This is a genomic window from Streptomyces sp. NPDC028331, from assembly GCF_055565775.1.
Genome location: NZ_JBVHTR010000003.1, coordinates 223,543 through 280,299 on the forward strand (window position 1 = coordinate 223,543; position 56,757 = coordinate 280,299).

Sequence of the window (56,757 nt, forward strand, 5' to 3'; positions counted from 1 at the left end):
ACCGGCGAGGGCGTCCTGGGCGTGGTCCAGGGCGGCGGTCACGGCCGCCCTCCGGGTGGCGGCATCCGACGTGCCGGTGGCGAGGAGCAGGTCGGCCACGGCGTCGTACACCCCGGCGACGGCGTCGCGTTCACCGTCGAAGCGGTAGTCGCCGGTGGTCGCGCCGGGCGTGGGCAGCACGAGGCGCAGCGCGAGCAGCCAGGCGGCGCCCGCGAGGAAGGCGAGGGCCCGTTGCCAGCCGGTCTCGGGCAGGGGCATCCCGGCACCGACGGCCGCGCCGACGAGCAGCTGTGTACCGGCCCCGGAGGCGACGGGTCCGACGGCGCTGACTGCTCCGGCGACGAGTCCGAGGGCGGTGAGCACGAGAGTGAGGAGGACGGCTCCGGTGTGCTGCCCGGCGTACGTCCCGGCGAGCAGCCCGCCGGCCCCCGCGAGCGCGGGCACCCCGAGCCGCTGCACGGAGGCCCGCCGGCTGCCGGGCCGGTCGTTGATCCCGGCGAGCATGGCCCCGAGGGCGGCGAGCACACCGGCCGACGTACGCCCGGCCAGCAGCGCCGCGAACAGCACCGGTCCCGCGGCGAGCGCACCGCGGAGGACGGCGCTCCAGGGCACGGGGCCGCGCTGGGTGCGCAGGGCATGGGCGAGCCAGGGCGGCAGGGCGAGAGCGGGACGCGACACGGGGCTCCTGTCCGGACGAGGGCGGGGTGTGCCTTCGGGCGACGGTGGCCGGGCGGTGTGGGGTCCACGGTAGGGGTTGTTCTCGGAACGAAAGGGACGTGAACGTTTCGGCGGTGTGAAAGGGCGGGCGGGGGGCGTGTTTTCTATGAACGCAATTCCTCACGGCCCGGGCGGCGGGCCGTGATCCCGCGGGTTCGCGGCGGAACTGCTCCACTCGCTCGGCTCGCGGGCGCGCGGCTCATCTGCTTGAGCCGGGGCGAAGATCAGTGCCGTCCCGGCGGGACCGCGGCGCGGAGAAGAGTCTCCGTCCTCGTGACGGCCCGGGCCAGCGCGTCCGGTTGCGCTTCCAGGGACTCGATGACGCCGTCGATGCCGCGCAGCCCCGCACGTTCCAGCAGCCGCTTGTCGTTGGTCACCCATTCCCCTCGTGCGGCGAGCACGGCGTGCGCCGCTTGTGCGGAGGCCACCGCGATGGCGCCCGCGACCTCCGTGAGGCGTCCCTTCGGGGCGTGGTTGGCCTTCGCGTACGCGAGCGTGGCGCCGGCCGTGCCGTACCAGCGGTCGGCGGCGGAGGTCCGCAGCTTCTCGGGGTACGACCGCGGGCGCGGCATCGTTCCCCGCAGCACGCGGTTGACCGCCAGTTCCGCCACCACCAGGTAGCTGGGGATGCCGGCGAGGTGGAACAGCAGCGGCTCCACGTGGAAGCGGCCTTCCTCCGCCTTCGCCAGCTCTTGTTCGACGACGTCCAGATCGCGGTAGTGGACGTCGACGCGCCGGCCCGCGATCGTCAGCCAGGCGCCGCCGTTGAAGACTCCACCGCCCCAGCCGCTGATCTCGGAGACCTCTCCCTCCCAGCCCACGGCCCGGAGATCCGCCGGGTCGAACGGGCCCCGGTAGTAGACGGCCAGGTCCCAGTCGCTGTCCGGGCCGTCCGTGCCTTGGGCGCGCGAGCCGCCGAGGGCCACGGCGCGGACCGTGGGAAGGGCCGCCAGGCGGTCTGCCACGGCGTCGAGGAACGCCTTGTCGTCTCCGGTCACGTGATCCCATTCCTCGCGGGGAGACTCACGGTAGTGGGGCGTCGGCGCGGCGTCCGCCGAATTTCCGTGCGGGACGTGCGGTGCGGTGCTGTGGCGGCCGGGCCGGGGCGGGGGACGTCCGGAGGAGGCGTGGGAGCGGCTCATGGCAGAGCCGATCGACGGGTCGCCGTTCGGGCCGGCGCGCGGGGTGGCTCCGCCTCATCCCCGCCCCCATGACCTCCGCTTCGGCAGCGGCTTCGCCCAGCTCCCCGCTCGGCTCGTCGTCAGGCCGAGGGAGACCAGGGACTCCGCGAGCTTGACCGCCGCGGCCACCCCGTCGACCACCGGCAGGCCCAGTTTCTCCGCCACCGCACGCTGCAGCCCGGTCATCCCGGCGCAGCCCAGGACCAGGACCTCGGCGCCCGCCGCACGGGCCCGTTCGGCGGCGTCGACGAACGCCTCCTCGGTCCGGGCCGTGTCGCCGAGCTCCAGCACGCCGATGCCGGTGCCGACCACGGCGGCGCAGTTCTGCAGGACGCCCGCCGTGTACAGGCTGTCCTCGATCTGGCCGCGTGAGCGCTCCAGAGTGGTGACCACCCCGTACCGCCGCCCGAGCAGGCATGCCAGATGGGCCGCGGCTTCCGTGATGTCGACGACCGGCACGTCCAGCAACTCCCGCGCGCCCTCGCGGCCGTGCTCGCCGAAGCCGGCCATGACCACGGCGTCGCACGGGCCCTCGTAAGTGCGCAGTGCGTCGAGGACGGCTGCGGCCGAGAGGTAGCTGTCGAGCCAGCCCTCCGCGGACTCGGGCCCCCAGGCGGGGGTCAGTCCGGTCACGGTGGTGGGGGGGGGGGGGGGGGGGGGGGGGGGGGGGGGGGGAGCGTCCCCTCCCCCCCCCCCCCCCCCCCCCCCCCCTCCCCCCCCCCCCCCCCCCCCCCCCCCCCCCCCCCTCCCCCCCCCCCCCCCCCCCCCCCACCCCCCCCCCCCCCCCCCCCCCCCCCCCCCCACCCCCCCCCCCCACCCCCCCCCCCCCCCCCCCCCCCCCCCGCCCCCCCCGCCGTCGTATGTGCACGTTTCTCACGAGGACGGCCACCACGTCTTCACCATGACTCGTCCTGGCGCGCGCACCCGCTTCGGCGCGCTCGTCCGGGGCGTCGTCACCAAGGTGACGCCGATCGGCGTGTTCGTCCGCGTGGGGGGAGAACGCCGAGGGGCTGCTTCCGAGCGCCGAGTTGCAGCGTGCCTCACCGGTCGCCGGACCGGACGTCGGCGACGAGGTGGAGGTCCTGGTCGCGGGTATCGATCCGGACCAGCGGCAGGTGGCCCTCCGGCTGCCCTGACGCGGCGGCGGCCCCCGGCTGCCGTGACGTGGCGGCGGCCCCCGGCCGACGCCCCACGGGGCCCGGTTTGACCCCTCAAGCCGGGCCCCGTAACCTTGACCGTCGGCGTGTCCACTGATGCGCCACATCCCCGTAAACCTCTTCCTTCCGGACACGGGTCGTGACCGGGAGAGGTCGCTCGCGTGCGTCGCAGGGCGGCTGGCCTGCGGGGGTGCCGTTCCCGAGCGAAGAGAGTGAGATCCGCGTGTACGCCATCGTGCGCAGCGGTGGTCGCCAGCACAAGGTTGCTGTCGGCGACATCGTTGAGGTTGACAAGATTTCCACTGCCAAGGTTGGCGACACGGTCGAGCTCTCGACCCTGCTCGTGGTCGACGGCGACTCCGTGACCAGCGACCCGTGGGTGCTGGCCGGCATCAAGGTCCAGGCCGAGGTCGTGGACCACCACAAGGGCCAGAAGATCGACATTCTGCGCTACAAGAACAAGACCGGTTACCGCCGTCGCCAGGGCCACCGCCAGCAGTACACGGCGATCAAGGTCACCGAGATCCCCACGGCTGCGAAGTAAGGGACTGAGAACAGATGGCACACAAGAAGGGCGCATCGTCCACCCGGAACGGTCGCGACTCCAACGCCCAGCGGCTCGGCGTGAAGCGCTTCGGCGGTCAGGTCGTCAACGCGGGTGAGATCCTGGTCCGCCAGCGCGGCACCCACTTCCACCCGGGCGCCGGCGTCGGCCGTGGCGGCGACGACACGCTGTTCGCGCTGCAGGCCGGTGCGGTGCAGTTCGGCACCCAGCGTGGCCGCAAGGTCGTGAACATCGTTCCGGTCGCCTGAATCGCCTGATTCACGGCTCGACCGAACGTTTCGCGAGGCGGACCTCACTTCCCGGTCGGGAAGGCGGGTCCGCCTTTCGCATGTTGTACAGCACATCTCATCCGTCGTTTTCTGGAGGCACTGAACCATGACCACCTTCGTGGACCGCGTCGAACTCCACGTCGCCGCGGGTAACGGAGGCCACGGCTGTGCCTCCGTGCACCGGGAGAAGTTCAAGCCGCTCGGCGGCCCCGACGGCGGCAACGGCGGACGTGGCGGCGACGTCATCCTCACCGTGGACCAGTCGGTCACGACGCTGCTCGACTACCACCACTCCCCGCACCGCAAGGCCACCAACGGCAAGCCCGGCGAGGGCGGCTTCCGCTCCGGCAAGGACGGCCAGGACCTGGTCCTGCCGGTCCCGGACGGCACCGTCGTGCTCGACAGGGCGGGCAATGTGCTGGCCGACCTCGTCGGCCACGGCACGTCGTACATCGCCGCCCAGGGCGGCCGCGGCGGCCTCGGCAACGCGGCCCTGGCCTCCGCCCGCCGCAAGGCGCCCGGCTTCGCGCTGCTCGGCGAGCCAGGCGACCTGCGCGACATCGTGCTGGAGCTGAAGACCGTCGCGGACGTGGCCCTCGTCGGCTACCCCAGCGCCGGCAAGTCCTCGCTGATCTCCGTGCTGTCCGCCGCCAAACCGAAGATCGCCGACTACCCGTTCACCACCCTCGTCCCGAACCTGGGCGTGGTCACCGCGGGCTCGACCGTGTTCACCATCGCCGACGTTCCCGGACTCATCCCGGGCGCCAGCCAGGGCAAGGGGCTGGGCCTGGAGTTCCTGCGCCACGTCGAGCGGTGCAGCGTGCTCGTGCACGTGCTCGACACGGCGACGCTGGAGTCCGACCGCGACCCCGTCTCCGACCTCGACGTCATCGAGGAGGAGCTGAAGCAGTACGGCGGTCTCGACGACCGCCCGCGCATCGTCGTCCTCAACAAGATCGACGTCCCCGACGGCAAGGACCTCGCCGAGATGGTGCGGCCCGACCTCCAGGCCCGCGGCTACCGGGTCTTCGAGGTCTCCGCGGTGGCGCACACCGGCCTGAAGGAGCTGTCGTACGCCCTCGGCGACCTGGTCGCGAAGGCGCGCGCCGCCAAGCCGAAGGAGGAGGCGACCCGGATCGTCATCCGGCCGAAGGCCGTCGACGACGCGGGCTTCACCGTCACCCGCGAGGACGACGGACTGTTCCGCGTGCGCGGTGAGAAGCCGGAGCGCTGGGTGCGCCAGACCGACTTCAACAACGACGAGGCCGTCGGCTACCTCGCCGACCGGCTCAACCGCCTCGGCGTCGAGGAAGAGCTGATGAAGGCGGGCGCGAGGTCCGGGGACGGCGTCGCCATCGGGCCCGAGGACAACGCGGTCGTCTTCGACTGGGAGCCGTCGGTGATGGCCGGCGCCGAGATGCTCGGACGGCGTGGCGAGGACCACCGGTTCGAGGGCGTACGGCCCGCTGCCCAGCGGCGCAAGGAACGGCAGGCCGAGCGCGACGAGGCGCAGCAGGAGTTCGACGGCTTCGAGCCGTTCTGACAGCCGGGGCTCCGCCCCGGCGGCTTCTCCCGGTTGCCTCCCGGGTGTCGCCCCGGGGCCCCCACTGCCGCAACGGGTGGGGGGCCCGAGGTGCGGCGGCGGGCCCCGTCGGGGCGCTTCGGCCACCGTCCGCTTCCTGGACCGGTGCGCGGCACCCGTGCGTCTTCGCGTAGATTGCCGGGCGGGGGCGGGAACGACGCGCGAGGGGAAGAACAGCAGGTGGCAGGCGCAAGGCAGGCCGTGGAAGAGGCCCACAGGATCGTCGTCAAGGTGGGCTCCTCGTCGCTGACCACGGCCACGGGCGGGCTCGACGCCGACCGTGTCGACGCCCTCGTGGACGTGCTCGCCAAGCACCGAATGCAGGGTGCCCGAGGGGCCTCCGTTGAGCGCGGTGGTGGGGGACGGGCGGGCGGTGGCGAGAAAGAGGTCGTCCTCGTCTCCTCCGGTGCCATCGCCGCCGGTCTCGCGCCTCTCGGCCTGCGCCGCCGCCCCCGCGACCTGGCCCGTCAGCAGGCCGCCGCCAGCGTCGGCCAGGGCCTCCTGGTGGCCCGCTACACGGCCTCCTTCGCCCGCTACGGCATCCGCGTCGGCCAGATCCTGCTGACCGGCGACGACACCAGCCGCCGCGCCCACCACCGCAACGCCTCCCGCACCGTCGACAAGCTCCTCGCGATGGGCGCGCTGCCGATCGTCAACGAGAACGACACCGTCGCCACCGACGAGATCCGCTTCGGCGACAACGACCGCCTCGCCGCGCTCGTCGCCCACCTGGTCCGCGCCGACCTGCTGGTCCTGCTCTCGGACGTGGACGGCGTCTACGACGGCGACCCCAGCAGGCCCGGCACGTCGCGGATAGCCGAAGTACGGGGACCGTCCGATCTGGAGGGCGTCGAGATCGGCAGCGCGGGCAAGGCCGGCGTCGGCACCGGCGGCATGGTCACCAAGGTGGAGGCGGCCCGGATCGCGGCGGCGGCCGGCATCCCCGTGGTGCTCACCTCCGCCGTGCACGCCGCCGACGCCCTGGCGGGCCGTGACACCGGCACGTACTTCCACCCCACCGGCAAGCGCTCCGCCGACCGGCTGCTGTGGCTGCAGCACGCCTCCGCCCCGCGGGGTGCCCTCACCCTCGACGACGGGGCCGTGCGCGCGGTCGTCGAACGCCGCAAGTCGCTGCTGCCCGCCGGCATCGCCGCGGTCGAGGGCGACTTCAGCGCGGGCGACCCCGTCGAACTGCGCGACAGCGAGGGACGGGCGGTCGCACGCGGGCTCGTCAACTTCGACGCCAAGGAGATCCCCCGGCTGATCGGCCGCTCGACCAAGGAACTGGCGCGCGAACTGGGCCCCGCCTACGAACGTGAGGTCGTCCACCGGGACGACCTGGTCGTCCTGCATCCGTGAGCCCGTCATCCGGCCATCCGCGCATCCGCCAGAGGCCGAACTCGCCGCGTCGCGCACCCGTCCGGTGAGGGACGTTCCGCAAAACCGCCCCACGGGCCCGCCCGGCCTGCTGCACTGGGTCTCTGGACCCGGTCGACCGACCGCGTCCCAGGACCCGTTCCGCACGAGCAGCGCGTAAGGAGGCCGTCGTGAGACGAATGCGCCCGGGGGCCGCGCCCCGCGGTGGTGGCACCTCCGGTGCCTCCCGGGGCGGCGGGCCGCGCAGGGCCGACGAGCAGCGCGCGCTGACCAGCGTCCCGGCCGGGGAGGCGTATCAGGAGCCCGCCGACATGCCCCGGCTGTGGCACGTCACGCTCAGCGTCTCGGGCGAGCAGGCCCCGCTCCAGGAGGTGCGGCGCGCCCTCGAGCAGTTGGCCAACGACCACCCCTTCCTGCTGACCAGCCGCTACGCGCGCGACCACGCCGAGATCCGCTACTGGGAGGAGGCCCGCGACCTGCACGACGCCGCCGCGGTCGCGCTGCGCCTGTGGGGCGAGCACCGGCAGAGCGCGGGGCTGCCGCCCTGGGAGATCGTCGGGCTGGAGGTCGTCGACCGCGACACCTACCACCAGCGGGTCACCGAGGGATACGGGCCGCCACCGGCCACACCCGTCGGAGTTCACCCGTTTTGAGTGCGTCTCGATGTGTGGAACGAGCCAGGAACGGGGAGGCCCGGCGCACTACGCTTCCCTCATGACCACGCTCTCGCCGTACGACTCCATGTCACCGGTGGCCCAGGCCGCCTACCGTGCCCGGGCCGCCGCCGCCGACCTCGCGCCGCTGCCGCGGTCCGAGAAGGACGACGCGCTGCTCGCCATGGCGGACGCGCTGGAGGTCCGCACGAGCGAGATCGTCGAGGCCAACGCCAGGGACATCGCCAAGGCCCGCGAGGCCGGCACCAGCGAGGCGATCATCGACCGGCTCACGCTCACCCCCGAGCGGATCCGGGCCATCGCCTCCGACGTCCGGGACGTCGCCGCCCTGCCCGACCCGGTCGGCGAGGTCGTCCGCGGCTCCACCCTGCCCAACGGCATCGACCTGCGCCAGGTCCGCGTCCCGCTCGGCGTCGTGGGGATCATCTACGAGGCCCGGCCGAACGTGACCGTCGACGCCGCCGCCCTGTGCCTGAAGTCCGGCAACGCGGTCCTGCTGCGCGGCTCCTCCTCGGCCTACGAGTCGAACACCGCGCTCGTCCGGGTGCTGCGCGACGCCGTGGGCGGTTCCGGGCTGCCCGCCGACGCCGTCCAGCTCGTGCCCGGCGAGGGCCGTGAGTCGGTGCGCGAGCTGATGCGCGCCCGCGGCCTGGTCGACGTGCTCATCCCGCGCGGCGGCGCCTCCCTGATCCGTACGGTCGTCGAGGAGTCCACGGTCCCGGTGATCGAGACCGGTACCGGCAACTGTCACGTCTACGTCGACGCCCGGGCCGACATCGACATGGCGATCGACATCCTGATCAACTCCAAGGCGCAGCGGGTCAGCGTGTGCAACGCCGCGGAGACGCTGCTGGTCCACCAGGACATCGCCCCCGAGTTCCTGCCGCGCGCCCTGGACGCCCTCGCGGACGCCGGGGTCACCGTGCACGCCGACGAGCGCGTGATGGCGTACGCCAAGGACTCCCGGGCCACGGTGGTGGAGGCGACGGCCGACGACTGGGACACCGAGTACCTGTCGTACGACATCGCCGCCGCCGTCGTGGACTCCCTCGACAAGGCCGTGTCGCACATCCGGCTGTGGAGCTCCGGCCACACCGAGGCGATCGTCACCACCTCGCAGCAGGCCGCCCGCCGATTCACCCAATTGGTCGATTCGACGACGGTCGCAGTGAACGCCTCGACGCGCTTCACCGACGGAGGTCAGTTCGGCTTCGGCGCGGAGATCGGGATCTCCACCCAGAAGCTGCACGCCAGGGGCCCGATGGGGCTGCCGGAGCTGACCAGCACCAAGTACATCGTCACCGGCGACGGGCACGTACGGCGCTGAGCGAGCGCTCGCTCCGCCGGTCGGCGACGGTTCCCCGCACCCACCGGGGAACCGTCTCGCCAAGCGGATGAATTTCCATACCGTCTGCCCAAATTGACCCCCCAGGTCTACTCTGGATCCGTGCCGGAGGACGTGGGGGGCACGCCGTTCGCTGACGGCCCGGAGCCCGACGACGACCGCGACCGCGGAGCGATGGACGAAGAGTTCACCTCCGCGGTCTTCGACGAGGCCTGGATACGGGCCGCCGTGGTCCACGAGCCGACGGCCGTGGAGAGACTCCTCGCCGCCGCCCAGGCCCGCGCCGACGCCCAGGAGGCGGAGGCGCGCCGGGCGCGCGGCAGGGGCGCACGGGGCGACGACGAGCGCTATGACGAGGGATTCGGGCCCGACGACGGCTTCGGTCACGGCCTGGACCCCGACGACCTGGACGAGCTCGACGCCCTCGACGGCCGCTACGGTGCCACCGGCCCCTTCGGCAGGGCCTACGGCAAGGGCGCCCGCTGGCACCGCCCCGTCGCCTGGATGCTGGCCGTCGTGATGGGCGTCGGCATGGTCGCACTGGCCTTCACCGCGGTGTACCGGGGCGGGTCCTCCGGCCGCCAGGACCAGGTCCCCACGCAGGCACCGACCGGCCTGGAGCAGGGCCTGGAAGCCAGCGCGGGCACCGCCCCCTCGGCCTCCGCGGACTACTCGCCCCCGGCGTTCTCGGCGGTACCGAGGACTCCCTGAACCCCCGAACCGGGCGTTCCACAAGCTCACGGCCGATCCGTGGATCCGCCCCGCGCCGGGCGCCGTGCCGAGTGCCGAGCCGGGTTCGAAACCCGTTCGAAAACCTGGTGAGAACCTGTCAGAACTTGTCCTGTACCAGGGCGTTTACCCGGGCTCCGGGAGACCTACTCTGAAGATATGGGCGGGCCTGGAGACCCACCCGAGGGGCTGCCCGAGGGTGCTCCCGGTGGTGAGGACGAGTACCGATCCGTCGTGTTCGACGAGTCGTTCGTCCGGGCTGCCCGCCTCCAGGAGTTCTCCGCCGAGGAGCGGATGGCCGACCACGCCCCCGCCGTGCGCCGTCGCCCGCTGCTGCACCGCGGACTGCCCAGACAGGCGCTCATCCTCGTCCTGCTCATAGCCGTCGCCTTCGCCACCGCCGTCTACATGGGCGTGCGTCACCCGTATCAGGCGCCCAAAGCCCAGACCGTCGAGCCGCTGCGGATGACGGTCATACCCCTGGCCCCGCAGAGCGCCGTACCGGGCGCCACGGACGCCGAGGCGCTGTACGCGCACAGCCCCGCCGCGCAGTTCCGCGTCGGCGCCCAGGGCATCACCTTCCCCGCCGCCCGGCGTACCGCGCACTTCTCCGAGAGCCAGGTCTACGCCGCCCTGACGGATGCGAAGAACTACCTGGTCGCGTCCTCGCTGGACCCCGCCGTCCTCACCGGCGGCGCCGTACGCCAGGTGCGCCTGCTGCTCGACCCACAGCAGTTCGACCAGTTCGACCAGAGCTTCTACCACCCCGCCTCGGACGGGCGGCACGCGGCCACCGGCTGGCTGGTCCGCTTCGACCCCTCCCGCGCCCGGCTGGCCGACCAGAACATCCGCGTCCAGGGCACGCTCCAGGTCACGGAGATCAACTCCGACACGCTGGAGGTCAGCGCCGACCACACCGTGGTGTACGCGCTCAAGCCGGCCGGCTCCGACGCGAAGGCGAAGGCGTCGCTGTTCACCGTGCGCCGGGAGATGACCTTCCGCTTCGACCGTGACGACCTGCGCCTGAACCAGGTCGAGCTGGTCGCCTCCTACCTCCAGGCCGGCCCGCTCACCTGCGCCGAGGACACCGCGAGCCACCTGCGTCCGCTGCTCGCCGGCCAGACCGCCAAGGCGGGCGGACCGGCCGGCACCGACCCCTTCGCGACGGGCAGCGCCACGGCCCTGTGCGGCACGCTGTCGACGAGCGCGGAACCGCGGACGTAGGACCGCCTGCCGCGCCGACCGTCCGCAACCGCCGCGCCGCCCGGTGGTACCCGTCAGCCGTGGCCGTACGGGCTCTCGTCGTCCGGGCGGCCGTCGTCGGGGCGGCTGTCGTCCGGGCGGCCGTCGTCCGGCTCGCGCCGGGCGTCCTTGCCGGGGCCGCCCGCGAAGCCGGCGAAGCCGCGCCGCACCCGGTCGCCGAGGTCGCCGGCGCCGCCCGCGATGTCGTTGACCAGCTTCATCAGCGGGTCCTTGGACTGCCTGACCTCGTTCGCGTAGCTCGCCGCCGACTGCCGGAACGAGTCCGACACCGAGGTGTCCCCGTCCTCGCTGCGCCGCGTGTAGTGACCGTCCATGATCCGCTGGTGGTCGCGGGACGCGGCCCATTTCTTCAGCTCGGCCGCGCGGACCGTGGTGAAGGGATGCGTGCGCGGCAGCACGTTGAGGATCTTCAGCACGGAGTCCCGCAGATCGCCCCCGGCCTCGTACTCCTCGGCCTGCTCCAGGAACGCGTCCACGTTCATCTCGTGCAGATGGTTCCCGCCCGCCATCTTCATCAGCCCGCGCATCGAGGCCTGCAGATCCTGCCCGACCAGGAGACCGGCCCGGTCCGCGGACAGCTCCGACTTGCGGAACCACTCCCTCAGCGCGGTCACGATCGCCATGATCGCGAGGTTGCCCAACGGGATCCAGGCGACCCGGAGCGCCAGGTTGGTCAGAAACAGCAGGATGGTCCGGTAGACCGAGTGGCCCGAGAGCGCGTGCCCCACCTCGTGCCCGACGACCGCCCGCATCTCCTCCTCGTCCAGCAGCTCCACGAGCCCGGTCGTCAGGACGATGATCGGCTCGTCGAGGCCGATGCACATCGCGTTCGGCCGCGGGTCCTGGGTGACGTACATCGGCGGGACCTTCTCCAGGTCCAGGATGTAGCAGGCGTCCCGCAGCATCGCGTTCAGGTGGGGGAACTGCGCGTCCGAGACCCGCACCGAGTCGGAGAGGAACAGCAGCCGCAGGCTGCGCTCGGGCAGCAGACCGCTGAGGACCTTGAAGACCGTGTCGAAGCCGCTCAGCTTCCGCAGGGCCACCAGGGCCGAACGATCCGCCGGGTGTTCGTACGCGCGCGAGGAGATCCCCGGAAACCGCCTGCGCTGCCTGCTCGGCACGTGCTCGTGCCCGTCCTGCCCCTGACCGTCGTCGGACATCGTTCCCCCTGTGTCTGATGGATCACTGCGCGTGGCCCGTCCGATGTGCCCCCGAAGCGATGTCCAGCCTAGGCGGAGATACCGTGACAGGGCAGCAGACCGTAAGGAGCGATCTCATGGAGCACATCAGCGCCGCCTGGCTCACCGAGGCAGCGACGGCCGCCAGCCGACAGGGCCCGGGCAACCTGCTCCGAGTCGTCCTGGTCGTCATGGTTCTCGGGTGCGTCCTGACCGGCTGGTTCCTGCTGCGGGGCTACAAGCGCAAGGACTGACCCGGCCGTCGCGCCCGGCGCCCCGGCGCGCGGCGACCGCTGGTCCTGGCGGCCCGGCGCCCCGCGGTCCGCGTCCAACGGCGGAGTCGCCGTGATGCCCGGGAACGCGCCCGCATACGATGAGCGCCGACGTCTTTATCCCGCCCACACCGGATAGGTACTGCCGAAGATGAGCTTCCACAGCACCGCTGCCCAGTTGGCCACCCTCGCCGAGGGCGAAGGCGAGCGCCACGCGAGCCTCAGCCCCTTCGTGACGGGCGGCTCGGCCCTCTTCATCCTCCTCCTGCTGCTGTGGATCACCACCCGCTTCAACCGCGACCGCTGAGCTGGGACGAACGGTCCGTCCCGGCCGCCCGCGGGGGCCTGTCGGCCGGTGCCCGCCGGCCGGGCCGGTAGGGTCTGCACGCATGGGAGAGCAGCACACGCCCGCCGGTCCGGGGAACGGCACGGGACCCGGCCGCGGCAGCGGGCCGTCGAACCCGGGCAAGCGCCGCCTCGGCGTCATGGGCGGGACCTTCGATCCGATCCACCACGGCCACCTGGTCGCGGCCAGCGAGGTCGCCGCCCAGTTCCACCTCGACGAGGTGGTGTTCGTGCCCACCGGGCAGCCGTGGCAGAAGACCGACCGCAAGGTCAGCCCCGCGGAGGACCGCTATCTGATGACGGTCATCGCGACCGCCGAGAACCCCCAGTTCTCGGTCAGTCGCATCGACATCGACCGCGGCGGTCCCACCTACACCACGGACACCCTGCGTGATCTGAAGGCCCTCAACCCCGACACCGACCTCTTCTTCATCACCGGTGCCGACGCGCTCGGCCAGATCCTCACCTGGCGCTACACGGACGAGTTGTTCTCCCTGGCCCACTTCATCGGCGTCACCCGTCCCGGTCACACCCTGGCCGACCCGGGTCTGCCCGAGGGCGGCGTCTCGCTCGTCGAAGTCCCCGCGCTCGCCATCTCGTCCACAGACTGCCGTGCGAGAGTCGCCAAGGGCGAACCCGTCTGGTACCTGGTGCCGGACGGCGTGGTGCGCTACATCGACAAACGGCAGCTGTACCGCGGCGAGTGAGCCGGGAGGGGCACTGGTGAACGACCGATACGACGGATACACGGGCGGCGACCAGTACGAGCTCGTCGGCTACGACGAGTTCGGGCAGCCTGTGTACCGACAGGTGCCCGCACAACAGACCCAGCAGGGCTACGACCCCTACGGCACCCAGCCCGGCCGGCAACAGGGCTACGGCTACGACCCGTACGCGACCGGCCCCCAGCAGCCCGCCGCCCCCTACGACCCCTACACCCCGTACGGCACCACCACCGCCGACGGCTACGACCCCTACGGCCGGGCCGCGACCAGCGGTCAGCAGCCGCGCGTCGCCGAACAGACCGCCTACATCCCGCACCAGGCCGGCCCGGCCGACGGCGCCCCGGGGGACGCGCCCGGGACCGGTTACGCCGACGACGGCACGCCCGGAGGCGGCGAGACCTCCGAGAAGGAGCCGCACGGCGACCGCGACTACCGCACCGAGCAGTTCGCCTTCGTCGAGGAGCCCGACGGCGACTCCGAGGACGTCATCGACTGGCTCAAGTTCACCGAGAACCGCACCGAGCGCCGGGAGGAGGCCCGCCGCCGCGCCCGCAGCCGGATCATCGCCCTGGCCGTGGTCCTCGCCCTGGTCGCGCTCGGTGGCGTCGGCTACCTCTGGTACGCGGGCAAGCTGCCCGGCCTCTCCTCCGGCGGCAGGTCCGGCACCACGACGACGGCCGCGACCGCCCAGAACCGCGACGTGATCGTCGTCCACCTGCACAACACGAAGGGCGGCGGCACCTCCACCGCGCTGCTCGTCGACAACACCACCACCAAGCAGGGCGCCACCGTCCTGCTGCCCAACTCCCTCGCGTTGACCTCGGACGACGGCAACACGACCACCCTCGCCAAGTCGGTCGCCGACGACGGCTCCTCCGGCACCAGCGACGCCATCAACTCGGTCCTCGGCACCAGCATCGAGGGCACCTGGCGCCTCGACACCCCCTACCTGGAGAACCTCGTCGAACTCGTCGGCAACATCGAGGTCGACACCAACGCCGACGTCCCCGACCCCGACGCGAAGAAGAAGGGCGGCGCGCCGCTCGTGCACAAGGGGCAGGACCAGACCCTCAGCGGCAAGATGGCCGTCGCCTACGCCACCTACCGCGCCACCGGGGAGTCCCAGGACGCCCAGCTCGAGCGGTTCGGGCAGGTCCTGCAGGGCGTGCTGCGCAAGATGTCCTCCGACCCGCAGGCCGCGACGACCACCGTGCAGACACTCGCCCAGATCCTCGACCCGTCCCTGACCGACAAAGACCTCGGCACGTTCCTCGCCAAACTCGCCGACCACGCCAAGGACGACGACTACAAGACCGTCCTGCTGCCGGTCCAGTCCGACGGCACCGTCGGCCAGAACGCCACCGACGGCGTGGTCAAGACCCTGCTCGGCGGCACGGTGAAGAGCCCCCAGGCCGGTGACGCCGTCCGGGTCGGCATCAAGAACGCCACCGGTTCCAAGGCCGCAGCCGAGCAGGCCCGGGTCGTCCTCGTCAACGGCGGCTACACCTCGGTCGACGCCGGCACCGGGCCCGCCCGGGCAACGTCCCAGGTCACCTACGCCGACGACGGCGACAAGCAGAACGCCGTCGAGGTCGCCAAGACCCTCGGCCTGCCCACCACCGCCGTGAAGAAGGACACGAGCGCCTCGAACACGAACGTCTCGGTCGTGCTCGGCGAGGACTACAAGCCGTCCTCGTGACGTGGGCCACACCCTCGGCCGCCGAGGCGTGCTCCATTAATCACATGGGGTGCCCTCGGCGGTCCGTGAGACCCTTGAGGTATCACTGACCGCCGACGGAAAGCCTTGTAGTGACCGCCACGGACCGCTCTCTGGAACTCATCAACACCGCCGCTCAGGCGGCCGCCGACAAGCTCGCGCACGACATCATCGCCTACGACGTCAGCGACGTGCTGTCGATCACCGACGCCTTCCTGCTGGCCTCCGCCCCCAACGACCGCCAGGTCAAGGCGATCGTCGACGAGATCGAGGAGCGGCTGCTGAAGGAACTCGGCGCCAAGCCGGTACGCCGCGAGGGCGACCGCGAGGCTCGCTGGGTGCTCCTGGACTACGTCGACATCGTGGTGCACGTCCAGCACAGCGAGGAGCGCGTCTTCTACGCCCTGGAGCGGCTGTGGAAGGACTGCCCCGAGCTGGACCTGCCGCCCGACGCCAAGGCGACGCGCGGCAAGGCCGAGGAGCACGCGAGGCTGCAGGCCGCCCAGGACGCCGCCGAGCTGGACGCGGAGCTCGGCGGGGAGCTGCGGTGACGGCAGCGGGCACCGACACGGGGAAGAAGGGCCGGGGGCGCCGGATCATCCTGTGGCGCCACGGCCAGACGTCCTGGAACGTGGAGCGCCGCTTCCAGGGCTCCACGGACGTCGAACTGACCGAGACGGGCATCGGTCAGGCCCGCCGCTCCGCGCGCCTGCTCGCCTCGCTGAAGCCGGACGCCATCGTCGCCTCCGACCTCAGGCGCGCCGCCGCCACGGCCGCCGAGCTGGCCGCGCTCACCGGCCTGGACATCACCCTCGACGAGGCCCTGCGCGAGACGTACGCGGGCGTCTGGCAGGGGCTGACCCACGAGGAGATCATCGCCCGGTACGGCGAGGAGTACGCCGCCTGGAAGCGCGGCGAACCCGTCCGCCGCGGCGGTGGCGAGCTGGAGACCGAGGTCGCGGACCGCGCCGCCCCCGTGGTGCTCCGCCATGCCGAGAAGCTCCCCGTGGACGGCACGCTCGTGGTGGTCAGCCACGGCGGCACGATCCGCACGACGATCGGCCGCCTGCTGGGCCTGGAGGCGCACCACTGGGAGAGCCTCGGTGGTCTCTCCAACTGCTGCTGGTCGGTCCTCGGCGAAGGCACCCGCGGCTGGCGCCTCCTCGAGCACAACGCGGGCACCCTGCCGGAACCGGTCCTCGGCGACGACGACTGACACCTCCTCACCGGGTGCCGGGACCCGGATTTCACTTTCCGGCAGGTCGCAGGCTAAAGTTCTTCTTGTTCGCCCCGCCGAGCGGGGCGAAACACCATGCGGCTCCGCCGCGTGGGACAAGGGGCTATAGCTCAGTTGGTAGAGCGCCTGCATGGCATGCAGGAGGTCAGGAGTTCAATTCTCCTTAGCTCCACAGATCGACACTCTTGAGTTGTCAAAGATCGATACGGAAGATCCCGTCCCGCCAGGGGCGGGATTTTTCATGCGGCGCCCGTCCCGCGTGGACCGCGTCCCCGTTCGCCCGTCGTGTGTCTCACACCACCTCCGACGGTGGCCACAGCCGCTGCCGCCGCTCCCGCAGCCGCGCCACCTTCTCCCACGAGTCCGCGTCCTCGGGCGTGTACACCACGATCCGGCACTCGGCCATGCCGTTGATCGACAGGGAGAGAGTGGTCAGCCGCAGCTCGCCCACCGCGGCATGCCGGAACGTCTTCCCCCGCGGCCCGGGCTGGATCACCTCACCGCTCGCCCACAGCTCCGCGAAGTACGCGCTGGCCGCCGACAGCCTGCGTATGAAGTCCTCCCACGCCGGCTCGCCCACATGTCTGCCGTACGCGGAGCGAAGGGTGGCCACCATCACCGGCAGCTCCCTGTCCCGGTGCACCACCGGGCAGGCCTCCTCGGACACCGTGAACAGCGTCCACAGCGTGTTCGCCGCGCCGATGTCCGGCGTCTGCGGGATCTGGAACAGGTCGCCGTAAGCGGCGTTCGTGGCGAGGACGTCGTAGCGCGAGTTGTAGACCACCGCCGGACGCGGGTCCAGGGCGTCGATGACGTCCTGGACGTCCTGGCCGACCCGCTGGGGCAGCCCCTCCCCGTGCCGGTCGTAGGGCACCTCCGCCAGGTGGTAGAGGTGCTCGCGCTCCGGCTGCTCCAGGCGCAGGGTGCGCGCCACCGCGTCCAGGACCTGCGGCGAGGCGTTGATCGGGCGGCCCTGCTCGAGCCATGTGTACCAGGTCACGCCGACGCCGGAGAGCTGCGCCACCTCCTCGCGGCGCAGACCCGGCGTCCGGCGCCGCAGGCCCGGCGGCATGCCCACGTCGGCCGGTGTCACCCGGGCCCGCCTGCTGCGCAGGAAGGCGGCCAGCTCCGGCCTGCGGCGTTGTGTCGTCGTCATGGTCTCCACATCCCCCGTCTCCATCGTCGGGACCGGAGCCGGCCGCTGCCAGGTGCTGTCGGTACCAGCATCGGCGGGCTCTCGTCACCCGTGTCCGGCCGTCGCCAGCCTGTCAGGCATGACGACGACAACTCCGGCGAGCCCCGGACCGACCTCCGGAACCCGACCTGCACCCAGTAAAACCCCCACCACTGACAACCGCCCCGGCCGGCTGCTCGCGGTCGTGCTCACCGCCCAGTTCATGGCCCTGCTCGACGTCTTCATCGTCAACGTCGCCGCACCCGCGATCGGTTCCGACCTCCACGCGAGCGGCGCCGGACTGCAGCTGGTGGTCGCCGGGTACTCCATCGCGTACGCCGTGCTGCTGATCACCGGTGCGCGCCTCGGCGATCTGCTCGGCCACCGCCGGATCCACCTCGCCGGCATCGCGCTGTTCACAGCCGCCTCGCTGGCCTGCGGACTGGCCCGGGGCACGGGGGAGTTGATCGCCTTCCGGGTGGTGCAGGGCGCCGGGTCGGCCGTGATGATCCCGCAGGTGCTCAGTCTGATCCAGCGTCACTTCACGGGCGAGGCGCGGGCCAAGGCGCTCGGGGCCTACTCCGCCGTCCTGGCCACCGGTGCCGCCGCCGGGCAGGTACTCGGCGGGGTCCTGGTCAGCGCCGACCTGTTCGGCGCCGGCTGGCGGCCGGTGTTCCTCGTGAACGTGCCCGTCGGCGCAGCGCTGCTGGCCGTCGGCAGTCGGGTCCTGCCCCGGGCCGACGCCTACGCCCGGGAGCGCTCGCGCGGCCTCGACCTGCCCGGTCTGGTGCTGCTCGGCGCCGCCGTCTCGCTGCTGACCGTGCCGCTCGTGCTCGGCCAGGAGGAGCACTGGCCGCTGTGGTCCTGGCTGTCCCTGGCCGCGTCCGCGCCGGCCTTGGCCCTGTTCCACGGACACGAGTCCCGGCTCGCCCGGCGCGGCGGGGCGCCGCTGATCGCGCCGAGGGTGCTGCGCCACCCCGGTATCGGCCTCGCGGTCTTCCGACTGCTGGCCGTGATGGCGGTCAACGCCGGTTTCCTCTTCGCACTGACCCTGCACATCCAGGGCGGTCTCGGCTACAGCGCCCTGCGGGCGGGGCTGACGTTCGCGCCGACCGCCGTGGTGTTCGGGCTGGCCGGCCTGACCTGGCGGAGGTGGCCGGCCTCCTGGCAACGTCACCTGATCCCGGCGGGTTTCGTGCTCACCGGCCTGTCCCTCACCGGGGTGGGGCTGGCGCTGCGCGGCGGCAGCCACGGCGGAGCCGGGCTCTACGCGGCCTTCGCGGGTCTCGGCGCGGGCCTGGCACTTGCCTTCAGCCCCACGCTGACCAGGGCCCTGGCCACCGTACGGCCCGAGGACGCGGCCGACGCCAGCGGCCTGCTCGCCACGGTCACCCAGCTCGGTCAGCTGCTCGGTGTGGCGGTCTTCGGCGCACTCTTCCTGGACCGGCTTGAGTCACTTGGCGCCCCCGGGGCGTATACCTCTTCGGACGCGCTCCTCGTGTGCATGTACGCGCTGGCCGCGACGGCCACGCTGGGTGCCGTGTCCGGACTGGTACGAAGGCGTCGCTGACCGTATTGGTCCGGCCGTGGCAGAATCAAACGGCCGGAAGGGGGCGCGGCCCGACGGGAGGGAGTAGCGATGCCAGCGAGCATCCGCGGGGAGGTCCACGATCTCCTCGCAGTGGCGGTGACACGTCGGAATGCCACCCTCCTCGACTGCCCCTCGTGCGGCTCGTCCCACGTCGCCCAGGTGCTCGGCGACAACGGTGGCATCTCCTACGTGTGCACGGCCTGCGGCCACAGCTGGAGCTGATCGATGGGTGCACACAGGCGGAAGTGCGACTGGTGCGGCAGCGGCACGCCGATCGTCCGTGACATGGAGCCGGTCAACCCCGACTACCAGTACTGGTGCGAGGAATGCGCACGGGCGCTGATCATAAAAGGCGACCCGATCGAGACCTACCGGGAGCTGGAGGGGGAGCCGATCTACGGCCGTCTCCTGGACGAGCACTGCACGCTCAAACGCTTCTACTCGTTCGCCACGGCCTGACGCGGGGGACGCGGGAAACGATTTGGTGTTCCACCCGGTGGACCGTGTAATGTTGGCGTCGCCGCCGGGGAAACCGGGCGGCGAGGCCGATACGCGGATTCACCGCGTGGCCGCGAGGGGCTATAGCTCAGTTGGTAGAGCGCCTGCATGGCATGCAGGAGGTCAGGAGTTCAATTCTCCTTAGCTCCACAGAATGTGAGGGCGGTTCATCCGAGGGATGAGCCGCCCTCGTCGTATGTGCCGGTGCGTGCGGCCCCGGAAACTTGTACGAGCGCGGGGAAGGGACTGCGTACGAGGGTGCGGGGAAAGCGGGAACGAAACGGCGGGCCACCCGGTCAGGGGTGACCCGCCGTCCTGGTGCTCAGCGCCCGAGCGCCCGGCGCCCGCGGCCCTGCGACAGCACGGGCAGGTTGCTGCGCGACGGCGCGCCGGACCGGGTGTCCTCCTCGATCCGCAGCGCGAGCGCCGGGCAGCGGCGGACGGCCCGCAGGGCCTTCGCCTCCGCGTACAGCGGCACCGGCGCCTGGGCGACCGTGGGGAAGCCGTCGGCGCCCAGTTCGAAGACCTCCGGGAGGATGTCCGCGCACAGCCCGTGGCCGCGGCACAGCGTCCAGTCGACGTAGATCTTCTGCCGGCTGGCCCCCGCCTCCGGCTCGGCCTGGCCGCCGCCCGGGATGCCCGTCGGGGCCCTGCTGCCCTCGAACAGCGGCAGCACGCCCTCCACGGGCCTGCCGCAGCCGTTGCCGAGGACGTGCGCCGCCAGGTCGTCCGTGAACGCCTTGATGGTCGATTCCAGGAACATCGCCGAGCCGTCCGGGTGCGAGCACGCCCCGCGTCTCTTCACGGCCTTGGCGACCTGCTTGAGGGCCTCCAGGGCGGCCGGACCGCCGCCGTTGAGGATGTCCTCCATGCCGCGGGCGGCGGCGGGCAGTCCGAGGTAGCAGGGGCCGCACTGTCCCGCGCTCTCCTCGGCCAGCCACTTCGCCACCTGCAGGGACTCGCCCAGGGGGCAGGTCTCCTGGCTGATGGGCAGGATCGCGCCGGCGCCGAGCGAGCCGCCGACGGCGTCCAGGGAGTTGCGGGAGACGATCGCCTCGTTGACGGTCGCCGCGTCGATCCACTTGCCGTGGTAGCCGCCGGTCAGAACGCCCTGCGGGACGGGCGGGGCACCGGCGAGCTGGAGCACGTACCGCAGCGGGACGCCCGTGGGGACCTCGATCACCATGGGCCGGTTCACCGCACCGGAGACGGTGAGCATGACGGTGCCGGGCTCGTCGTACAGACCGGTGTTGCAGTAGCGCTCGGCGCCGATGCGTGCGGCGATCGCGAGCTGGGCGAACGTCTCGGCGTTCGACAGCAGCGTGGGCGCGCCGCCCACCCCGCTCTGCGAGGCACTGGTCTTGCGCCCCGGGGGGATCGCCGGACCGCCGTCGATCGAACGGATCAGCGAGGCGGCGGCACCGGTGACCATCCGCACCGGATTGCGCTGCACGCGCGCGCGGATGGGCGCCCCGCGCCGGTCGCTCAGCCCGCGCTCGGCCAGCGCCTGCTCCATCGACCGCTCCGTGGAGGCACGTGTCACCCCGACGACGAGCGTGCGGGCGCCCAGGGCCTCCGCGACCAGCAGGGCGCCGTCCAGGATGAGGTGGGGGGCACGGTTGATCAGCACCGTGTCCTTGCGGCAGGCGGGCTCGTCCTCGCTTCCGTTGACGACCACGACCGGCCGGATGCCGCGGCGGATCGCCGACTCGGCGACCGAGCGCAGCTTCTTGTGGAAGGGGAAGCCGGCGCCGCCGCGCCCCTTGAGGTTGATCTGCTCGGCGAGCTGTGCGAGCTGCTCTCCGCCCATCGGCTCGAGCGGGCCGTGCACCTTGAGGTGCATGGGCAGGTCGAGTCTCTCGACAAGGTCGAAGCCCGACGTGAGCTGCGGAAGCCCGACCACCCGGACCTCTGGGACGTCGGGCAGGGCCTCGTTCACTTAAAGCCTCCGGAAGGCGCGTTCCAGGGTTCGCCGGCTCCCGGCGTGTCGAAGGCGCCGGGGAGCGTTTCCGTTGCGGGACCGCTGTTGTACGTGTTGTTCGAGTTGTACGTGCCGAACGGTACGTTCGTCTCACCCGTGTCGTACATCTCACTCGCGCCGTACCCGTTGTATCCCGGATTGCCATAGGCCGGGACGTTGTATCCGGTGTCCTGGAGCGGATCGTAGGCGGAGGGGGGCGCCTCCCCGACGGGCGGCGGTGACGGGATCGGCCAGCTGCCCGAGGTGCTGCCGCCCGCGTCGACGCGGGGCATGGCCCCGGTGCTCTGCGTGTCGAACGGCAGATCCATGCGCTGGGTCGCGTCCGGCGTCATCGGCGTCTGCGCGCGCGGGGCGGCCGACGTGGCCCGGTAGGCGGCCGCGAAGCCGTTGCCCGGCTCCGGGGCCATGGTGCGGGCCGCGGGAGCTTCGTAGAGGGGTGTCGAGGGCTGCGGCGGGACCAGGCCCTCCCGGCCGGTGTCGCGGTCCGCCGAGCGCGTCGAGAAGCCCGCCAGGGCGGCCGCCGCCTCCGCGTTGCGGGCGCGGCTGGCGTCCAGTCCTTCGCGTCCCAGGTCACCGCCGCCGACGATCGCGAAGACCCTGTCGGCCACCTTGCGCTTGAAGCTGCGCGGCGCGGCGCGCAGGGCCAGCGCTCCCATGACGCCGAGCAGGCACAGCTCGTAGGACACCATGAAGAACGGCTTCGCCGCGCGCCCCGCGTACAGGCCGTGGACCAGGGCGGCGCACCAGGACGGGTAGGCCAGCATGTGCATCGCCCGCCAGCGCGCCGCGACCGGTGCCGGAGCCGCGAAGTTGCTGCGCAGCGCGCCGGTGATGCCCACGAAGATCATGAGCAGACCGGCCAGGGAGCCGAGGCCGATGAGCCCGCCCGAGCCGCTGACACCGAGGCTGAAGGGGATCAGCGCGGCGATCAGCACGGTGTGTTCGAGTGCGATCTTGACGGTGATGTGCACCAGGAGGAACGCGATCGAAGCGACCGCGGTCGTCCGGTGCACGGCCTGCGCCACGATCCGCTGGCGGGTGTTCAGGAAGATCCGGTCCTGGGCGACGAGCCCCCAGATCACGGAGCAGCTGAGGGAGACGAGCGAGAGCACGCCCGCTCCGAAGTTGAGGAAGTCCCGGACTGCGTTCCCGCCGGACAGCACGATGACGGGTATGAGCAGCAGCACCACAGCCGACGCCACGCCGTAGGCCGAGCGGCCCGGCTTGGGGAGCGAGCTGTTACTACGTGGAGGGTTCATGGGGGCAACTCCGAACAGTTTCGGGAAGGCGGTCCCGCTGCCGCACTCTAAGTGGCTCCAAACCGAGCGGTACGAGGTTTCAGTTATTGCGCTGTTATCAAAGGGCGACGGCCTGGTTGCGATGTCCGATTAGCTGCTGTTACGCGAAGTAATTTTGAACTTGATTCAGCGTTTCGTGACGTTCGCCACGTGACCGTCGATGTCTGAGTACGGCTGCGGTCGGTGTTGGGTTCACTCCGGTCGGCTCCGGTTCCGTTCCGGTTCGCTCCGAGTCCGCTCCCGGGGCACCGCCGCCTGCGGGCCCGTCGCGGCGCGCTCGGGCGCTGCGGTACCCTGACGCCATGCGTGCCGTACGCCTTCTGCTTAGCGAGCCGCGCTGATCAGTCCCGACCACCGGTGCATCGGGTGGTCGGAATCGGCGCGGCGACCCCTCCTGTGCGAGGGGCTTTTTCATTTCCGCTGGCAGAGACGATCTATGGAGCTTTGAGGATCATGAGCGAGACGAACCCCGCTGCCGCCGCCGTGTCGGCGGAGGCAGCGCCGCACCGCTACACGGCCACTCTGGCGGCCGAGATCGAGGCACGCTGGCAGGACTTCTGGGACGCCGAGGGCACCTACGAGGCGCCGAACCCGAGCGGCGACCTGGCCGGCGACGCCGAGCTGGCCGCCCGGCCCAAGAAGTTCATCATGGACATGTTCCCCTATCCCTCGGGTGCGGGACTGCACGTCGGCCACCCCCTGGGGTACATCGCCACCGACGTCTTCGCCCGGTTCCAGCGCATGACCGGCCACAACGTCCTGCACACCCTGGGCTTCGACGCCTTCGGCCTGCCCGCAGAGCAGTACGCCGTGCAGACCGGCACGCACCCGCGCGTGTCCACCGAGGCCAACATCGAGAACATGAAGTCCCAGCTGCGTCGGCTGGGCCTGGGCCACGACAAGCGCCGGTCGTTCGCCACGATCGACCCGGACTACTACAAGTGGACCCAGTGGATCTTCCTGCAGATCTTCAACTCCTGGTACGACGACGAGGCCCGCAAGGCGCGCCCCATCGCCCAGCTGATCGCCCAGTTCGAGTCGGGTGAGCGGGCGATTCCGGGCACCACGCGCGCGTGGAACGAGCTGACCCCCGCCGAGCGCGCCGACATCCTGGGCGAGTACCGCCTGGCCTACGCCTCCGATGCGCCCGTCAACTGGTGCCCCGGCCTGGGCACCGTCCTGGCCAACGAGGAGGTCACCGCCGACGGCCGTTCCGAGCGCGGCAACTACCCCGTCTTCAAGGCCAAGCTGCGCCAGTGGAACATGCGGATCACCGCCTACGCCGACCGGCTGCTGGAGGATCTGGAGGAGCTGGACTGGCCCGAGGCCATCAAGCTGCAGCAGCGCAACTGGATCGGCCGCTCCGAGGGCGCCCGCGTCGACTTCCCGATCGACGGGGAGACGATCACGATCTTCACCACGCGCCAGGACACCCTGTTCGGCGCGACCTACATGGTGCTGGCGCCCGAGCACCCGCTGGTCGAGAAGTTCACCCCCGAGGCGTGGCCCGCGGGCACGCACGAGGTGTGGACCGGCGGCCACGCCACGCCCGCCGAGGCCGTCGCCGCCTACCGCGCCCAGGCCGCCTCCAAGTCCGACGTCGAGCGGCAGGCCGAGGCCAAGGACAAGACCGGCGTCTTCACCGGCGCGTACGCAACCAACCCGGTCAACGGGGAGAAGATCCCCGTCTTCATCGCGGACTACGTGCTGATGGGCTACGGCACCGGCGCGATCATGGCCGTCCCGGCGCACGACAGCCGCGACTTCGCCTTCGCGCGCGCCTTCGAGCTGCCGATCCGCTGCGTCGTGGAACCGACCGACGGCCGCGGCACCGACCCGTCGACGTGGGACGACGCCTTCGTCTCCTACGACGCGAAGATCGTCAACTCCTCCGGCGACTCCGTGAATCTGGACGGTCTGGGCGTCGCCGACGCCAAGGCGCGCATCACCGAGTGGCTGGAGCGCAAGGGCATCGGCGAGGGCACGGTCAACTTCCGTCTGCGCGACTGGCTGTTCAGCCGCCAGCGCTACTGGGGCGAGCCGTTCCCGATCGTCTACGACGAGGACGGCGTCGCCCACGCGCTGCCCGAGTCGATGCTGCCGCTGGAACTGCCCGAGGTCGAGGACTACTCGCCGCGCACCTTCGACCCGGACGACGCGAACACCCAGCCGGAGACCCCGCTGTCGCGCAACGAGGAGTGGGTCAACGTCACCCTGGACCTGGGCGACGGCCCGAAGAAGTACCGCCGCGAGACCAACACCATGCCCAACTGGGCCGGTTCCTGCTGGTACGAACTGCGCTACCTGGACCCGCACAACGGCGAGAAGCTGGTCGACCCGGCCATCGAGCAGTACTGGATGGGCCCGCGCGAGGGCATGCCGCACGGCGGCGTCGACCTGTACGTCGGCGGCGCCGAGCACGCCGTGCTGCACCTGCTGTACGCGCGCTTCTGGTCGAAGGTCCTGTACGACCTGGGGTACGTCTCCTCCGCGGAGCCGTTCCACAAGCTGTTCAACCAGGGCATGATCCAGGCCTACGTCTACCGCGACAGCCGCGGCATCGCGGTGCCGGCCGCCGAGGTGGAGGAGCGTGACGGCGCGTACTACTACCAGGGCGAGAAGGTCACCCGCCTGCTGGGCAAGATGGGCAAGTCCCTGAAGAACGCGGTCACTCCGGACGAGATCTGCGCCGAGTACGGCGCGGACACGCTGCGCCTGTACGAGATGGCGATGGGCCCGCTGGACGTGTCGCGGCCGTGGGACACGCGTGCGGTGGTCGGCCAGTTCCGGCTGCTGCAGCGGCTGTGGCGCAACGTCGTCGACGAGACCACCGGTGAGGTCACCGTCGTCGACGCCGAGCCCGACGAGGACACGCTGCGCGCCCTGCACAAGGCCATCGACGGCGTGCGTCAGGACCTGGAGGGCCTGCGCTTCAACACGGCGATCGCCAAGATCACCGAGCTGAACAACCACCTGACCAAGGCCGGAGGGGCGGTGCCGCGCTCGGTCGCCGAGTCGCTGGTGCTGCTGATCGCTCCGCTGGCCCCGCACATCGCCGAGGAGCTGTGGCACAAGCTGGGCCACACCGACTCCGTCGTCCACCGGGACTTCCCGGTCGCCGACCCGGCCTATGTCGTGGACGAGAGCGTGACCTGTGTGGTCCAGATCAAGGGCAAGGTCAAGGCGCGCCTGGAGGTTCCGCCCTCGATCTCGGAGCAGGAGCTGGAGAAGGTGGCGCTGGCCGACGAGAAGGTGGTCGCGGCCCTGGGCGGCGCCGGGATCCGCAAGGTGATCGTGCGCGCGCCGAAGCTGGTGAACATCGTCACGGCATAGCGTCACGGCATGGCGATCCTCCCCGTCACGGGGCCGGTGCCGCCCTTGTCGGGGTAGTCCCCTACGGGCAGGTTCGGGGTTCTTCCGGAACCCTGGGCCTGCCCGTTGCGTTTACCGTGGAAGAGCGGTGAGCAGCCGCCCGGCCGACCGGAGGAGGAGCGTTGTGGAAGCCGTTCTGACCGTGATCGCGCTCCTGTTCGTGCTGTGCGTCGTCCTCGGCGTGTATGCGACGGTGAAGGCGGTCGGCGCGGCGAAACGCGGCGTGGACCGTACGATCGCACAGGCCCGCCGCACGGTTGAGGACACCACGCTGCGCGCCAGGACCCTCACCCAGCCAGGTCCGGCGGGTGAACTCGCCGAGCTGCGGCTGAGCCTGCGCACATCGATGCGCGCGACGCAGGACGCGCTCCACGCGGGCGCCGCCGATGACGAGTCGCTCAAGGAGGCGCTCGCCCTCTTCAAGCGCCTCAGCGCGCACGGACACGAACTGGACGCGGAACTGCGGCGCCTGGAGGCCGAGCCGGACCGCCGGACGCTGACCTCCCGGCTGCCCGAGCTGCGCGAACGCACCGAGCGGGTCACCCGGTCGGCGGACTCGCTGCGCTGGGCCGCACACGACAGGGCTCGCCGGTTCGCGGACGACGACCTGGACGCGCTGAGCGCGCAGATCGACGTGGAGGCGGGCGCCCTGCGCCACTGGACCAAAGAGCAGCCGACGCGATCGGCTCCGTCCTGGCCCGAGGCGCCGGCGCGGGAGGACGCGTCCGCCGCCGGCCAGACCTGGCCGGAGACGTCCGACTCCCGGACGGGGCAGCCTCCGGGCCGGCCCGCCCTCGGCCCGCGCATCCAGCGGCCCGTCCACCCCTGGCAGAGGAAGCCCCGCCCCGAGAGCACCTCGTGATCGCGCCAAGGACCGTCCGTGTCGGCGGGGTCGGGCTGCCACCGGTGCGTTCCGGCGGGTAACCTCCAGATCATGTCCCGCCATGTCGCGATCGTCACCGATTCAACGGCCTACCTGCCGCCGCGGACGATGGAGCGCCACGGCATCACCGCGGTGCCCCTGACCGTGGTCCTCGGCGACCAGGCACTCGAAGAGGGCACCGAGATCTCCGCTCGTTCGCTGGCCCAGGCCCTGCAGAAGCGACGGCCCGTCACCACGTCCCGGCCCAGCCCCGAGCTGTTCGCCGAGACCTACCGCAAGATCGCCGCGGCCGGCGCGACCGACATCGTCTCGCTGCACCTGTCCTCCGAGTTCTCCGGCACGTACGACGCCGCGGTGCTCGCCGGGCGGCAGGCCGACGTGCCGGTGCGTGTGGTCGACACCGGGATGGTCGCCATGGCCCTCGGCTTCTGCGCGCTGGCCGCCGCTCAGGCCGCGGAGGCGGGCGGCACGGTCGACGACGCCGTCACAGCGGCGGAGAAGCGGGCCGCGGACACCTCCGCGTACTTCTACGTCGACACCCTGGACTATCTGCGGCGCGGCGGCCGGATCGGGGCCGCGCAGGCGCTGCTGGGCTCGGCCCTCGCGGTCAAGCCGCTGCTGCAGCTGAACGGCGGCCGCATCGAGTTGCTGGAGAAGGTGCGTACGGCGTCCAAGGCCATCGCCCGCCTGGAGGAGATCGTCGCCGAGCGCGCCGGCAACGGGCAGGTGGACATCGCGGTCCATCATCTCGCCGCTGAGGAACGGGCCTCGGCGCTCGCCGACCGTCTGCGCGCCCGGCTGCCCGGACTCGCCGACCTGCATGTGAGCGAGGTCGGCGCGGTCATCGGGGCGCACACGGGACCGGGTCTCCTCGCGGCCGTGGTGTCGCCTCGATGACCTGGTGACACCGGGACATGAGGCGGTGGTGACTCGTGTGGGTGACGGAGTTGTCCACAACCGGACAGTAATCCCCGGGAATTGAGCAAGATCATCGTGAGGGCGGCGAGGTGCCCGATCCTCGGCGCATGGCACTTCGATCACGTTCAAGCACCACCGCTCCCACAAGCGGCCCCGGCCGCGGCCCCGGCTCCGACGGCCGCACCCACCACCGCCCGCGGCACCACCCGCGGGCGCACGCCCGACGGCACCAGCCCTCGGCCGCCGACGCACTGCGCCTGCGCGCGGAGGCACTCTTCGCCGAAGAGGCGACGGAACGACAGATGTGGGGCAACGGACCGCCCAGGGCGGACCGGGACGTCGGCGAGCCACGGGCGGGCGCGTCGGCGGGGAGCGAGATCACCCGTCCGAGTGGACCGGCCGCCGTCGGCGACCGGGACGTGCCCGAGCCCGCCGCGACGGGCGGCGCCTGGCGGGAGCGGGCCGGCCCGGCACTGCGCGAGCGGATGCCGTTGTGGCTGCAGACCAGGTGCGGGCTGGAGCGCAGGAGTGTGGCCGCGCTCGGTGTGCTCCTGCTGGTGGCCGTCGTCTTCGCCGTCGGGCACTTCTGGACGGGGCGGACCGAGCCGGTGCGGGCGCCCGAGGTGGTGCGGGCCACGGCGCCCTACGGGATGGCGGGAGCCAGACGGCCGACGGAGCCGGGCGCCTCGGCGGGACCGCAACCGACAGAGCAGCCCACAGGCGGCACCGGAGTGGGGACGGGCGCCGCCGTGGTGGTGGACGTCAGCGGCAAGGTGCGCAATCCCGGGCTGCAGAGGCTGCCGGCCGGGTCGCGGGTGGCGGACGCGCTGCAAGCGGCGGGCGGGGTACGCCCGGGCACCGACACCGACGGGCTCAACCGCGCCCGCCTCCTGGTGGACGGCGAGCAGATCGTGGTGGGAGGCCCCGCCCCGGCACCGGGCACCGGCCCGGCGGCCCCGGCGCCCGGCGCAGCGGCCACCCCCGGCGCCCCGGTCTCCCTCAGCACCGCGACCGCGGACCAGCTCGACGCGCTGCCCGGGGTGGGGCCCGTGCTGGCCCAGCACATCGTCGACTACCGGTCCCAGCACGGCGGCTTCCGCTCGGTCGATGAACTCCGGCAGGTCAACGGCATCGGCGAACGCCGTTTCGCCGACCTACGGAAGCTCGTACGGCCGTGAGGCCGCCGAAGCAGCCCGGCGCGGACCGGCCGACGGCGCCACCGGGAGACGTCCGCAGCGCCCTGGGCGATCCGCACCCCCGGCAGGAGGGGCCGGCGGACCTGCGGCTGGTGGGGCCCGCGCTGGGGGCCTGGGGCGCGGCTGCGTGGGCTGTGGACGCGTCGGCCGCGTGGGTCGTCGGTGTGGCCGTCGGCTCTCTTGCGGCGGCCGGTGGACTGCTGGTGCTGCGGAGGGGAGGCGTCGGGGGCGGACTGCGGGCCGGGGGCCCGCGGTCGGCGGTGTCGGTCGCCGCCGTGCTGCTCTGTGTCGCCGCTGCCGCCGTGTCCGCCGGGCTTCACGGCGCGGATCTGCGGCGGGGGCCGGTCCCCGCGCTCGCGCGTCAGTACGCCCGGGTGACCGCGGAGGTCGAGGTCACCTCCGATCCACGGCTCACCCGGCCCCGGGTCAAGGGCGACCACATCACGGCGACCGCCGTGCTGTTCGACGGCGAGGTGCGGCGCCTGACGAAGGCGGACGGGACCGTGGTGGTGACGCGGACACCCGTGCTGGTGGTCGTCGACCCGCACGCCCGGGGCGCGGGGCCCGGGCGGTCGCCGTGGCTCGCGCTGCTGCCCTCGACGCGGGTGCGGGTGGAGGGCGGGCTGGTACCGCCGCTGACCGGAGGTGACCGAGCCGCCGCCGTGGTGCGCGTCCGGGGCGGGAGGCCACCCGACGTGGTGGGCGAGCCGTCCACGGCGCAGCGCTGGGCGGGGCGGTTGCGCACCGGACTGCGGGAGGCGACCGACGGGCTCGGCCCGGACGCGCGGGCGCTGCTGCCGGGGCTGGTCGTGGGCGACACCTCGCGGGTCACGCCCGAGCTGGACGACGCCTTCAAGGAGACGGATCTCGCGCATCTGCTGGCCGTCAGCGGAGGCAACTTCACGCTCCTGCTGGCCCTGTTCATCGGCCCGGCCGGACTGGCGCAGCGGGTGGAGCGCCGAGGCCTCGCACCACTGCTCGGCATCCCGCTGCGGGGCACCGCGCTGCTGGGCGGTGTGCTCACGCTCGGCTTCGTGGTCGTGTGCCGGCCGGATCCGAGCGTGCTGCGGGCCGCGGCCTGCGGGACGATCGCGCTCCTGGCGCTCGCCACCGGGCGCCGCAGATCGCTGCTTCCCGCGCTGGCCGCGGCGGTTCTGCTGCTGGTGCTGTACGACCCCTGGCTCGCCCGGGGCTACGGCTTCCTGCTCTCCGTGCTGGCCACCGGGGCGCTGCTGACGGTCGCCCCGCGCTGGAGCACGGCGCTGCAGCACCGCCGGGTGCCGCCCCGGCTCGCCGAGGCGCTGGCCGCCGCGGCCGCCGCCCAGGCGCTGTGCGCACCGGTCGTCGCGGTGCTGTCGGCACGGGTGAGCCTGGTCGCGGTGCCCTGCAACCTGCTCGCGGAGTTCGCGGTGGCGCCGGCCACCGTGCTGGGGTTCGCCGCGCTGGCGGTCGCTCCGGTGGCCCTGCCGGCCGCCAAGGCGCTGGCGTGGTGCGCGGGTTGGCCGGCCGCGTGGATCGCCGGCATCGCGCGCACCGGGGCGTCGCTTCCGGGCGGCGGAGTGGACTGGCCCGGTAGCTGGGCGGGGGCGCTGCTGCTGGCGGCCGTGACGGCGGTGGTCGTGCTCGTCGGCCGGCGGCTGCTCAGGCACCCCTGGCTGACCTGCGCCTGTGCCGTGGTGCTGCTGCTCGTGGTGGTGCAGCCGCCCCCTCTGACCCGGCTGATCACCGGATGGCCGCCGCCGGGCTGGCGGTTCGCGATGTGCGATGTGGGGCAGGGGGACGCGACCGTCCTGGCGGCGGGCGACGGCACGGCCGTGGTCGTGGACGCGGGCCCCGATCCGGCGCTGGTCGACCGGTGCCTGACCGTGCTCGGCGTCAGCCGGGTCCCGCTGCTGGTGCTGACCCACTTCCACGCGGACCATGTGGCGGGGCTCCCGGGAGTGCTGCGCGGGCGGGCGGTGGGGGCGATCGAGACGACCGGGTTGGAGGAGCCACCGGACCAGGCCGCGTTCGTGCGCGCTCAGGCGGCCGCCCGGCACATTCCGGTGACGAGCGCCGTCGCCGGGGAGCGTCGCCGCACCGGGGAGCTCGACTGGCAGGTGCTGTGGCCTCCCCCGAGCTCTCGGCCTCGCTCGAGCGGGGAGGTACCCCCATCGGATCCTGCCGCGTTCCCCGGCGGACCGAACGACGCGAGCGTCGCGCTGTTGGTGCGGTCGGCGGGGCTGACCCTGCTGTTGCTCGGTGATCTCGAACCACCGGCCCAGCAGGAACTGCTGAGATCGCCGGCCGGGTCGGAGCTGGGACCCGTGGACGTCCTCAAGGTCGCCCATCACGGGTCGGCCTACCAGGATCCGGAGTTCCTGCGCAGGGTGGCACCACGGCTCGCGCTGATCTCGTGCGGCAGGGGCAATCCCTACGGCCATCCCGCACCGAGCACGGTAGCGGCGCTGCGGGACGAGGGAGCGCTGGTGCTGCGTACGGACCAGGACGGGGCGATCGCCGTCGCAGGGGCGGGCGGGGGGTTGAGCGTGGCGAGAGACTAGGGCATGGATTCCGCACAGGTTGACGCCTACCTCGCGAGGATCGGGGCGCAGCGCCCCGCCCGGCCCACCGCCGATGTTCTGCGCGAGCTGCATCTGCGCCATCTGATGACCGTGCCGTTCGAGAACCTGTCGATCCACCTCGGCGAGGAGATCGTGCTGGAGGAGGAGCGGCTGCTGGACAAGATCCTGGGGGCGCGCAGGGGCGGCTTCTGCTACGAACTGAACGGAGCGTTCGGGGCGTTGCTGGCGGCGCTCGGCTTCGATGTCACGCTGCTCGCCGCGCGGGTCCACGACGGCGAAGCACGGCTCGGGATCCCGTACGACCATCTCGCGCTGCGGGTGCGGACGGTGGACGGCGGCGACTGGCTGGCGGACGTCGGGTTCGGTGCGCACAGCCACTGTCCGCTGGCGTTCCGGGAGCGGGGCGAGCAGGCGGACCCGGCCGGAGTGTTCCGGGTGGCCGAGGCAGGGGCGGACACGGCGGGGGCGCGGGGAGGCGGCGATGCCGCGGACTTCGGGGATCTGGAGGTGATACGGGAGGGCAGGCCGCAGTACCGGCTGGAGGTGCGGCCGCGGGTGCTCGACGACTTCAGGGCCGGTGCCTGGTGGCACAGCACGTCGCCCGAGTCGCACTTCGTGCGATCGCTGGTGTGTTCGCGGGTCACGGAGGACGGAGGGCGGATCACCCTCAGCGGCAGCCGGTTGACGGCGACGGCCCCGGACGGTCACAAGGAGACGGCGGAACTCGCGAGCGAGAAGGAGGTGCTGGAGGTCTATCGGGAGCGGTTCGGGATCGAGCTGGACGGGGTGCCGACGGTACGGAAGACGGGCCACAGCGACTGATCCGCGTAGCTCGGGCGTAGTTCCGGCACGTGTGCTGCTGCAGAGCGCGCGCAAGGGATGGGAAGGGATGGCAAGGGCCGAGAAGGGATGAGAGAAGGGATGTGAAGGGATGCAAGGGCTGGAGAGGGGCTGGGGCGGCTTGGACGGGCTGGGTCGTGGCCTGTGAAGGGCTGGACGGGCTGAGAGCCTTGGCGCCGGGAGCTTCCCCGTGCCGGAGAATGGCGTCGTGAGCGATGTGAGACACGTGCTGGTGCTGCCGGACCGCAATGCGGCGGAGGAGGCGGCCGAGGCGCTCGGGGAGCGGTTCGGGCTGGACGAGGAACCGCGGATCGTCCGGGACGCACTGGCCGGTGAGGACGACGCCGAGGACGCGCAGTGGCTGGTGGTGCTGCGGGACGAACGGCGGCTGCTCGACCCGGAGCGGCTGGACGCGTTCGCGGGCGAGTGGGACGGCTGGCGGGAGGAGCCGTGAGCCTCCGGGCGGCGACGGCCGCGGGCGCCCGTTGTCAGTGGCGCGTGCGATGCTGTCCGTGATGGCCAAGAAGACCGCGAACGACGACCCCCTCGCCCCCGTCACCCTTGCCGTGGGCCAGGAGGACCTCCTGCTCGACCGTGCCGTGCGGGAGGTGGTGGCCGCAGCCCGGGCCGCCGACGCCGACACGGACGTACGGGACCTGACCCCGGACCAGTTGCAGCCGGGCACGCTGGCGGAGCTGACGAGTCCGTCGCTGTTCGCCGAGCGCAAGGTCGTGGTCGTGCGCAACGCGCAGGATCTCGCAGCCGACACGATCAAGGAACTCAAGGGGTACTTCGCCTCGCCCGCCGAGGAGATCACCCTGGTACTGCTGCACGCGGGCGGTGCCAAGGGCAAGGGACTGCTCGACGCCGCGCGCAAGGTGGGCGCGCGGGAGGTGGCGTGCCCGAAGATGACGAAGCCGGCGGACCGGCTGGCGTTCGTGCGCGGGGAGTTCAGGACACTGGGGCGTTCGGCGACGCCCGAGGCGTGCCAGGCGCTGGTCGACGCGATCGGCAGCGACCTGCGGGAGCTGGCGTCCGCGGTGGCGCAGCTCACCGCGGACGTCGAGGGCACGATCGACGAAGCCGTGGTCGGGCGGTATTACACCGGGCGGGCCGAGGCCTCCAGCTTCACGGTCGCCGACCGGGCGGTGGAGGGGCGGGCGGCGGAGGCCCTGGAGGCACTCCGGTGGTCACTGGCGACCGGCGTGGCGCCAGTGATGATCACGAGCGCGCTGGCGCAGGGCGTGCGGGCGATCGGAAAGCTCTCCTCGGCCCGAGGCGGCCGCCCCGCGGACCTCGCCCGGGAGCTGGGGATGCCGCCGTGGAAGATCGACCGGGTCCGGCAGCAGATGCGGGGGTGGACGCCGGAGGGGGTCGCGGTCGCGCTGCGCGCGGTGGCCGAGGCGGACGCGGGAGTGAAGGGCGGCGGGGACGACCCGGAGTACGCCCTGGAGAAGGCCGTCGTGACGATCGCCCGGGCGGCGCGGTCCCGGGGACGCGGATAGCGAAGTCACACGCAGCGAGGGTCATGACACGCAGCGGGAATCCTGCACAGCGAGGGTCACGACACGCAGCGGGAATCCTGCACAGCGAGGGTCACGACACGCAGCGGGGATCCTGCACAGCGAGGGTCATGGACAGGGAGCGGTGCGGCCCCCGGCCTCGTGGCCGCCCGTGCCGCTGTGGATGCCATGCCGATGTGGCCGCCCATACCGAAGGCCCCGCCCTCCGTCCTGGGGAAGGACGGGTGGCGGGGCCTTCGGTTCAAGCTGGCGAGCCCGTACCCGCGTGGCGAACGCAGGCCGCGTACGGACTCGGGGTGCCGGTCGGGAGCGGATGAGAGAGGGCCCGCTCTGGGTCCTTCCGGCGGTTGGACCAGTTCAGATCAAAAGGAAGCGGTCAGCCCTTGAGGGACGCGACCTTGGAAGCCAGCGCCGACTTCTTGTTGGCGGCCTGGTTCTTGTGGATGACGCCCTTGGAGACGGCCTTGTCGAGCGCACGCGCGGCGGCGCGCTGGAGCTCGGTGGCCTTCTCGGTGTCGCCCGCGGCAGCGGCCTCGCGAGCCTTGCGGATCGCGGTCTTGAGCGAGGACTTGACGGCCTTGTTGCGCAGGCGCGCCTTCTCGTTCGTCTTGTTCCGCTTGATCTGGGACTTGATGTTCGCCACGAATGAGCCTTTACGGGTTCAGGCACGCGAGGCTGGCCGCCTCACGCGCCGGTGATTTCCTGAAGACGTGTCTCGCGCTGAGAGGGCAGGAGACACAGCCACTCAGGCTACCAGCCGCGCTCTGGCCCGCCCAAACCGGCCGCGAGGCCCCTCCCCGCAGCCCGTTCGACCGCATCGGGCACGGCCCAAACCGGTCGTAGCCCCGTGCGCGTGGGACCATGGAGGCTACGTATCGATCCGACCCGAGACCGCAGACACTGCGGACGCCTCAAGAATCAGGACCCTGCGTGCCCGCGATCCCTAGCCATGTGCCCGAGCCGAGCCGTACCGACCCGGCTCTGATCCGCAATTTCTGCATCATCGCGCACATCGACCACGGCAAGTCCACGCTCGCCGACCGGATGCTCCAGCTGACCGGCGTCGTCGAGCAGCGGCAGATGCGTGCTCAGTACCTCGACCGCATGGACATCGAGCGCGAGCGCGGCATCACGATCAAGTCCCAGGCCGTGCGGCTGCCCTGGGCCCCCACCCACGATCCGGGCAACACGCACATCCTGAACATGATCGACACCCCGGGGCACGTCGACTTCACCTACGAGGTCTCGCGCTCCCTCGCCGCCTGCGAGGGCACCATCCTCCTCGTCGACGCCGCCCAGGGCATCGAGGCGCAGACCCTCGCCAACCTCTACCTGGCGATGGAGAACGACCTCACGATCATCCCCGTCCTCAACAAGATCGACCTGCCGGCCGCGCAGCCGGAGAAGTTCGCCGAGGAACTCGCCAACCTCATCGGCTGCGACCCCGGCGACGTGCTGAAGGTCTCCGCCAAGACCGGCCTCGGCGTCGAGGCGCTGCTGGACAAGGTCGTCGAGCAGATCCCGGCCCCGGTCGGCGTCGCCGACGCGCCCGCCCGCGCGATGATCTTCGACTCCGTCTACGACTCCTACCGCGGCGTCGTCACCTATGTGCGTGTCGTGGACGGCCAGCTCAACAAGCGTGAGCGGATCCGGATGATGTCCACCGGCGCCACGCACGAGCTGCTGGAGATCGGCGTCAACTCGCCCGAGATGCTCGGCGCCGACGGCCTCGGCGTCGGTGAGGTGGGTTACCTCATCACCGGGGTGAAGGACGTCCGCCAGTCCAAGGTCGGTGACACCATCACCAGCCAGGCCAAGGGCGCCGAGGAGCCGCTGGGCGGCTACAAGGACCCGAAGCCCATGGTCTTCTCGGGCCTGTACCCGCTGGACGGTTCCGACTATCCCGACCTGCGCGAGGCCCTCGACAAGCTCCAGCTCAACGACGCCGCGCTCGTCTACGAGCCGGAGACCTCCGCCGCCCTCGGCTTCGGCTTCCGCGTCGGCTTCCTCGGCCTGCTGCACCTCGACGTGATCCGCGAGCGGCTCGAGCGCGAGTTCGGGCTCGACCTGATCGCGACCGCGCCGAACGTGGTCTACCGCGTGATCATGGAGGACGGCACCGAGCACACGGTCACCAACCCGAGCGAGTTCCCCGAGGGCAAGCTCGCCGAGGTGTACGAGCCGGTCGTGCGGGCCACGATCCTCGCGCCCACCGAGTTCATCGGCGCGATCATGGAGCTGTGCCAGACCCGCCGCGGCACGCTGCTCGGCATGGACTACCTGTCCGAGGACCGGGTCGAGATCCGCTACACCCTCCCGCTCGCCGAGATCGTCTTCGACTTCTTCGACCAGCTCAAGTCCAAGACGCGCGGGTACGCCTCGCTGGACTACGAGCCCACCGGAGAGCAGTCCTCCAGCCTCGTCAAGGTGGACATCCTGCTGCACGGCGACAAGGTCGACGCCTTCTCGGCGATCACCCACAAGGACCAGGCGTACGCGTACGGCGTGCGACTCGTCGCCAAGCTCAAGGAACTCATCCCGCGGCAGAACTTCGAGGTGCCGGTGCAGGCCGCCATCGGCTCCCGTGTGATCGCCCGCGAGACCATCCGCGCCATCCGCAAGGACGTCCTCGCCAAGTGCTACGGCGGTGACATCTCCCGTAAGCGGAAGCTGCTGGAGAAGCAGAAGGAGGGCAAGAAGCGGATGAAGATGGTGGGTTCCGTGGAGGTTCCGCAGGAGGCCTTCATCGCGGTGCTCTCCAGCGATGACAGCGCGGGGTCGGTCAAGGGCAAGAAGTAACCGGGTCCGCCGCGGGGACCCCGGCAAACCGGGCGGTACGGGGCCCGTCGTGCACGAGCGCGGCGGGCCCCGGCGCATGCGCCCGGTGGCTCTGTGTACGAAACGACAGGCCACCGCCCCTTACGCACCGGCCGGTCGGGCTCTACTCTGATGCCTGCTCGAGGGTTACTCGTGAGTTAAACAAACGTCGCCAGTGACCGCAGCCGCAACGATCCAGCAGCAATGAGCCAGCCAGCCGCACCGCCGCGGGCCCCGGAGGATGTCGTGAGCGACACACAGACCTTGATCGAGAACCGTCCGCCCTCCGTGGCGGCGCTCTTCCTGGAGCGCGTGGCGGCCACGCCGGACGCCGAGGCCTACCGCTACCCCGTACCCCCGGCCTCCGGTGAAGGCCCCGACGACTGGAAGTCGCTGAGCTGGGCCGAGGCCGCCGAGCGGGTCCACGCGATCGCGGCCGGGCTGATCGAACTGGGGGTCCGGCCCGAGCAGCGCGTCGCCCTCGCCTCCTCGACCCGGGTGGAGTGGATCCTCGCCGACCTGGGCATCCTGTGCGCCGGTGCGGCCACGACCACCATCTATCCGCAGACCAACGCCGACGAGGCGGCCTTCATCCTCTCCGACTCCGAGAGCCGGGTTCTCGTCGCGGAGAACGCCGAGCAGCTCGCCAAGGCGCGGGACAAGCGGGGGGAGCTGCCCGCCCTGACCCACGTCGTGGTGATCGACCCGGCGGGCGTCGAGACCGGCGACGGGGTGCTCACCCTGGCCGACCTGGAGCAGCGCGGCGCCGCCTACCTGGAGATGCACCCGGAGCTGATCAAGGAACGGGTCGGGGCGATCACCAAGGACCAGCTCGCCACCCTCATCTACACCTCCGGCACCACCGGCCGCCCCAAGGGCGTGCGCCTGCCGCACGACAACTGGTCGTACATGGCCAAGGCGATCGCCGCGACCGGGCTGCTCGGCCCCGAGGACGTGCAGTACCTGTGGCTGCCGCTCGCCCATGTCTTCGGCAAGGTGCTGACCTCCGGCCAGATCGAGGTCGGGCACGTCACCGCCGTCGACGGCCGGGTCGACAAGATCATCGAGAATCTGCCGGTGGTGCAGCCGACGTACATGGCGGCCGTGCCGCGCATCTTCGAGAAGGTCTACAACGGGGTGGCCGCCAAGGCCCGCGCGGGCGGTCCGGCCAAGTACAAGATCTTCCTGTGGGCGGCCGAGGTCGCCCGCGAGTACGCCAAGGTCTCGCAGGACAACTTCCGCCGCACCGGCACGCACGCCGTGCCGTTCGGTCTCGCCGCCAAGCACAAGGTCGCGGACGCCCTCGTCTACGCCAAGATCCGCGAGGCGTTCGGCGGCCGGCTGCGGGCCTGCGTCTCCGGTTCGGCCGCCCTGGCCCCCGAGATCGGGTACTTCTTCGCCGGCGCCGGCATCCACATCCTGGAGGGCTACGGCCTCACCGAGTCCTCCGCCGCCTCCTTCGTCAACCCGGGCGAGGCCTACCGCACGGGCACGGTCGGCAAGCCGCTGCCCGGCACCGAGGTGCGCATCGCGGACGACGGCGAGATCCTGCTGCGCGGGCCCGGCATCATGGAGGGCTACCACGGGCTGCCGGAGAAGACCGCCGAGGTGCTGGAGGCGGACGGCTGGTTCCACACCGGTGACATCGGCGAGCTGTCGCCCGACGGGTATCTGCGCATCACCGACCGCAAGAAGGACCTCATCAAGACCTCCGGCGGCAAGTACATCGCGCCCGCCGAGGTCGAGGGGCAGTTCAAGGCGGTGTGCCCGTACGTCTCCAACATCCTGGTGCACGGCGCCGACCGGAACTTCTGCACCGCCCTCATCGCGCTCGACGAGGTCGCGATCCTGGAGTGGGCGAAGGAGAACGGCCTGGAGGGCAAGCCGTACGCCGAGGTCGTCGCCGCTCCCGCGACGGTCGAGATGGTCGACGGCTACGTCAAGCAGCTCAACGAGGGCCTCCAGCGCTGGCAGACCATCAAGAAGTTCCGGCTGCTGCCGCGGGACCTCGACGTGGAGCACGGGGAGATCACGCCCAGCCTCAAGCTCAAGCGGCCGGTCGTGGAACGGGAGTACAAGCACCTGATCGACGAGATGTACGCGGGGACGCGCGAGGCGTAGGAGATGTCAGGGCGCCCGCACCCCGGCTGCCCATCGCTGTAACTCCCGGACCCGGCGGCGTAGTTCCGCCGGGTCCGGGAGGTCGTCCCCGGACAGGCGTTCCTCCAGGCCGGCCAGGCCCTCCCGCAGCCGCTCCAGCCGCCTGCTCTTGCGGTGCAGATCGAGGAACACCGTCACCTTCGCCCGCAGCACCCATGGGTCGAACGGCTTCGTGAGATAGTCCGCGGCCCCCGTCGCGTACCCCCGGAAGGCGTAGCCCGCCTCCGCGTCCGAGCCGGTCAGGAAGACGATCGGGACGTCCTTGGTCCGGTCGAGCCGTTTGATGTGCGCGGCGGTCTCGAAACCGTCCATGCCCGGCATCCGGATGTCCAGCAGGACGACCGCGAACCGGCGCTCGAGCAGCGCCTTCATCGCCTCCTCGCCCGAACGCGCGCGCACCAGCGGCTCGTTGAGCGAGCCCAGCACGGCCTCCAGCGCGGTCAGGTTCTCCTCCATGTCGTCGACGAGGAGGATGCCGGCGCTGTCCTCGGACGTCTCCTCAGTGGGCATTTCCTGCTCGAATCTGTCCGCCTTCGATCACCTGGGGAGCCCTGCACTCACTCATGGCGGCCCACTTCGGTAACTCGGCGCTTATGGGCGGGGCCAGTCTGTCACCCTGTCCGCATCGTCAGAGGCGTATTCGTCCGAACTGCCCGGGGAGCTGTCCATGGGGCCCATTCCCACCCAACGGGAGACCGCCTCCCGTGCCCCCGACGTGCTCGAGTCCGCGGGCCTGCGCACGGTGGTGCGGGCGACGCTGCCCGGCAGCCCGCTCGCGGCCGGGAACGCCCGCCGGCTCGTGCGCGGCGCCCTCACCGAGTGGGACCGCACCGCCGAGCCCGAGGCCGTCACCGAGCGCCTGGCCGACGACGCCCTGCTCGTCGTCAGCGAGCTCGTCACCAACGCCGTCGTGCACGCCGGCACCGACGTCGAGCTGGTCTGCCGCCTCATGGACGCGCAGGGCGAGTCCGCCGGGCTGCTCGTCGAGGTCTCCGACCACCACCCCTCGCGCGCGGTACGGGACGACGGCGGCGAGCGCCCCTACGGCATACCCGAGTACGGGCGCGGCCTGCGCCTCGTCTCCTCGCTCTCCACCGCCTGGGGGATCACCTACCGCACCGGCGCCAAGACCGTCTGGGCGCTGCTTCCGCTGCACGGCGCCCTGGACACCGAGGACGGGATCGAGCCGTACGCCGGCGACAGCGCCCTGGGACGCGGGCTGAGCCCGGCCGAGATACTCGGGCCCGAACTCTCCGCCTTCGCCGAGCCCGGGCGCGGCCTGCACGACCCGGAGTGGCGGGGCCGCGGCGCGCTGTCCTTCCTGGCCGAGGCGTCCGACCTGCTCGCCGGGCAGCTCGACGAGGACCTGGTCGCGGCGCTCACCGGACAGTTGATCGTGCCCCGGCTCGCCGACTGGTGCGCGGTGTGGCTGGAGGACGAGACCACCGGCTGGCACGGACCGTCGGCGTCGGCCGCCGCCGGGCCGCGGCTCGCCCGTGTCTGGCACGTCAGCGAGAACCGCATCGAGGAGCTGCGCCGGGCCCTGGAGAAGGACCCGCCCCGGCTGCCCGAGTCGGTGCGTTCCCGGGCGGTGCCCGTGCCCTGGCCCGGTGAGGCGCTGGGCCCGCGGGGCGCGACCGGGGCGGCGCTCGCCTACCGGCTGATCGCCGGCGGGCGGCCGCTCGGCACGCTCGTCATCGGGCGGGCCGGGCTGCTGCGCTTCCCCGACGAGGTAACCGGACTCGTCGAGGACCTCAGCCGCCGGGTGGCGCTGGCCATCGGGGCGGCCCGGCAGTACGCGCGCCAGGCCACCATCAGCCGGGTGCTCCAGCGCGGGCTGCTGCCGGGCGCGGTCGCCGAGATCCCCGGGGTGAGCAGCGCACTCGTGTACGAGCCGCGCGACCAGGGCGGACCGAGCGGTGACTTCTACGACATCTTCCCTGCCGGCCACGGCCGGTGGTGCTTCGCGCTCGGCGACGTCCAGGGCAAGGGCCCCGAGGCCGCGGTCGTGATCGGCCTCGCCCGGCCCTGGCTGCGGCTGCTGGCCCGCGAGGGCTACGACGTCCCCGACGTCCTGGACCGCCTCAACCAGCTCCTGCTCGACGACGCCACGGAGGCCTCCGACGCGGCGGCGCGGGCACTGGTCGCGGCGGGCACGCCGGTGCCGGTCGCCGACGACGGCCCCCACGCCCGCTTCCTCTCCCTCCTCTACGGCGAACTCGTCCCCCACGACGGCGGGGTGCGCTGCACGCTCGCCTCGGCCGGGCACCCGCTGCCGCTGCTGCTCGGCCCGGACGGCGACGTGCGGGCCGTGGCCCAGCCGCAGACGCTGCTCGGAGTCGTCGAGGACGAGACGTACACGTGCGAGACCTTCGACCTGTGCTCCGGCGACACCCTGCTGTGCGTCACCGACGGAGTGACCGAGCGGCGCAGCGGGTCACGCCAGTTCGACGACGGCGACGGGCTCGCGGCGGCCCTGGCGGGCTGCGCCGGGATGAACGCGGAGCTGGTCGCCGAGCGGATCAGGACGCTGGTGCACGAGTTCGGCGGGAAGCCGCCGGAGGACGATCTGGCGCTGCTGGTGCTGCAGGCGGAATGAGGACTTCTGGCAGTACGGGACAATGGGGGACATGCCTTCCGCACTCCCCGACGGAGAACCGGTCCCCGACGACGGCGCACTGCCCGCGCACGCGCTCGCCGGGGCCGCCGGGCGACCCCTCGGGTTCTACCTCCATGTGCCGTACTGCGCGACGCGCTGCGGCTACTGCGACTTCAACACGTACACGGCGACGGAGCTGCGGGGCACCGGAGGCGTCCTCGCCTCCCGGGACAACTACGCGTCGACCCTGATCGACGAGGTCCGCCTGGCCCGCAAGGTGCTGGGCGACGACCCGCGCGAGGTGCGCACGGTGTTCGTCGGGGGCGGCACGCCGACGCTGCTGGCCGCGGAGGACCTCGTACGGATGCTGGGGGCGATCCGCGACGAGTTCGGGCTGGCGGCCGACGCCGAGGTGACGACGGAGGCGAACCCGGAATCCGTCGATCCGGCGTATCTGGCCACCCTCCGGGAGGGCGGCTTCACCCGGATCTCCTTCGGCATGCAGAGCGCGCGCCCGCACGTCCTGAAGATCCTGGACCGCACACACACCCCGGGCCGCCCCGAGCGGTGCGTGGCCGAGGCCCGGGCGGCGGGCTTCGAACACGTGAACCTGGACCTGATCTACGGCACACCGGGGGAGTCGGACGACGACTGGCGGGCCTCCCTGGACGCGGCGCTGGGCGCGGCCCCGGACCACGTCTCGGCGTACGCGCTGATCGTGGAGGAGGGCACGCAGCTCGCCCGGCGCATCCGCCGGGGCGAGATCCCGATGACGGACGACGACGTGCACGCGGACCGCTATCTGATCGCCGACGAGGTGCTGGGGTCGGCGGGCTACGACTGGTACGAGGTCTCGAACTGGGCCACGTCGGCCGCCGGCCGCTGTCTGCACAACGAGCTGTACTGGCGGGGCGCGGACTGGTGGGGCGCGGGCCCGGGGGCGCACAGCCACGTGGGGGGCGTGCGCTGGTGGAACGTGAAGCACCCGGGGGCGTACGCGGCGGCGCTGGCGGCCGGGCGGTCGCCGGGCGCCGGGCGGGAGCTCCTGTCGGAGGAGGACCGCCGGGTGGAGCGCATCCTGCTGGAGCTGCGGCTCCGGGAAGGGGTGCCGTTGGCCCTGCTGCGGCAGGAGGGGCTCGCGGCTTCGCGCCGGGCGCTGGGGGAGGGGCTGCTGGAGGCCGGTCCCTACGAGGAGGGACGGGCCGTTCTCACGCTGCGGGGACGGCTGCTGGCGGACGCGGTGGTGCGGGACCTGGTGGACTGATCACTCCGGCGGGTGAATCCCGGCGGAACGGGGGTTCGGTCCCTAACCTGGTTCGTAGGCTGCCGCCAAAAGGACGCGGCGGATGTGGAGGGCCACGGAGATGACCGCTGTGGACGAGCGTGGGATGACCAAGTACTTCGAGGAGCTCGAGCCTCCCGAGGGAGTCAAGGTCGAGCTTCTCCGGGGGGAAATCGTGATGATGGCCAGCCCCGATCTTGTGCACAACATGATCGTGGAAGACGTGCTGGACCAGATCCCACGTAAGCGGTGGTCCCGCCTGCAGACCCAGGATGTCGACATCCTTGACGAGGCCAGTGAGCCAGTACCGGACCTGGTGGTTGTCGAGCGCGAAGTCAGGCCCGACTCGGGGCGCCTGATCCCGTCCCGGCTGATCACGATGGTTGTGGAGGTCGTCTCCAAGACCAGCGTCCAGCGGGACTACGAAATCAAGCGGTCGATCTACGCCGCCGGAAAGGTGCCTGTCTACCTCATCGTAGATCCGATCATGGCGCAGTGTGTCCTGCTGACGAGGCCTGTCGGGAAGGGAGAGGACGCCGACTACCAGCGCCAGCAGATCACCAAGTTTGGGGCGCCGCTGCCAGTAGAGGATTTGGGACTCGAACTGGACACCACCGAGTTCGGAACGTTCCCCAACGTCAGGCCCCACCGCTACCCGTGACGAAGTCGATCAACTCCTCCACCCGGCCCAGCAACTCCGGCTCCAGGTCCTTGTAAGACCCCACCCGCTTCAGGATCGCCTGCCACACCGCGCCGGTGTTGTCCGTCGGCCAGCCCAACGCCCGGCACACCCCCGTCTTCCAGTCCTGGCCGTGCGGAACCCGCGGCCATGCCTCGATCCCCAGGGACGACGGCTTCACCGCCTCCCAGATGTCGATGTACGGGTGACCCACCACCAGCGCGTGCTCGCTCGTCACCGACTTCGCGATGCGCCACTCCTTCGTGCCGGGGACCAGGTGGTCCACCAGGACGCCGAGGCGGGCGTCCGGGCCCGGGGCGAAGGACTCGACGATCGACGGGAGGTCGTCGACGCCCTCCAGGTACTCCACCACCACGCCCTCGATGCGCAGGTCGTCGCCCCACACCTTCTCGACCAGCTCGGCGTCGTGGCGGCCCTCCACATAGATACGGCCGGCGCGGGCCACCCTCGCGCGCGCCCCGGGGACAGCCACTGAGCCCGAGGCCGTACGGGTCGGGCGCTGCACGGCGGCCTTGGGACGCACCAGGGTCACCGTCCGGCCCTCCAGCAGGAAGCCCCCCGGTTCCAGCGGGAACACCCGGTGCTTCCCGAAGCGGTCCTCCAGCGTCACCGTGCCCGCCTCGCAGCGGATCACCGCACCGCAGAAGCCCGTACGCGGCTCCTCCACCACCAGACCGGGGTCCGCCGGGACCTCCGGGACGGGCTTCGGCTTCTTCCACGGCGGGGTCAGGTCCGGAGAGTACTGGCGCATTCGGATGACGATAGGAGAAGGCGACCGCGAGGTCCCACGACACGCCGGGATTCGCTACGACACGCCGAAACGCGCCGCCAGCTCGTCCCGCTGCGCCCGTACGAACCCCGCGTCCACCACCGCCCCGTGCCCCGGCACGTACACCGCGTTCTCCCCGCCCAGCTCCAGCAGCCGGTCCAGAGCCGCAGGCCAGTGCGAGGGGATCGCGTCCGGGCCCGCCTGCGGCTCGCCGGACTCCTCCACCAGGTCCCCGCAGAACACCACTTCCGGCTCCCCGGGGTCCCCGGGCACGAACACCACAAGATCGTGGGCCGTGTGGCCCGGCCCCACGTTCGCCAGCAGCACCTGCACCCCTCCCAGGTCCAGCGTCCACTCGCCCGAGACCAGGTGGCGCGTGCGGACCAGCGCGTCCGCCGCCTCGGTGGCCCGAGCCGGATCCAGACCGTTGCGCACCGCGTCCGCGACCAGTTCCCCCCGCCCGTAGGCCAGCACCCCGTCGATGCCCACCGCCCCGAACACCTCCGCGCCCGCGAACGCCGCCGCCCCGAAGACATGGTCGAAATGGGGATGGGTCAGCGCGAGATGCGTCACACGCCGTTCCCCGCCGAGCGGCTCGAGCAGCCGCTCCGCCGCGCCGCGCAACCGCACACCCTCGGCCAGGCTCGACCCGGCGTCGACCAGCAGCGCCGCGTCGTCGCCCACGACCAGCCCGGCCGTGCAGTCCCAGACCGGCAGCCTGGTCCGCCCCGCACGCGCCCCGAGCGCCTCCCACCCCGACCCTTCCCACAACACCGTCATACGGCGACGCTATCCGCAGGCGCCCGATGCGGCAGGACAGGCCGGTACAGGTCGGTACACCCCGGTACGGCACCGCGCCCCGCCCTTGCCGGGTGTGTACCCGACAGCCGTACACTGGCCGGGGAATGCTGGCACTCGCAAGCGAAGAGTGCCAGGGGAAGCGCCTAGGGGACACGACCGCTGGAGGTGTGCGCGATGCTCAGTGAACGCAGGCTCGAGGTGCTGCGCGCCATCGTCCAGGACTACGTCGGCACCGAAGAGCCGGTGGGTTCCAAGGCCCTCACCGAGCGGCACAACCTCGGCGTCTCCCCGGCCACCGTCCGCAACGACATGGCCGCGCTGGAGGAGGAGGGGTACATCGCCCAGCCGCACACCAGCGCCGGACGCATTCCCACGGACAAGGGCTACCGCCTCTTCGTCGACAAGCTCGCGGGCGTCAAGCCGATGAGCCTGCCCGAGCGGCGCGCCATCCAGAACTTCCTGGAGGGCGCCGTCGACCTCGACGACGTGGTGGCGCGCACGGTGCGGCTGCTCGCGCAGCTCACGCGGCAGGTCGCCGTGGTGCAGTACCCGTCGCTGACGCGTTCGACCGTGCGTCATGTGGAGCTGCTGTCGATGGCACCCGCGCGTGTGATGCTCGTGCTGATCACGGACACCGGCCGGGTCGAGCAGCGCATGATCGACTGCCCGGCGCCGTTCGGTGAGACGTCGCTCGCGGACCTGCGCGCGCGGCTCAACAGCAGGGTCGCCGGCCGCCGCTTCGCGGACGTCCCGCAACTCGTGCAGGATCTACCCGAGGCGTTCGAGGAGCCGGAGGACCGGAGCACCGTCTCCACGGTGCTCTCCACGCTCCTCGAGACGCTCGTGGAGGAGACCGAGGAGCGGCTGATGATCGGCGGCACCGCGAACCTCACCCGCTTCGCGCACGACTTCCCCCTCACCATCCGCCCCGTCCTGGAGGCGCTGGAGGAGCAGGTGGTGCTCCTCAAACTGCTGGGTGAGGCGAAGGATCCGGCCATGCGGGTGCGTATCGGCCATGAGAACGCGCACGAAGGACTCAACTCCACGTCCATCGTCTCCGTGGGCTACGGTTCGGGCGGCGAGGCAGTAGCGAAACTCGGCGTGGTCGGACCGACCCGCATGGATTACCCCGGAACGATGGGAGCGGTACGAGCGGTGGCACGGTACGTCGGACAGATCCTGGCGGAGTCGTAAGTGGCCACGGACTACTACGCCGTACTCGGCGTGCGCCGCGACGCGTCGCAGGAAGAGATCAAGAAGGCGTTCCGCCGGCTCGCCCGCGAGCTGCACCCGGACGTCAACCCCGATCCCAAGACGCAGGAGCGGTTCAAGGAGATCAACGCCGCGTACGAGGTGCTGTCGGACCCGCAGAAGAAGCAGGTCTACGACCTCGGCGGCGACCCGCTGTCCCAGTCGGGCGGCGCCGGCGCGGGCGGCTTCGGCGCGGGCGGCTTCGGGAACTTCTCCGACATCATGGACGCGTTCTTCGGCACGGCGTCGCAGCGCGGCCCGCGCTCGCGCACCCGCCGGGGCCAGGACGCGATGATCCGGCTCGAGGTGGAGCTGGACGAGGCGGCCTTCGGCACGACGAAGGACATCCAGGTCGACACGGCCGTCGTCTGCAACACCTGCAACGGCGAGGGCGCGGCGCCCGGCACGTCGGCGCAGACGTGCGACATGTGCCGTGGCCGCGGTGAGGTCTCCCAGGTCACGCGGTCCTTCCTGGGCCAGGTCATGACGTCCCGGCCGTGCCCGCAGTGCCAGGGCTTCGGCACGATCGTCCCGAACCCGTGCCCGGAGTGCGCGGGCGACGGGCGGGTGCGCTCGCGCCGGACGCTCACGGTCAAGATCCCGGCCGGTGTCGACAACGGCACGCGCATCCAGCTCGCGGGCGAGGGCGAGGTCGGCCCCGGCGGTGGTCCGGCCGGCGACCTGTACGTCGAGATCCACGAGCTGCCGCACCCGACCTTCCAGCGCCGCGGCGACGACCTGCACTGCACGGTCACCATCCCGATGACGGCGGCGGCCCTCGGCACGAAGGTGCCGCTGGAGACGCTGGACGGCCTGGAGGAGGTCGACATCCGTCCCGGCACGCAGTCCGGTCAGTCGATCCCGCTGCACAACCGCGGTGTCACGCATCTGCGTGGCGGCGGCCGGGGCGACCTGATCGTCCACGTCGAGGTCCAGACGCCGACCAAGCTGGACCCGGAGCAGGAGCGGCTGCTGCGCGAACTGGCCAAGCTGCGCGGCGAGGAACGCCCGCAGGGGCAGTTCCAGCCCGGGCAGCAGGGGTTGTTCTCCAGGCTGAAGGACGCGTTCAACGGGCGCTGAGCCCGTGGCCACCCGGGGGTGGGGCGGAGAGGTGCCCGGTGTCGGTGCCACCGCCCGCTCGACCCCCGGAGGGGCTGGATCCGCCGGCCTTCGCCGCCTCCGTACTGCACTCATTCCCCTGGCGTATGCCACGGGACGGCCGGTTTCGGACTTGTTCAAAGGACGTGACAACATGCCGTCATGTCCTCCCTGACCGATCTCCTCCCGCACCCGATCGTGCAGGCCCCCATGGCCGGCGGCGCCTCCGTGCCGCAGCTCGCCGCCGCCGTGTCCGAGGCCGGAGGCCTGGGGTTCCTCGCCGCCGGGTACAAGACCGCCGACGGGATGTACCAGGAGATCAAGCAGCTCCGCGGGCTGACCCACCGCCCCTTCGGCGTGAACGTCTTCATGCCCCAGCCCGACCATGCCGACCCGGCCGCCGTCGAGGTCTACGCCAACCAGCTCGCCGGCGAGGCCACCTGGTACGAGACCGAGCTGGGCGACCGCGACAGCGGCCGTGACGACGGCTACGACGCCAAACTGGCCGTGCTCCTCGACGACCCGGTCCCGGTGGTCTCCTTCCACTTCGGCGTCCCGGCCCCGGACGTCCTGGACTCCCTGCGCCGCCTGGGAACCCTCACCCTGGTCACCGCGACCACCGCCGAGGAGGCCCTCGCCGTGCAGGAGGCGGGCGCCGACGCGGTGATCGCGCAGGGCATCGAGGCCGGCGGCCACCAGGGCGCCCACCGGAACAGCCGGGAGGACGACGGCTGCGGCGTCGGACTGCTCTCGCTCATCGCCCAGGTCCGCGAGACCGTCACCATCCCGATCGTCGCCGCGGGCGGCATCATGCGCGGCAGCCAGATCGCCGCCGTCCTGGCCGCGGGCGCGAGCGCCGCCCAGCTCGGCACCGCGTTCCTCGCCACCCCCGAGTCCGGCGCCCACCCCCTGCACAAGCAGGCGCTGACCGACCCCCACTTCGTCCGCACGGAGCTGACCCGCGCGTTCTCCGGGCGCCCGGCGCGCGGCCTGGTCAACCGGTTCATGCGTGAGCACGGCCCGTACGCGCCCGCCGCGTACCCCGAGATCCACCACCTCACCTCCCCTCTGCGCAAGGCGGCCGCCAAGGCCGGTGACGCCCAGGGCATGGCGCTGTGGGCGGGGCAGGGGCACCGCCTGGCGCGGGACCTGCCCGCCGGGCGGCTGGTGGAGGTGCTGGCCGCGGAGCTTCAGGAGGCGGCGACAGCGTTGTCGACGGGAGGTGCCGAGCGATGAACGCACCTGTGTTCGTCATCGAGCGACGCGACGTCATCGGCCCGGAGTTCGTGCTCGACGGCCCCGAGGGGCGGCACGCCGTCTCGGTGAAGCGGCTGCGGCCCGGTGAGGACGTCGTCCTCACCGACGGACGCGGCTGGTGGATCGAGGGCGTGGTGAAGGCCGCCGAGGGCAAGGACCGCTTGGTGATCACGGATCTGGAGTCCCACGAGGAGCCCGTGGAGTCTCCCCGCATCACCGTCGTCCAGGCCCTCCCCAAGGGCGACCGCGGTGAACTGGCCGTGGAGACCATGACCGAGGTCGGCGTCGACGCGATCGTCCCCTGGCAGGCCTCCAGGTGCATCACCCAGTGGAAGGGGGACCGCGGGCAGAAGGCGCTCGGCAAGTGGCGGGCCACCGCCCGCGAGGCGGGCAAGCAGTCGCGCCGGCTGCGCTTCCCGGAGGTCGCGGACGCGGCGACCACCAAGCAGGTTGCCGCACTTCTGGCCGAAGCCGACTTCGCCGCGATCCTGCACTCCGACTTCGAGTACGGCAGCGAGCCGCTGGCCACCGCCGAACTCCCCACCGAGGGCGCGATCGTGCTGGTCGTCGGCCCCGAAGGGGGCATCTCACCGGAGGAGTTGACGCTGTTCCGGGAGGCGGGCGCGAAGACGTACGTCCTCGGGCGTAGTGTCCTGCGTACCTCGACCGCCGGTACCGCGGCGGCCGCGCTGCTGCTCGGCCGCACGGGCCGCTGGTCCTGACGCCACGGATCCATCGAGCCACCGGGGGAACGCCATGGAACTCGCCCAAGTACGACTGCTGGTCTCGGACTTCGCCGCCTGCTACCGCTTCTACGCCGACGTCCTCGGCCTCAAGCCCCAGTCGGGCGCGGTGGACGGCCCCTACGAGAAGTTCAGCCCGGCCACCGGCTCCGCGGGCATCGCCCTGCAGGACCGCGCGATGATGGCCGAAGTGCTCGGCGAGCTGGGCGACGAGGCCACGGGCCACCGCTCGCTCGTGGTGCTGCGCGTGGACGACCTGGACGCGTACTGCGCCGAGATCACCTCCCGCGGCGCCACCCTGCTGCACGGCCCGGCCCCCATGACCGACCGCATGCGCGTCGCCCACCTCAAGGACCCCGAAGGCAACCTGGTGGAGCTTCAGCAGTGGCTCCTGCTGCGCGGCTGACGGCGCGCGGAGAGGGTGACGGCGAGGCGCTCACGTGACCGTATGCGCTCTACCGTCGCCGCCGCGCAAGTGGCACGCTGCCCTTCATGGGGGCATTGCGGCGCATCGGGCGACGGCCCGGGTTACGGCGGTTCGCCGGGGTCACCGGCCTGGCAGTGGTGGCCGTGGGCGGAGCCGTGGCCTGCCAGCCCGGTGATCTCAGCTCCGCGTCGGTGGCGTACACCACGGACCGGGCCGCCACCGAGGAACTGCAGCGGCAGCATGTGAAGGTGCGCTGGCTGAGCTGCTCGGGCGACTACGGCAGCAGGGCCGGCACGTCCGGTACGGCGCCCTCGGCGAGCGAGACCGCCGTCGTCACCGTCGACTGCAAGGGACAGACGGACGACGGCAAGGACATCACCGTCAAGGGCCGGGTCACCCGCGCCGTGGACGGCAAGTGCGTCCGCGGAGACCTCAGGGCCACCGTGGGCGGCAAGGAGTTGTTCCACGTCAGCGGCCTCGGCAACTGCCAGGGCAGCACGCCCAGCCCGCCCGCCGGCAACCCGACCGGACCCGGGCGGCCCGGGCCCACGGTCACGGTCACCGTCACCAGGACCATCTGGTGCCAGGGCGACCCCACCTGCTGGCCGGTCCAGGGCAAGTGACGGGCGCACAAGCCGCGGGCACGACGCAGGTAAGCGGGAAGACCCCCTGTTCGGGACAGCGGTTGCTGCTTAGGGTGACCTGGTGACTCAGTCCACATCGCCCGCGTATCTCCGGTTCCCGCATCTGCACGGCGAGTTGGTCGCCTTCACCGCCGAGGACGACGTCTGGGTCGCCCCACTCGACGGCGGCCGCGCCTGGCGGGTCAGCGCCGACAACATACCGGTCAACCACCCGCGCATCTCCCCGGACGGCACGACCGTCGCCTGGACCTCCACCCGCGACGGCGCCCCCGAGGTGCACATCGCGCCGATCGACGGCGGACCCGCCAAGCGCCTCACCCATTGGGGAAGCGCGAAGACCCAGGTGCGCGGCTGGACCCCCGACGGGGACGTGCTCGCGCTCAGCGCGGTCGGCCAGGCCTCCTTCCGCCGCACCTGGGCGCACGCCGTACCGCTCGACGGAGGACCGGCGGCCACGCTGCCGTACGGGCCGGTCGGCGAGGTCGCGTACGGACCGCACACCGTGCTGCTGTCCGCCGGGGCCCGCGAGGCCGCCCTCTGGAAGCGGTACCGGGGCGGCACGGCCGGCAAGCTGTGGATCGACCGCGAGGGCGACGGCGAGTTCGTACGCCTGCACGAGGACCTGGACGGCAACATCGAGTACCCGTCGTGGGTGGGGGACCGCATCGCCTTCCTCTGTGACCACGAGGGCGTCGGGGCGCTGTACTCCTCCCTCGCCGACGGCTCCGACCTGCGACGGCACACGCCCCTCGACGGTTTCTACGCCCGCCAGGCGGCCACCGACGGCACCCGGGTCGTGTACTCCTCGGCCGGCCGGCTGTGGATCCTCGACGACCTCGACGGCGCCGAGCCCAGGCCGCTCGACATCCGGCTCGGCGGGCAGCGCGTGGACCTCCAGCCGTATCCGGTCGACGCCTCCCGCTGGTTCGGGGCCGCCTCGCCCGACCACACCGGGCGCGGCAGCGCCGTCTCGGTGCGCGGCGCCGTCCACTGGGTCACCCACCGCTCGGGGCCGGCCCGCGCGCTCGCCGCCGAGCACGGCGTGCGCGCCCGGCTGCCGCACACCTTCCGCGCGGACGGCGAGGAGTGGGTGGTGTGGGTGACGGACGCGGAGGGCGACGACGCGCTGGAGTTCGCGCCCGCCACCGGCCTCGCTCCCGGCGCCACCCCGCGACGGCTCGCCTCCGGGCGGCTCGGACGGGTGCTGGGGCTCGCGGTGTCGCCCGACGGCAGCAAGGTCGCCGTCGCCGCGCACGACGGGCGGGTGCTGCTCGTCGAACGGGACAGCGGCGAGGTGCGCGAGATCGACCGCAGCGAGGACGGCGAGGTCAGCGGGCTCGTGTTCTCCCCCGACTCGGCGTGGCTGGCCTGGTCGCACCCCGGGCCGCGCCCGCTGCGCCACCTCAAGCTCGCCAACACAGCCGACCTGTCGGTGACCGAGGCGACCCCGCTGAGGTTCCGGGACTACGCGCCCGCGTTCACCCTCGACGGCAGGCATCTCGCGTTCCTCTCGGCGCGCTCCTTCGACCCGGTGTACGACGAGCACGTCTTCGACCTCGCCTTCGTGGGCGGCTCCCGGCCGCATCTGATCACGCTCGCCGCGACCACGCCGTCCCCGTTCGGGCCGCAACGGCACGGCCGCCCCTTCGAGGCACCCGACAAGGACGAGACGCCCGACAGCGAGGGCGCGCCCACCACCCGCATCGACCTGGAGGGCCTCGCCGACCGGATCGTGCCGTTCCCCGTGGAGGCGGCGCGCTACTCCGGGCTGCGGGCCGCCAAGGACGGGGTGCTGTGGCTGCGGCACCCGGTGCGCGGCGTCCTCGGCGCCTCCCGCGCCACACCCGACGATCCCGACCCCAAGAGCGAGCTGGAGCGGTACGACCTCGTCCAGCAGCGCATCGAGCACCTCGCTTCGGACGCCGACCACTTCACGGTCAGCGGCGACGGCAAGCGGGTGCTGCTGTGGACCGACGGCAAGCTCAAGGTCGTCCCGAGCGACCGGCGCGCCCCGAACGACGACGACAGCGACGCAAACATCACCGTCGACCTCTCGCGCGTACGGCAGACCGTCGATCCGGCGGCCGAGTGGCGGCAGATGTTCGACGAGACCGGCCGGATCATGCGGGACAACTTCTGGCGGCCCGACCTGGGCGGCGTCGACTGGGACGGCGTACTGGACCGCTACCGGCCGGTGCTCGAGCGGGTCGCCACCCACGACGACCTCGTGGACCTGCTGTGGGAGGTGCAGGGCGAACTGGGCACCTCGCACGCGTACGTCCTTCCCCACGGCTACGGCCCGGGCGCCGACCGGCGGCAGGGACTGCTCGGCGCCGACATCTCCCGGCACGAGGACGGGAGTTGGCGCATCGACCGGGTGCTGCCGTCGGAGACCTCCGACCCCGAGGCCCAGGCGCCGCTGGCCGCGCCGGGAGTGGCGATACGGGCCGGAGACGCGATCGTCGCGGTCGGCGGGCGGCCGGTGGATCCGGTGACCGGGCCCGGGCCGCTGCTGGTGGGGACGGCCGGGAAACCGGTGGAGCTGACGGTCTCGCCGGCGGGCGGAGGCGACCTGCGGCACGCGGTGGTCGTCCCGATCGCGGACGAGGAGCCCCTGCGGTACCACGCCTGGGTGGCGGACCGTCGGGCGTATGTGCACGAGAGGTCCGGCGGGCGGCTCGGCTATCTGCACGTGCCCGACATGGTGGGTTACGGATGGGCCCAGCTCCACCGCGACCTGCGGATCGAGGTCGCGCGGGAGGGCCTGGTCGTGGACGTCCGGGAGAACCGGGGCGGCCACACCTCCCAGCTCGTCGTGGAGAAGCTGGCGCGGCGGATCGTGGGCTGGGACCTGCCGCGCGGGCTACGGCCGTACAGCTACCCGGAGGACGCGCCGCGCGGACCCGTCGTCGCGGTCGCCAACGAGTTCTCCGGCTCGGACGGCGACATCGTCAACGCGGCGGTCAAGGCGCTCGGCATCGGGCCGGTCGTCGGGACGCGGACGTGGGGCGGCGTCATCGGGATCGACAGCAAGTACCGGCTGGTCGACGGAACGCTGGTGACCCAGCCGAAGTACGCGTTCTGGCTGGAGGGGTACGGGTGGGGGGTGGAGAACCACGGGGTCGATCCCGACGTCGAGGTGATCCAGGCCCCGCAGGACCACGCGGCGGGCCGCGACACGCAGTTGGACGAGGCGATCCGCCTGGCCCTTGCAGCACTGGAGGAACACCCGGCCAAACGGCCCCCGGAGCTGCCGGCGCTGTGATTCGCCGCTCCGCGACGGCGATTCCGGCCCGCTCGCGAGTGTTCCCCCCGTCGACGGCGGAGAACACCCGCGAGCGGGGGCGTTCAGGCCGGCCTGTGCGCGTTCAGTGCGTTCAGCAGAGCGGCGCCGCGCTCGGCGTCGTCGACGCTGACGGCGAACTCGTGTCGCCTGCCCCGTGCGCGGATGACGAGACATTCTCCGCTGCGCAGCATGACCGTGGTGCCGAGACCGCTCAGCCGGTAGCCCCAGCCGCCGACCTGTGCCGGCGTGCGGGTCTCGGCGCGGGCGGATTCGACGTCCGTGACCGCCCAGCGTCGCACGGGCCAGCCGAGCGGACCGAACGCCACCTCCAGACCCCGCTCCGACACGCGCGCCTGCACCGCCGCGCAGCCGCTCAGCACGAGGGACGCGAGCGCGCAGGGGACGAACAGGCCCCATACCGACCCGGGCCCGGCGAGGCCGCTGATGAGGGCGACGACGGCTGCCACGGCCACCAGGCCGGTCGCGGCGGCCAGGAGGTGCAGCCAGGGGTTGGAGGTGCGGGAGAACCACACCAGGCGCTGTCCCTCGGGGATCTCCAGAGCCGGTTCCCCCCGGCTCGGCTCTGAGGGAGCGGCAGCGGGCCGTCCGCGCGTGCCGAGCAGTCGTCCGGCGACTCCGGCGACCATCGCCGCCGCGACGGTCGCGATGATCCACGAAGTCGGCTGACGGGCCTGATGCCAGTCCGCGTGGTCGAGGTTCGCGCGGACGACGGACGCCTGTGCGCCGCCGAGCAGGACACCCCCGAACAGCAGCCCGGCGGCGGTCCACGGTCGCGCCGCCGCACGCGTGGCGTCCTCGGCCCGTCGTAGGGCCAGGAACACGGTCGCTGCCAGGACCAGCCAGATCAGCATCGGGAAGAGGGAGGCGGCCCACAGGGGCATCGAACCGTCGGGCGCGCTGTGTCCCAGGCGACTCCAGTGGGTGGCCATCCGGTCCGGCAGCCGTCCGCTCGCCACCCAGGGCAGCGCGGCGATCAGAACCGCGGTGCCCGCTGTCCACGCCATGACGCCCCAGCGCTCACCACGCGCCGACCGCGTACGGTCCTTCACGGTATCCCCCTGATCATCTCGACTAGATCGGTTCTGCTGTAGCCCAGGCGCGCCGCCTCGGCCACCAGCGCGTGCACCCGGCCCAGCAGCCCGGACCTTTGGTCGGCGCCTTCGGCCACGGTCACCCCCCGGCCCCTGCGGAACTCCAGCAGGCCCTCGTCCCGGAGGCTGCGCAGGCCGCGCAGAACCGTGTTGGAGTTGATGTCCAGTGCCTCGGAGAGCTCACGTGCCGACGGCAGGCGGTCCCCCGGTCGGCATTCCCCCTCGGCGATGGCGCGCCGGATGGCGCCTGCCACCTGCTCGTGCAGCGGGCGGGTGTCCTTCTTGTCCAAACGCAACAGCATGGTGCTATTGAAGCTAGCACCATGCATTCGATCGTGGAAGATGGCACGGCACCGCGTCGCCCCCGGAGCGCCCGTCGCGTTCGCGGGGCGCGCCCTGCTGGGGCGGCCGGGCGGGCACGGCCGATACGATGCCGCCGTCGTGGTCAGTCTTACCGAGGAGGGCACGCACATGGCGGGAGAGCCGCAGGACGACTGCCTGTTCTGCAAGATCGTCGCGGGGCGGATCCCGGCGACGATCGTCCGGGAGACCGACACCACCGTCGCCTTCCAGGACATCAACCCCCAGGCGCCGACCCACGTGCTGGTCATCCCCCGGGTCCACCACCGGGACATCGCCGCCCTCGCCGCCGCCGAACCGGCCATCACCGCCGACCTGCTCCGCGAGGCCGGAGAGGTCGCCGCGCAGGAGAAGCTCGACAGCTACCGCGTCGTCTTCAACACGGGCAGCGGCGCCGGCCAGACCGTCTGGCACGCGCACGCCCACGTCCTGGGCGGCCGCGGCCTGCAGTGGCCCCCCGGGTAAGGCGCGATGTCCGTACGCGAACTGGTCGTCCTCGGCACCGCCAGTCAGGTCCCGACCCGGCACCGCAACCACAACGGCTACCTGCTGCGCTGGGACGGCGAGGGCATCCTCTTCGACCCCGGCGAGGGCACCCAGCGCCAGATGCTGCGCGCCGGGGTCGCCGCCCACGACCTGCACCGGATCTGCGTCACGCACTTCCACGGTGACCACTCGCTGGGGCTCGCCGGCGTCATCCAGCGGATCAACCTCGACCAGGTGCCGCACCGGATCACCGCGCACTTCCCGAAGTCGGGCCGCCGGTTCTTCGAACGGCTGCGCTATGCGACGGCGTACCGCGAGACCGTCTCGCTGGCCGAGGCGCCAGTCGACGCGGACGGGCCCCTCGCGGTCACTCCCGCGTACACCCTTCAGGCCCGCCGGCTCTCGCACCCCGTCGAGTCCTACGGCTACCGGCTCGTCGAGCCCGACGGGCGCCGCATGCTGCCCGAGCGACTCGCCGCGCACGGCATCCAGGGGCCCGACGTGGGGCGGATGCAGCGGGAGGGCTCCCTGCGCGGCGTGTCGCTGGAGGAGGTCAGCGAGGTGCGGCGCGGGCAGCGGTTCGCGTTCGTCATGGACACCCGCCTGTGCGACGGCGTGTACGCGCTCGCCGACGGCTGCGACATGCTCGTCATCGAGTCGACCTTCCTCGACGAGGACGCCGGACTCGCCGCGGAGCACGGCCACTTGACCGCGGGGCAGGCCGGGCGCGTCGCCGCCGACGCAGGGGTGCGCCACCTCGTCCTGACCCACTTCAGTCAGCGGTACACGGAACC

The 56,757-nt window shown here is 72.1% G+C and carries 51 protein-coding genes, 2 tRNA genes and 1 pseudogene (2 of these 54 cut by a window edge); 41 read left to right on the forward strand and 13 right to left on the reverse strand.

Going from position 1 to position 56,757, the window contains the following annotated elements:
- The 3 genes and pseudogenes from ACZ4SW_RS05085 to ACZ4SW_RS05095 all read right to left on the reverse strand — a co-directional run.
- Positions 1-678, reverse strand: the 5' portion of a protein-coding gene (locus ACZ4SW_RS05085) for an FUSC family protein (RefSeq protein WP_468238086.1). It extends 1,188 nt beyond the left edge of the window; 678 of the gene's 1,866 nt are visible here — the first part of the coding sequence; its start codon is at positions 676-678; its stop codon lies off the left edge, out of view.
- Between the two features lie 263 nt (positions 679-941).
- Positions 942-1,715 carry a nucleotidyltransferase domain-containing protein gene (locus tag ACZ4SW_RS05090; RefSeq protein ID WP_468238088.1) on the reverse strand — a complete coding sequence of 258 codons (774 nt, stop codon included), beginning with the start codon at positions 1,713-1,715 and terminating at the stop codon, positions 942-944.
- A 198-nt stretch (positions 1,716-1,913) separates the two neighbouring features.
- Positions 1,914-2,543 (reverse strand): annotated as a pseudogene (locus ACZ4SW_RS05095) (aspartate/glutamate racemase family protein); the annotation flags it as partial.
- A 735-nt stretch (positions 2,544-3,278) separates the two neighbouring features.
- Here ACZ4SW_RS05095 and rplU point away from each other — a divergent pair.
- The 8 genes from rplU to ACZ4SW_RS05135 all read left to right on the forward strand — a co-directional run bounded on the left by rplU (position 3,279) and on the right by ACZ4SW_RS05135 (position 10,820).
- A complete protein-coding gene (gene rplU / locus ACZ4SW_RS05100) occupies positions 3,279-3,599 on the forward strand; it encodes a 50S ribosomal protein L21 (RefSeq protein WP_004001309.1) in 321 nt (106 codons plus the stop codon).
- Between the two features lie 14 nt (positions 3,600-3,613).
- Positions 3,614-3,868 (forward strand): 50S ribosomal protein L27, encoded by a 255-nt coding sequence (gene rpmA / locus ACZ4SW_RS05105; protein ID WP_289941903.1) that lies wholly within the window; start codon positions 3,614-3,616, stop codon positions 3,866-3,868.
- A 127-nt stretch (positions 3,869-3,995) separates the two neighbouring features.
- Positions 3,996-5,432 (forward strand): GTPase ObgE, encoded by a 1,437-nt coding sequence (obgE, locus tag ACZ4SW_RS05110; protein ID WP_468238091.1) that lies wholly within the window; start codon positions 3,996-3,998, stop codon positions 5,430-5,432.
- A 219-nt stretch (positions 5,433-5,651) separates the two neighbouring features.
- On the forward strand, positions 5,652-6,830 hold the full coding sequence (proB, locus tag ACZ4SW_RS05115; RefSeq protein ID WP_468238094.1) for a glutamate 5-kinase: 1,179 nt from the start codon (positions 5,652-5,654) through the stop codon (positions 6,828-6,830).
- Between the two features lie 197 nt (positions 6,831-7,027).
- Positions 7,028-7,501 (forward strand): hypothetical protein, encoded by a 474-nt coding sequence (locus ACZ4SW_RS05120; protein ID WP_468238509.1) that lies wholly within the window; start codon positions 7,028-7,030, stop codon positions 7,499-7,501.
- A 61-nt stretch (positions 7,502-7,562) separates the two neighbouring features.
- Entirely contained in the window at positions 7,563-8,849 is a 1,287-nt protein-coding gene (locus tag ACZ4SW_RS05125) for a glutamate-5-semialdehyde dehydrogenase (RefSeq protein WP_468238097.1), read from the forward strand.
- Between the two features lie 120 nt (positions 8,850-8,969).
- Positions 8,970-9,578: an SCO2584 family spore wall biosynthesis protein gene (locus tag ACZ4SW_RS05130; protein ID WP_468238101.1), complete on the forward strand. Its 609-nt coding sequence runs from the start codon at positions 8,970-8,972 to the stop codon at positions 9,576-9,578.
- A gap of 177 nt (positions 9,579-9,755) precedes the next feature.
- Positions 9,756-10,820 (forward strand): SCO2583 family membrane protein, encoded by a 1,065-nt coding sequence (locus ACZ4SW_RS05135; protein WP_468238103.1) that lies wholly within the window; start codon positions 9,756-9,758, stop codon positions 10,818-10,820.
- Positions 10,821-10,873: 53 nt separating this feature from the next.
- Here the strand turns inward: ACZ4SW_RS05135 and ACZ4SW_RS05140 are convergent, their stop codons facing one another.
- Positions 10,874-12,019, reverse strand: coding sequence for a M48 family metallopeptidase (locus tag ACZ4SW_RS05140; protein WP_468238106.1), 1,146 nt, complete (start codon positions 12,017-12,019; stop codon positions 10,874-10,876).
- A gap of 116 nt (positions 12,020-12,135) precedes the next feature.
- On the opposite strand from ACZ4SW_RS05140, the gene ACZ4SW_RS05145 reads away from it, so the two are divergent.
- The 7 genes from ACZ4SW_RS05145 (at position 12,136) to ACZ4SW_RS05175 (ending at position 16,505) form a co-directional block, all read left to right on the forward strand.
- The gene (locus tag ACZ4SW_RS05145) at positions 12,136-12,291 is read left to right on the forward strand and encodes a hypothetical protein (protein ID WP_366024484.1); all 156 of its coding nucleotides are present in this window, start codon (positions 12,136-12,138) and stop codon (positions 12,289-12,291) included.
- A 169-nt stretch (positions 12,292-12,460) separates the two neighbouring features.
- Positions 12,461-12,616 (forward strand): hypothetical protein, encoded by a 156-nt coding sequence (locus ACZ4SW_RS05150; protein WP_468238108.1) that lies wholly within the window; start codon positions 12,461-12,463, stop codon positions 12,614-12,616.
- Positions 12,617-12,698: 82 nt separating this feature from the next.
- Positions 12,699-13,361, forward strand: a complete 663-nt coding sequence (nadD, locus tag ACZ4SW_RS05155; RefSeq protein WP_468238111.1) for a nicotinate-nucleotide adenylyltransferase — start codon at positions 12,699-12,701, stop codon at positions 13,359-13,361.
- Between the two features lie 16 nt (positions 13,362-13,377).
- The gene (locus tag ACZ4SW_RS05160) at positions 13,378-15,078 is read left to right on the forward strand and encodes an LCP family protein (RefSeq protein WP_468238114.1); all 1,701 of its coding nucleotides are present in this window, start codon (positions 13,378-13,380) and stop codon (positions 15,076-15,078) included.
- Positions 15,079-15,188: 110 nt separating this feature from the next.
- Entirely contained in the window at positions 15,189-15,647 is a 459-nt protein-coding gene (gene rsfS / locus ACZ4SW_RS05165; RefSeq protein WP_468238117.1) for a ribosome silencing factor, read from the forward strand.
- Positions 15,644-16,312 (forward strand): histidine phosphatase family protein, encoded by a 669-nt coding sequence (locus tag ACZ4SW_RS05170; RefSeq protein WP_468238119.1) that lies wholly within the window; start codon positions 15,644-15,646, stop codon positions 16,310-16,312. The genes rsfS and ACZ4SW_RS05170 overlap by 4 nt, the downstream gene beginning before the upstream one ends.
- A 120-nt stretch (positions 16,313-16,432) precedes the next feature.
- Positions 16,433-16,505: transfer RNA gene (locus ACZ4SW_RS05175), tRNA-Ala, on the forward strand.
- 120 nt (positions 16,506-16,625) lie between these two features.
- Here the strand turns inward: ACZ4SW_RS05175 and ACZ4SW_RS05180 are convergent.
- On the reverse strand, positions 16,626-17,489 hold the full coding sequence (locus ACZ4SW_RS05180; RefSeq protein WP_468238122.1) for a helix-turn-helix transcriptional regulator: 864 nt from the start codon (positions 17,487-17,489) through the stop codon (positions 16,626-16,628).
- 118 nt (positions 17,490-17,607) lie between these two features.
- On the opposite strand from ACZ4SW_RS05180, the gene ACZ4SW_RS05185 reads away from it, so the two are divergent.
- The 4 genes from ACZ4SW_RS05185 to ACZ4SW_RS05200 all read left to right on the forward strand — a co-directional run bounded on the left by ACZ4SW_RS05185 (position 17,608) and on the right by ACZ4SW_RS05200 (position 19,746).
- Positions 17,608-19,077, forward strand: a complete 1,470-nt coding sequence (locus ACZ4SW_RS05185) for an MFS transporter (protein WP_468238125.1) — start codon at positions 17,608-17,610, stop codon at positions 19,075-19,077.
- A gap of 69 nt (positions 19,078-19,146) precedes the next feature.
- Entirely contained in the window at positions 19,147-19,320 is a 174-nt protein-coding gene (locus ACZ4SW_RS05190; RefSeq protein WP_200417343.1) for a hypothetical protein, read from the forward strand.
- Between the two features lie 3 nt (positions 19,321-19,323).
- Positions 19,324-19,557 (forward strand): hypothetical protein, encoded by a 234-nt coding sequence (locus tag ACZ4SW_RS05195; RefSeq protein ID WP_016643127.1) that lies wholly within the window; start codon positions 19,324-19,326, stop codon positions 19,555-19,557.
- 116 nt (positions 19,558-19,673) lie between these two features.
- Positions 19,674-19,746: transfer RNA gene (locus ACZ4SW_RS05200), tRNA-Ala, on the forward strand.
- Positions 19,747-19,918: 172 nt separating this feature from the next.
- Here the strand turns inward: ACZ4SW_RS05200 and ACZ4SW_RS05205 are convergent.
- Both ACZ4SW_RS05205 and ACZ4SW_RS05210 read right to left on the reverse strand, forming a co-directional pair.
- Positions 19,919-21,535, reverse strand: coding sequence for an NADH-ubiquinone oxidoreductase-F iron-sulfur binding region domain-containing protein (locus tag ACZ4SW_RS05205; RefSeq protein WP_468238128.1), 1,617 nt, complete (start codon positions 21,533-21,535; stop codon positions 19,919-19,921).
- Positions 21,532-22,836 (reverse strand): cytochrome b/b6 domain-containing protein, encoded by a 1,305-nt coding sequence (locus tag ACZ4SW_RS05210; protein ID WP_468238131.1) that lies wholly within the window; start codon positions 22,834-22,836, stop codon positions 21,532-21,534. The genes ACZ4SW_RS05205 and ACZ4SW_RS05210 overlap by 4 nt, the downstream gene beginning before the upstream one ends.
- A 492-nt stretch (positions 22,837-23,328) precedes the next feature.
- Between ACZ4SW_RS05210 and leuS the strand changes: the two genes are divergently transcribed.
- The 8 genes from leuS (at position 23,329) to holA (ending at position 34,153) form a co-directional block, all read left to right on the forward strand.
- Positions 23,329-26,208, forward strand: a complete 2,880-nt coding sequence (gene leuS, locus ACZ4SW_RS05215) for a leucine--tRNA ligase (RefSeq protein ID WP_468238134.1) — start codon at positions 23,329-23,331, stop codon at positions 26,206-26,208.
- A 163-nt stretch (positions 26,209-26,371) separates the two neighbouring features.
- The gene (locus tag ACZ4SW_RS05220) at positions 26,372-27,109 is read left to right on the forward strand and encodes a hypothetical protein (protein WP_468238136.1); all 738 of its coding nucleotides are present in this window, start codon (positions 26,372-26,374) and stop codon (positions 27,107-27,109) included.
- 72 nt (positions 27,110-27,181) lie between these two features.
- Entirely contained in the window at positions 27,182-28,027 is an 846-nt protein-coding gene (locus tag ACZ4SW_RS05225; RefSeq protein ID WP_468238139.1) for a DegV family protein, read from the forward strand.
- 128 nt (positions 28,028-28,155) lie between these two features.
- Entirely contained in the window at positions 28,156-29,226 is a 1,071-nt protein-coding gene (locus ACZ4SW_RS05230; RefSeq protein ID WP_468238141.1) for a ComEA family DNA-binding protein, read from the forward strand.
- Complete coding sequence (locus ACZ4SW_RS05235) at positions 29,223-31,787, forward strand: ComEC/Rec2 family competence protein (RefSeq protein ID WP_468238143.1); 2,565 nt, start codon at positions 29,223-29,225, stop codon at positions 31,785-31,787. The genes ACZ4SW_RS05230 and ACZ4SW_RS05235 overlap by 4 nt, the downstream gene beginning before the upstream one ends.
- Before the next feature lie 3 nt (positions 31,788-31,790).
- Positions 31,791-32,630 carry an arylamine N-acetyltransferase family protein gene (locus ACZ4SW_RS05240; RefSeq protein WP_468238146.1) on the forward strand — a complete coding sequence of 280 codons (840 nt, stop codon included), beginning with the start codon at positions 31,791-31,793 and terminating at the stop codon, positions 32,628-32,630.
- A gap of 226 nt (positions 32,631-32,856) precedes the next feature.
- The gene (locus tag ACZ4SW_RS05245) at positions 32,857-33,102 is read left to right on the forward strand and encodes a hypothetical protein (RefSeq protein ID WP_468238149.1); all 246 of its coding nucleotides are present in this window, start codon (positions 32,857-32,859) and stop codon (positions 33,100-33,102) included.
- Positions 33,103-33,163: 61 nt separating this feature from the next.
- On the forward strand, positions 33,164-34,153 hold the full coding sequence (gene holA / locus ACZ4SW_RS05250) for a DNA polymerase III subunit delta (RefSeq protein ID WP_468238152.1): 990 nt from the start codon (positions 33,164-33,166) through the stop codon (positions 34,151-34,153).
- A gap of 394 nt (positions 34,154-34,547) precedes the next feature.
- Here holA and rpsT read toward each other — a convergent pair whose 3' ends face one another.
- Positions 34,548-34,814, reverse strand: coding sequence for a 30S ribosomal protein S20 (rpsT, locus tag ACZ4SW_RS05255; RefSeq protein ID WP_362192739.1), 267 nt, complete (start codon positions 34,812-34,814; stop codon positions 34,548-34,550).
- A 287-nt stretch (positions 34,815-35,101) separates the two neighbouring features.
- On the opposite strand from rpsT, the gene lepA reads away from it, so the two are divergent.
- The gene (gene lepA, locus ACZ4SW_RS05260; protein WP_468238156.1) at positions 35,102-36,970 is read left to right on the forward strand and encodes a translation elongation factor 4; all 1,869 of its coding nucleotides are present in this window, start codon (positions 35,102-35,104) and stop codon (positions 36,968-36,970) included.
- Between the two features lie 264 nt (positions 36,971-37,234).
- The gene (locus ACZ4SW_RS05265; protein ID WP_468238159.1) at positions 37,235-39,109 is read left to right on the forward strand and encodes an AMP-dependent synthetase/ligase; all 1,875 of its coding nucleotides are present in this window, start codon (positions 37,235-37,237) and stop codon (positions 39,107-39,109) included.
- 6 nt (positions 39,110-39,115) lie between these two features.
- Here ACZ4SW_RS05265 and ACZ4SW_RS05270 read toward each other — a convergent pair whose 3' ends face one another.
- Positions 39,116-39,658 (reverse strand): response regulator, encoded by a 543-nt coding sequence (locus ACZ4SW_RS05270; protein ID WP_468238163.1) that lies wholly within the window; start codon positions 39,656-39,658, stop codon positions 39,116-39,118.
- A 157-nt stretch (positions 39,659-39,815) separates the two neighbouring features.
- Here ACZ4SW_RS05270 and ACZ4SW_RS05275 point away from each other — a divergent pair, with 157 nt between their 5' ends.
- From ACZ4SW_RS05275 to ACZ4SW_RS05285, 3 genes are all read left to right on the forward strand, one after another.
- Positions 39,816-41,747, forward strand: a complete 1,932-nt coding sequence (locus tag ACZ4SW_RS05275; RefSeq protein WP_468238166.1) for a SpoIIE family protein phosphatase — start codon at positions 39,816-39,818, stop codon at positions 41,745-41,747.
- Between the two features lie 31 nt (positions 41,748-41,778).
- Positions 41,779-43,011, forward strand: a complete 1,233-nt coding sequence (gene hemW, locus ACZ4SW_RS05280; protein ID WP_468238169.1) for a radical SAM family heme chaperone HemW — start codon at positions 41,779-41,781, stop codon at positions 43,009-43,011.
- A gap of 100 nt (positions 43,012-43,111) precedes the next feature.
- Positions 43,112-43,690 carry a Uma2 family endonuclease gene (locus tag ACZ4SW_RS05285; protein WP_468238172.1) on the forward strand — a complete coding sequence of 193 codons (579 nt, stop codon included), beginning with the start codon at positions 43,112-43,114 and terminating at the stop codon, positions 43,688-43,690.
- Here the strand turns inward: ACZ4SW_RS05285 and ACZ4SW_RS05290 are convergent.
- Together ACZ4SW_RS05290 and ACZ4SW_RS05295 are read right to left on the reverse strand one after the other, a co-directional pair.
- Positions 43,668-44,480, reverse strand: coding sequence for a DUF3097 domain-containing protein (locus ACZ4SW_RS05290; protein ID WP_468238175.1), 813 nt, complete (start codon positions 44,478-44,480; stop codon positions 43,668-43,670). The two genes, ACZ4SW_RS05285 and ACZ4SW_RS05290, sit on opposite strands and share 23 nt — an antisense overlap.
- A gap of 54 nt (positions 44,481-44,534) precedes the next feature.
- Positions 44,535-45,278 carry an MBL fold metallo-hydrolase gene (locus tag ACZ4SW_RS05295; protein WP_468238178.1) on the reverse strand — a complete coding sequence of 248 codons (744 nt, stop codon included), beginning with the start codon at positions 45,276-45,278 and terminating at the stop codon, positions 44,535-44,537.
- 195 nt (positions 45,279-45,473) lie between these two features.
- Between ACZ4SW_RS05295 and hrcA the strand changes: the two genes are divergently transcribed.
- The 7 genes from hrcA (at position 45,474) to ACZ4SW_RS05330 (ending at position 53,984) form a co-directional block, all read left to right on the forward strand.
- Positions 45,474-46,493, forward strand: a complete 1,020-nt coding sequence (gene hrcA, locus ACZ4SW_RS05300; protein WP_468238180.1) for a heat-inducible transcriptional repressor HrcA — start codon at positions 45,474-45,476, stop codon at positions 46,491-46,493.
- Complete coding sequence (gene dnaJ / locus ACZ4SW_RS05305) at positions 46,494-47,630, forward strand: molecular chaperone DnaJ (protein ID WP_468238182.1); 1,137 nt, start codon at positions 46,494-46,496, stop codon at positions 47,628-47,630.
- A 180-nt stretch (positions 47,631-47,810) separates the two neighbouring features.
- Positions 47,811-48,884 carry a nitronate monooxygenase gene (locus tag ACZ4SW_RS05310; RefSeq protein WP_468238185.1) on the forward strand — a complete coding sequence of 358 codons (1,074 nt, stop codon included), beginning with the start codon at positions 47,811-47,813 and terminating at the stop codon, positions 48,882-48,884.
- Complete coding sequence (locus ACZ4SW_RS05315; RefSeq protein WP_468238187.1) at positions 48,881-49,627, forward strand: 16S rRNA (uracil(1498)-N(3))-methyltransferase; 747 nt, start codon at positions 48,881-48,883, stop codon at positions 49,625-49,627. Before ACZ4SW_RS05310 ends, ACZ4SW_RS05315 begins: the two co-directional genes overlap by 4 nt.
- Positions 49,628-49,661: 34 nt before the next feature.
- Positions 49,662-50,054 (forward strand): VOC family protein, encoded by a 393-nt coding sequence (locus ACZ4SW_RS05320; protein WP_468238189.1) that lies wholly within the window; start codon positions 49,662-49,664, stop codon positions 50,052-50,054.
- A gap of 86 nt (positions 50,055-50,140) precedes the next feature.
- Positions 50,141-50,698, forward strand: coding sequence for a hypothetical protein (locus ACZ4SW_RS05325; protein ID WP_468238192.1), 558 nt, complete (start codon positions 50,141-50,143; stop codon positions 50,696-50,698).
- Between the two features lie 82 nt (positions 50,699-50,780).
- Positions 50,781-53,984, forward strand: coding sequence for a S41 family peptidase (locus ACZ4SW_RS05330; protein ID WP_468238194.1), 3,204 nt, complete (start codon positions 50,781-50,783; stop codon positions 53,982-53,984).
- A gap of 83 nt (positions 53,985-54,067) precedes the next feature.
- On the opposite strand, the gene ACZ4SW_RS05335 is transcribed toward ACZ4SW_RS05330, so the two are convergent.
- Positions 54,068-55,075 (reverse strand): DUF1648 domain-containing protein, encoded by a 1,008-nt coding sequence (locus ACZ4SW_RS05335; RefSeq protein WP_468238197.1) that lies wholly within the window; start codon positions 55,073-55,075, stop codon positions 54,068-54,070.
- Positions 55,072-55,419 (reverse strand): GntR family transcriptional regulator, encoded by a 348-nt coding sequence (locus ACZ4SW_RS05340; RefSeq protein ID WP_468238199.1) that lies wholly within the window; start codon positions 55,417-55,419, stop codon positions 55,072-55,074. The genes ACZ4SW_RS05335 and ACZ4SW_RS05340 overlap by 4 nt, the downstream gene beginning before the upstream one ends.
- A 169-nt stretch (positions 55,420-55,588) precedes the next feature.
- Between ACZ4SW_RS05340 and ACZ4SW_RS05345 the strand changes: the two genes are divergently transcribed.
- Together ACZ4SW_RS05345 and ACZ4SW_RS05350 are read left to right on the forward strand one after the other, a co-directional pair.
- A complete protein-coding gene (locus ACZ4SW_RS05345) occupies positions 55,589-55,942 on the forward strand; it encodes a histidine triad nucleotide-binding protein (RefSeq protein WP_468238511.1) in 354 nt (117 codons plus the stop codon).
- Between the two features lie 6 nt (positions 55,943-55,948).
- A protein-coding gene (locus ACZ4SW_RS05350) for a ribonuclease Z (RefSeq protein ID WP_468238201.1) crosses the window boundary here: on the forward strand, positions 55,949-56,757 show its 5' portion. Its footprint extends 97 nt past the window's final position; the window shows 809 of its 906 coding nt (coding positions 1-809); it begins with the start codon at positions 55,949-55,951; its stop codon lies off the right edge, out of view.

Coding starts and splice junctions, on each gene's coding strand:
- ACZ4SW_RS05145 (WP_366024484.1), top strand. CDS start 12,136: ATGGAGCACATCAGCGCCGCCTGGCTCACCGAGGCAGCGACGGCCGCC.
- ACZ4SW_RS05310 (WP_468238185.1), top strand. CDS start 47,811: ATGTCCTCCCTGACCGATCTCCTCCCGCACCCGATCGTGCAGGCCCCC.
- ACZ4SW_RS05295 (WP_468238178.1), bottom strand. CDS start 45,278: ATGACGGTGTTGTGGGAAGGGTCGGGGTGGGAGGCGCTCGGGGCGCGT.
- hrcA (WP_468238180.1), top strand. CDS start 45,474: ATGCTCAGTGAACGCAGGCTCGAGGTGCTGCGCGCCATCGTCCAGGAC.
- ACZ4SW_RS05225 (WP_468238139.1), top strand. CDS start 27,182: ATGTCCCGCCATGTCGCGATCGTCACCGATTCAACGGCCTACCTGCCG.
- ACZ4SW_RS05285 (WP_468238172.1), top strand. CDS start 43,112: ATGACCGCTGTGGACGAGCGTGGGATGACCAAGTACTTCGAGGAGCTC.
- ACZ4SW_RS05210 (WP_468238131.1), bottom strand. CDS start 22,836: ATGAACCCTCCACGTAGTAACAGCTCGCTCCCCAAGCCGGGCCGCTCG.
- ACZ4SW_RS05140 (WP_468238106.1), bottom strand. CDS start 12,019: ATGTCCGACGACGGTCAGGGGCAGGACGGGCACGAGCACGTGCCGAGC.
- rpmA (WP_289941903.1), top strand. CDS start 3,614: ATGGCACACAAGAAGGGCGCATCGTCCACCCGGAACGGTCGCGACTCC.
- ACZ4SW_RS05320 (WP_468238189.1), top strand. CDS start 49,662: ATGGAACTCGCCCAAGTACGACTGCTGGTCTCGGACTTCGCCGCCTGC.
- ACZ4SW_RS05345 (WP_468238511.1), top strand. CDS start 55,589: ATGGCGGGAGAGCCGCAGGACGACTGCCTGTTCTGCAAGATCGTCGCG.
- ACZ4SW_RS05195 (WP_016643127.1), top strand. CDS start 19,324: ATGGGTGCACACAGGCGGAAGTGCGACTGGTGCGGCAGCGGCACGCCG.
- nadD (WP_468238111.1), top strand. CDS start 12,699: ATGGGAGAGCAGCACACGCCCGCCGGTCCGGGGAACGGCACGGGACCC.
- holA (WP_468238152.1), top strand. CDS start 33,164: ATGGCCAAGAAGACCGCGAACGACGACCCCCTCGCCCCCGTCACCCTT.
- ACZ4SW_RS05185 (WP_468238125.1), top strand. CDS start 17,608: ATGACGACGACAACTCCGGCGAGCCCCGGACCGACCTCCGGAACCCGA.
- ACZ4SW_RS05125 (WP_468238097.1), top strand. CDS start 7,563: ATGACCACGCTCTCGCCGTACGACTCCATGTCACCGGTGGCCCAGGCC.
- ACZ4SW_RS05230 (WP_468238141.1), top strand. CDS start 28,156: ATGGCACTTCGATCACGTTCAAGCACCACCGCTCCCACAAGCGGCCCC.
- ACZ4SW_RS05150 (WP_468238108.1), top strand. CDS start 12,461: ATGAGCTTCCACAGCACCGCTGCCCAGTTGGCCACCCTCGCCGAGGGC.
- ACZ4SW_RS05340 (WP_468238199.1), bottom strand. CDS start 55,419: ATGCTGTTGCGTTTGGACAAGAAGGACACCCGCCCGCTGCACGAGCAG.
- leuS (WP_468238134.1), top strand. CDS start 23,329: ATGAGCGAGACGAACCCCGCTGCCGCCGCCGTGTCGGCGGAGGCAGCG.
- ACZ4SW_RS05180 (WP_468238122.1), bottom strand. CDS start 17,489: ATGACGACGACACAACGCCGCAGGCCGGAGCTGGCCGCCTTCCTGCGC.
- ACZ4SW_RS05135 (WP_468238103.1), top strand. CDS start 9,756: ATGGGCGGGCCTGGAGACCCACCCGAGGGGCTGCCCGAGGGTGCTCCC.
- ACZ4SW_RS05325 (WP_468238192.1), top strand. CDS start 50,141: ATGGGGGCATTGCGGCGCATCGGGCGACGGCCCGGGTTACGGCGGTTC.
- ACZ4SW_RS05315 (WP_468238187.1), top strand. CDS start 48,881: ATGAACGCACCTGTGTTCGTCATCGAGCGACGCGACGTCATCGGCCCG.
- ACZ4SW_RS05120 (WP_468238509.1), top strand. CDS start 7,028: ATGCGCCCGGGGGCCGCGCCCCGCGGTGGTGGCACCTCCGGTGCCTCC.
- obgE (WP_468238091.1), top strand. CDS start 3,996: ATGACCACCTTCGTGGACCGCGTCGAACTCCACGTCGCCGCGGGTAAC.
- ACZ4SW_RS05240 (WP_468238146.1), top strand. CDS start 31,791: ATGGATTCCGCACAGGTTGACGCCTACCTCGCGAGGATCGGGGCGCAG.
- ACZ4SW_RS05190 (WP_200417343.1), top strand. CDS start 19,147: ATGCCAGCGAGCATCCGCGGGGAGGTCCACGATCTCCTCGCAGTGGCG.
- ACZ4SW_RS05290 (WP_468238175.1), bottom strand. CDS start 44,480: ATGCGCCAGTACTCTCCGGACCTGACCCCGCCGTGGAAGAAGCCGAAG.
- ACZ4SW_RS05275 (WP_468238166.1), top strand. CDS start 39,816: ATGGGGCCCATTCCCACCCAACGGGAGACCGCCTCCCGTGCCCCCGAC.
- ACZ4SW_RS05270 (WP_468238163.1), bottom strand. CDS start 39,658: ATGCCCACTGAGGAGACGTCCGAGGACAGCGCCGGCATCCTCCTCGTC.
- hemW (WP_468238169.1), top strand. CDS start 41,779: ATGCCTTCCGCACTCCCCGACGGAGAACCGGTCCCCGACGACGGCGCA.